The 48,587-nt window shown below is 35.6% G+C and carries 43 protein-coding genes (1 of these 43 only partly in view); 30 read left to right on the top strand and 13 right to left on the bottom strand.

The window, feature by feature from the left end:
* From ACIQZ6_RS01590 to ACIQZ6_RS01570, 5 genes are all read left to right on the top strand, one after another.
* On the top strand, positions 1-351 hold a 351-nt coding region (locus ACIQZ6_RS01590), incomplete at its 5' end, for a JAB domain-containing protein (protein WP_395807525.1).
* Positions 341-526 carry a JAB domain-containing protein gene (locus ACIQZ6_RS01585; protein ID WP_395807523.1) on the top strand — a complete coding sequence of 62 codons (186 nt, stop codon included), beginning with the start codon at positions 341-343 and terminating at the stop codon, positions 524-526. The genes ACIQZ6_RS01590 and ACIQZ6_RS01585, both read left to right, overlap by 11 nt.
* 367 nt (positions 527-893) lie before the next feature.
* On the top strand, positions 894-3,083 hold the full coding sequence (locus ACIQZ6_RS01580; RefSeq protein ID WP_395807521.1) for a penicillin acylase family protein: 2,190 nt from the start codon (positions 894-896) through the stop codon (positions 3,081-3,083).
* Between the two features lie 135 nt (positions 3,084-3,218).
* Entirely contained in the window at positions 3,219-4,136 is a 918-nt protein-coding gene (locus ACIQZ6_RS01575) for an alpha/beta hydrolase (RefSeq protein WP_395807520.1), read from the top strand.
* A gap of 209 nt (positions 4,137-4,345) precedes the next feature.
* On the top strand, positions 4,346-5,263 hold the full coding sequence (locus tag ACIQZ6_RS01570) for a hypothetical protein (RefSeq protein ID WP_395807518.1): 918 nt from the start codon (positions 4,346-4,348) through the stop codon (positions 5,261-5,263).
* Positions 5,264-5,403: 140 nt separating this feature from the next.
* Here ACIQZ6_RS01570 and holA read toward each other — a convergent pair whose 3' ends face one another.
* A complete protein-coding gene (gene holA / locus ACIQZ6_RS01565) occupies positions 5,404-6,435 on the bottom strand; it encodes a DNA polymerase III subunit delta (RefSeq protein WP_395807516.1) in 1,032 nt (343 codons plus the stop codon).
* A 112-nt stretch (positions 6,436-6,547) separates the two neighbouring features.
* Between holA and ACIQZ6_RS01560 the strand changes: the two genes are divergently transcribed.
* The 5 genes from ACIQZ6_RS01560 to ACIQZ6_RS01540 all read left to right on the top strand — a co-directional run bounded on the left by ACIQZ6_RS01560 (position 6,548) and on the right by ACIQZ6_RS01540 (position 11,758).
* Positions 6,548-7,000, top strand: a complete 453-nt coding sequence (locus ACIQZ6_RS01560) for a type I restriction enzyme HsdR N-terminal domain-containing protein (protein WP_395807514.1) — start codon at positions 6,548-6,550, stop codon at positions 6,998-7,000.
* Positions 7,001-7,178: 178 nt separating this feature from the next.
* The gene (locus ACIQZ6_RS01555) at positions 7,179-7,916 is read left to right on the top strand and encodes an acyl-CoA desaturase (protein WP_395807512.1); all 738 of its coding nucleotides are present in this window, start codon (positions 7,179-7,181) and stop codon (positions 7,914-7,916) included.
* Between the two features lie 147 nt (positions 7,917-8,063).
* Positions 8,064-10,439 (top strand): response regulator, encoded by a 2,376-nt coding sequence (locus ACIQZ6_RS01550; RefSeq protein WP_395807510.1) that lies wholly within the window; start codon positions 8,064-8,066, stop codon positions 10,437-10,439.
* Between the two features lie 89 nt (positions 10,440-10,528).
* Positions 10,529-10,858: an ArsR/SmtB family transcription factor gene (locus tag ACIQZ6_RS01545; RefSeq protein ID WP_395807508.1), complete on the top strand. Its 330-nt coding sequence runs from the start codon at positions 10,529-10,531 to the stop codon at positions 10,856-10,858.
* 51 nt (positions 10,859-10,909) lie between these two features.
* Positions 10,910-11,758 (top strand): arsenite methyltransferase, encoded by an 849-nt coding sequence (locus tag ACIQZ6_RS01540; protein WP_395807506.1) that lies wholly within the window; start codon positions 10,910-10,912, stop codon positions 11,756-11,758.
* Between the two features lie 62 nt (positions 11,759-11,820).
* Here ACIQZ6_RS01540 and ACIQZ6_RS01535 read toward each other — a convergent pair whose 3' ends face one another.
* A complete protein-coding gene (locus ACIQZ6_RS01535; protein ID WP_395807504.1) occupies positions 11,821-14,460 on the bottom strand; it encodes a valine--tRNA ligase in 2,640 nt (879 codons plus the stop codon).
* Positions 14,461-14,792: 332 nt separating this feature from the next.
* Here ACIQZ6_RS01535 and ACIQZ6_RS01530 point away from each other — a divergent pair, with 332 nt between their 5' ends.
* The 4 genes from ACIQZ6_RS01530 to mazG all read left to right on the top strand — a co-directional run bounded on the left by ACIQZ6_RS01530 (position 14,793) and on the right by mazG (position 19,038).
* Complete coding sequence (locus ACIQZ6_RS01530; protein WP_395807502.1) at positions 14,793-16,838, top strand: M13 family metallopeptidase; 2,046 nt, start codon at positions 14,793-14,795, stop codon at positions 16,836-16,838.
* Positions 16,839-16,999: 161 nt separating this feature from the next.
* Entirely contained in the window at positions 17,000-17,497 is a 498-nt protein-coding gene (locus ACIQZ6_RS01525; RefSeq protein WP_395807500.1) for a rhodanese-like domain-containing protein, read from the top strand.
* Positions 17,498-17,513: 16 nt separating this feature from the next.
* A complete protein-coding gene (mnmD, locus tag ACIQZ6_RS01520; RefSeq protein WP_395807498.1) occupies positions 17,514-18,188 on the top strand; it encodes a tRNA (5-methylaminomethyl-2-thiouridine)(34)-methyltransferase MnmD in 675 nt (224 codons plus the stop codon).
* A 40-nt stretch (positions 18,189-18,228) separates the two neighbouring features.
* Positions 18,229-19,038: a nucleoside triphosphate pyrophosphohydrolase gene (mazG, locus tag ACIQZ6_RS01515; protein ID WP_395807496.1), complete on the top strand. Its 810-nt coding sequence runs from the start codon at positions 18,229-18,231 to the stop codon at positions 19,036-19,038.
* 59 nt (positions 19,039-19,097) lie between these two features.
* On the opposite strand, the gene ACIQZ6_RS01510 is transcribed toward mazG, so the two are convergent.
* Entirely contained in the window at positions 19,098-20,318 is a 1,221-nt protein-coding gene (locus ACIQZ6_RS01510) for an ABC transporter permease (RefSeq protein WP_395807494.1), read from the bottom strand.
* A gap of 110 nt (positions 20,319-20,428) precedes the next feature.
* Between ACIQZ6_RS01510 and ACIQZ6_RS01505 the strand changes: the two genes are divergently transcribed.
* Both ACIQZ6_RS01505 and fmt read left to right on the top strand, forming a co-directional pair.
* A complete protein-coding gene (locus tag ACIQZ6_RS01505) occupies positions 20,429-21,691 on the top strand; it encodes an exo-beta-N-acetylmuramidase NamZ domain-containing protein (RefSeq protein WP_395807492.1) in 1,263 nt (420 codons plus the stop codon).
* 202 nt (positions 21,692-21,893) lie between these two features.
* Complete coding sequence (gene fmt, locus ACIQZ6_RS01500; protein ID WP_395807490.1) at positions 21,894-22,808, top strand: methionyl-tRNA formyltransferase; 915 nt, start codon at positions 21,894-21,896, stop codon at positions 22,806-22,808.
* 8 nt (positions 22,809-22,816) lie between these two features.
* Here fmt and ACIQZ6_RS01495 read toward each other — a convergent pair whose 3' ends face one another.
* Positions 22,817-23,656, bottom strand: a complete 840-nt coding sequence (locus ACIQZ6_RS01495; protein WP_395807488.1) for an aminotransferase class IV — start codon at positions 23,654-23,656, stop codon at positions 22,817-22,819.
* Between the two features lie 2 nt (positions 23,657-23,658).
* Positions 23,659-24,678 (bottom strand): RluA family pseudouridine synthase, encoded by a 1,020-nt coding sequence (locus ACIQZ6_RS01490; RefSeq protein WP_395807486.1) that lies wholly within the window; start codon positions 24,676-24,678, stop codon positions 23,659-23,661.
* A 219-nt stretch (positions 24,679-24,897) separates the two neighbouring features.
* On the opposite strand from ACIQZ6_RS01490, the gene ACIQZ6_RS01485 reads away from it, so the two are divergent.
* The 3 genes from ACIQZ6_RS01485 to lat all read left to right on the top strand — a co-directional run bounded on the left by ACIQZ6_RS01485 (position 24,898) and on the right by lat (position 28,433).
* Entirely contained in the window at positions 24,898-25,977 is a 1,080-nt protein-coding gene (locus ACIQZ6_RS01485) for a DUF6588 family protein (RefSeq protein WP_395807484.1), read from the top strand.
* 44 nt (positions 25,978-26,021) lie between these two features.
* Positions 26,022-26,909: a 1-aminocyclopropane-1-carboxylate deaminase/D-cysteine desulfhydrase gene (locus ACIQZ6_RS01480; protein ID WP_395807482.1), complete on the top strand. Its 888-nt coding sequence runs from the start codon at positions 26,022-26,024 to the stop codon at positions 26,907-26,909.
* 192 nt (positions 26,910-27,101) lie between these two features.
* The gene (lat, locus tag ACIQZ6_RS01475) at positions 27,102-28,433 is read left to right on the top strand and encodes an L-lysine 6-transaminase (RefSeq protein ID WP_395807480.1); all 1,332 of its coding nucleotides are present in this window, start codon (positions 27,102-27,104) and stop codon (positions 28,431-28,433) included.
* 50 nt (positions 28,434-28,483) lie between these two features.
* On the opposite strand, the gene bshB1 is transcribed toward lat, so the two are convergent.
* The 3 genes from bshB1 to ACIQZ6_RS01460 are packed head-to-tail and all read right to left on the bottom strand — an operon-like array spanning position 28,484 to position 30,320.
* Positions 28,484-29,200, bottom strand: coding sequence for a bacillithiol biosynthesis deacetylase BshB1 (gene bshB1 / locus ACIQZ6_RS01470; RefSeq protein ID WP_395807478.1), 717 nt, complete (start codon positions 29,198-29,200; stop codon positions 28,484-28,486).
* On the bottom strand, positions 29,197-29,703 hold the full coding sequence (locus ACIQZ6_RS01465) for a glutathione peroxidase (protein WP_395807476.1): 507 nt from the start codon (positions 29,701-29,703) through the stop codon (positions 29,197-29,199). Before ACIQZ6_RS01465 ends, bshB1 begins: the two co-directional genes overlap by 4 nt.
* The gene (locus ACIQZ6_RS01460; protein WP_395807474.1) at positions 29,700-30,320 is read right to left on the bottom strand and encodes a DUF4294 domain-containing protein; all 621 of its coding nucleotides are present in this window, start codon (positions 30,318-30,320) and stop codon (positions 29,700-29,702) included. The genes ACIQZ6_RS01465 and ACIQZ6_RS01460 overlap by 4 nt, the downstream gene beginning before the upstream one ends.
* 115 nt (positions 30,321-30,435) lie before the next feature.
* On the opposite strand from ACIQZ6_RS01460, the gene ACIQZ6_RS01455 reads away from it, so the two are divergent.
* Genes ACIQZ6_RS01455 through ACIQZ6_RS01440 form a run of 4 tightly spaced genes read left to right on the top strand, consistent with a single transcriptional unit; the run spans position 30,436 to position 35,836 of the window.
* Positions 30,436-32,667 (top strand): RelA/SpoT family protein, encoded by a 2,232-nt coding sequence (locus ACIQZ6_RS01455; RefSeq protein ID WP_395807472.1) that lies wholly within the window; start codon positions 30,436-30,438, stop codon positions 32,665-32,667.
* A gap of 55 nt (positions 32,668-32,722) precedes the next feature.
* A complete protein-coding gene (locus ACIQZ6_RS01450) occupies positions 32,723-33,199 on the top strand; it encodes a Fur family transcriptional regulator (RefSeq protein WP_395807470.1) in 477 nt (158 codons plus the stop codon).
* A gap of 31 nt (positions 33,200-33,230) precedes the next feature.
* Positions 33,231-34,505, top strand: coding sequence for an adenylosuccinate synthase (locus ACIQZ6_RS01445; protein ID WP_395807468.1), 1,275 nt, complete (start codon positions 33,231-33,233; stop codon positions 34,503-34,505).
* Between the two features lie 50 nt (positions 34,506-34,555).
* Positions 34,556-35,836: an anthranilate synthase component I family protein gene (locus ACIQZ6_RS01440; protein ID WP_395807466.1), complete on the top strand. Its 1,281-nt coding sequence runs from the start codon at positions 34,556-34,558 to the stop codon at positions 35,834-35,836.
* Between the two features lie 108 nt (positions 35,837-35,944).
* On the opposite strand, the gene plsY is transcribed toward ACIQZ6_RS01440, so the two are convergent.
* Both plsY and nadC read right to left on the bottom strand, forming a co-directional pair.
* Positions 35,945-36,589: a glycerol-3-phosphate 1-O-acyltransferase PlsY gene (gene plsY / locus ACIQZ6_RS01435; protein ID WP_395807464.1), complete on the bottom strand. Its 645-nt coding sequence runs from the start codon at positions 36,587-36,589 to the stop codon at positions 35,945-35,947.
* 54 nt (positions 36,590-36,643) lie between these two features.
* Positions 36,644-37,498 (bottom strand): carboxylating nicotinate-nucleotide diphosphorylase, encoded by an 855-nt coding sequence (gene nadC / locus ACIQZ6_RS01430; RefSeq protein ID WP_395807462.1) that lies wholly within the window; start codon positions 37,496-37,498, stop codon positions 36,644-36,646.
* Between the two features lie 177 nt (positions 37,499-37,675).
* Here nadC and gpmI point away from each other — a divergent pair, with 177 nt between their 5' ends.
* Together gpmI and ACIQZ6_RS01420 are read left to right on the top strand one after the other, a co-directional pair.
* The gene (gene gpmI / locus ACIQZ6_RS01425) at positions 37,676-39,199 is read left to right on the top strand and encodes a 2,3-bisphosphoglycerate-independent phosphoglycerate mutase (protein WP_395807460.1); all 1,524 of its coding nucleotides are present in this window, start codon (positions 37,676-37,678) and stop codon (positions 39,197-39,199) included.
* Complete coding sequence (locus tag ACIQZ6_RS01420) at positions 39,199-39,726, top strand: hypothetical protein (RefSeq protein ID WP_395807458.1); 528 nt, start codon at positions 39,199-39,201, stop codon at positions 39,724-39,726. Before gpmI ends, ACIQZ6_RS01420 begins: the two co-directional genes overlap by 1 nt.
* Positions 39,727-39,752: 26 nt before the next feature.
* Here ACIQZ6_RS01420 and ACIQZ6_RS01415 read toward each other — a convergent pair whose 3' ends face one another.
* Complete coding sequence (locus ACIQZ6_RS01415; RefSeq protein WP_395807456.1) at positions 39,753-40,103, bottom strand: hypothetical protein; 351 nt, start codon at positions 40,101-40,103, stop codon at positions 39,753-39,755.
* A gap of 88 nt (positions 40,104-40,191) precedes the next feature.
* Positions 40,192-40,806 (bottom strand): tetratricopeptide repeat protein, encoded by a 615-nt coding sequence (locus tag ACIQZ6_RS01410; RefSeq protein ID WP_395807454.1) that lies wholly within the window; start codon positions 40,804-40,806, stop codon positions 40,192-40,194.
* Between the two features lie 358 nt (positions 40,807-41,164).
* Here ACIQZ6_RS01410 and lon point away from each other — a divergent pair, with 358 nt between their 5' ends.
* Both lon and ACIQZ6_RS01400 read left to right on the top strand, forming a co-directional pair.
* A complete protein-coding gene (gene lon / locus ACIQZ6_RS01405) occupies positions 41,165-43,591 on the top strand; it encodes an endopeptidase La (RefSeq protein ID WP_395807452.1) in 2,427 nt (808 codons plus the stop codon).
* Positions 43,592-43,743: 152 nt separating this feature from the next.
* Entirely contained in the window at positions 43,744-44,709 is a 966-nt protein-coding gene (locus ACIQZ6_RS01400) for a lipid A deacylase LpxR family protein (RefSeq protein WP_395807450.1), read from the top strand.
* A 17-nt stretch (positions 44,710-44,726) separates the two neighbouring features.
* On the opposite strand, the gene arfB is transcribed toward ACIQZ6_RS01400, so the two are convergent.
* On the bottom strand, positions 44,727-45,137 hold the full coding sequence (arfB, locus tag ACIQZ6_RS01395) for an alternative ribosome rescue aminoacyl-tRNA hydrolase ArfB (protein ID WP_395807448.1): 411 nt from the start codon (positions 45,135-45,137) through the stop codon (positions 44,727-44,729).
* An 83-nt stretch (positions 45,138-45,220) separates the two neighbouring features.
* On the opposite strand from arfB, the gene cmk reads away from it, so the two are divergent.
* The 3 genes from cmk to pyrR form a co-directional block, all read left to right on the top strand.
* Positions 45,221-45,904: a (d)CMP kinase gene (gene cmk, locus ACIQZ6_RS01390; protein ID WP_395807446.1), complete on the top strand. Its 684-nt coding sequence runs from the start codon at positions 45,221-45,223 to the stop codon at positions 45,902-45,904.
* 315 nt (positions 45,905-46,219) lie between these two features.
* Positions 46,220-48,220: a 30S ribosomal protein S1 gene (gene rpsA, locus ACIQZ6_RS01385; RefSeq protein ID WP_395807444.1), complete on the top strand. Its 2,001-nt coding sequence runs from the start codon at positions 46,220-46,222 to the stop codon at positions 48,218-48,220.
* 181 nt (positions 48,221-48,401) lie between these two features.
* Positions 48,402-48,587, top strand: partial view of a bifunctional pyr operon transcriptional regulator/uracil phosphoribosyltransferase PyrR gene (gene pyrR, locus ACIQZ6_RS01380; RefSeq protein WP_395807443.1) — the 5' portion only. Its footprint extends 357 nt past the window's final position; only the first 186 of its 543 coding nucleotides appear in the window; it begins with the start codon at positions 48,402-48,404; its stop codon lies beyond the right edge, outside the window.

Genomic DNA, 48,587 nt, shown 5'->3' with positions numbered 1-48,587 from the left:
AAAAAAAAGATTACATCAAAGACAAAACTTACCAATCATCATAACGGTTCTGTAAAGATAGAGGGCGATTTTGAGATCGTAGACAGGAACGGAAACACATACGGACTACAGGTGAGCTACAAACCAGGTTTTAACAGCTCATCCACTACCATTAATAATTCTCAAAATGCATACAAAATATTCAAAAGTCTATTTCCAGTAGATACCATATCACTGCAGGAACAATTTGTAGTGCTTTATCTGAATAGAGCAAACAGAGTGTTAGGTTCTTATCAGCTTTCCAAAGGATGCAATACAGGAACTATTGCAGATGTTAGACTGAAAAGCTGTAGCCTTAAAAATGCTTGCTAAAGGACTGATATTAGCTCATAATCATCCCTCTGGAAGCCTAAAGCCATCAAAAGCTGATCAGCAGATTACAAGTAAAATCAGACAGGCTGCAAAAATCCTAGACATTGAACTATTGAATCACATCATCATCTCTAATGAAGGATATTACAGCTTTGCTGATGAAGCAGTGCTATAAATAAAATTATTAATTACGCTCTTTTATTCAAGTTTACAGCCATAAACGATCTTTAAAAACACATGAAAATTGGTGATAGAAAGAACAAAAACTATAGAAAAAGATGCAATTTTCTATAGTTTCATTTCTCACAGATTATTTGTTGTCTGATCATTAGGCACACCATCCTAGGAAGTACGTCCATCCTGATTGACGTTATCCCAACTGTATTTAAAAGGTTCTAACTTAACTAACTAATTGTTCATAAAAATTATGTTTAGTCAAAAAAAAAAAGAAATCCACGGGATTTATGTAATTAAAGTAAAGCTTCACATTCACCTTCCTCTCCTTATTCAAAAGCATTATATTTATAAACCAATATTAGCCTATGAACCGGATTGCCTTGCTCCTTATTTTTCTGATTTGTACTAGCTTCACGCTTTCAACAGATATCAAAACCCTCAGTGAAAATGAACGCTGGCAGCAGCATGTTTCCAATACTGAAATTATTCGAGATGAATATGGGGTTCCCCATATTTATGGCAAGACCGATGCAAACGCTGTTTTTGGCCTACTTTACGCGCAATGCGAAGATGATTTCAATCGGGTTGAACGGAATTATATCCTAGCCATAGGGCGACTTGCTGAAATTGAAGGCGAAAATGCCATTTATAGCGATCTCAGGGCTAAACTTTATATGACGCAAAAAGAGGCTGAAGCGAATTTTGAGAAAAGTCCCAGCTGGCTAAAAGAATTATGTGTCGCATTTGCTGATGGCATAAACTACTATCTGGCAAAGCATCCAGAAGTAAAACCCCGATTATTAACCCATTTTGAGCCTTGGATGCCTATGTTTTTTAGTGAAGGTTCAATTGGTGGTGATTTAGAAAAAGTATCACTCAAAAAACTTGCTGAATTTTATGATAAAACAAATGCGTCCATTCTTGGTGGAAACCTTAACGGATCAATCCTTTTAAAAGATACCGAACCAAGGGGCTCGAATGGCTTTGCGATATCAGGCAAATTAACCCAATCTGGCAAGGCCATGCTTTTAATTAACCCACATACCTCTTTCTTTTTCAGAGGAGAAGTTCATATGGTGAGCGAACAAGGATTGAATGCCTATGGAGCGGTTACCTGGGGACAGTTTTTTGTGTATCAGGGATTTAACGAAAAAACAGGCTGGATGCATACCACATCAGATGTGGATATAATCGACGAATTTGAAGAAATCATCTTTAAAAACAAAGAAGGAATTCGTTATAAATACGGGAATGAATCTCGGGTAATGGATTCCAATAAAGTCAGCATAAAATTTAAATTAGGCAATACAATCAAAGAAAAAAACTTTACTACCTACCGCACGCATCATGGGCCAATAACCTATGCAGCAAACAATAAATGGGTAGCCACAGCCATGATGTGGAATCCTGTAAAAGCCTTGGAGCAGTCTTTTTTACGGACAAAAAACTCAAACCATCGAGAGTTCAATAAAATGATGGATATACGTACTAACTCATCCAATAACACGGTTTATGCCGATGCTGACGGAAATATTGCTTATTACCATGGAAACTTTATTCCTAAAAGAGATATCCGTTTTGATTACAAAAAACCAGTAGATGGAAGCAATCCCGATACAGATTGGAAGGGCATGCATGAACTCAAAGACAATATATTTCTATTAAACCCAGATAATGGATGGATCCAAAACTGTAATTCAACACCTTTTACCAGTGCCGGAAAATACAGTCCGAAAAAAGAAAACTATCCGAACTATATGTCTTACTCACCTGAAAACTACCGAGGAATTCATGCCATTTCGTTATTAAGTAAAGCGAAAGATCTAACCCTAGACAAGCTGATTACATTAGCTTATGATCCATACCTACCCGGTGCCGAAGAGCTCATCAAAGGACTCCTGAAAGCATTTGATTCTGAGCAAAATGTCACGGCAGACTTGATTACTGCTTTTGAATTAGTGAGAAAATGGGACTTTAGAACTTCCAAAACATCTGCAGCAATGACAATCAGTCAATATTATCTGAATAGTTATACTAAATCAGGAAAGATACCCGGCGGGCTTAATTTTACAGAAAAAGTGAACTACATAAGTTCTACCTCGCCAATTAAAGAACGTTTAGAAATATTAAAAGCAAGTCTTGAGGCTCTAAAAAATGATTTCGGTTCGGTAAATACAGCTTGGGGAGAATTCAATCGTTACCAGCGCATTAATGGAGATATTAATCAGGAATTTAATGATGTAGCTCCGAGCATTCCTGTAGGGATGGCATCTGGAGAATGGGGTGCACTAGCCTCATTCGGGACTAGGTTTGGTAAAAATACAAAACGTCAATATGGAACATCTGGTAATAGTTTCGTTGCCGTTGTAGAATTCGGGGATAAGGTGAAAGCAAAATCAATGTTAGCAGGCGGACAAAGTGCAGATCCTCAATCGGCACATTTTGATGATCAAATGCAGCGCTATGCAGATCAAGAATTTAAAACTGTAGCTTTTTATCGTGAAGATGTTCTAAAAAGAGCCAAATCCAACTATCACCCAGGTGAAGAAAAATAAATGATTTTAATTTGTCAATAGCTACTGTTTTCTATATAAAAGATCTCAGGAATTTATAGTTTAGAATGATGGTTTTTAATACCTTGAACCTGTATAAATATCCAAAACGCATTTAACAGATTTTAATAAATCAATATGAGAGTTTTAACACTACTATTTTGTTCTATAAGCATGCTATATACCCATTCAATGAATGCACAAACGGTTTTACCATTGTATGAAGGAGAAATTCCCAATAGTAAACCATCAGCCAATAAAGAAAAATCAGCTACAGACGCGGCTGGAATATTTCGTATTAGCAAAGTATCTGTTCCTACACTTACGGTGTATACACCTGAAAAACAATCAGAAAAGCGCTCTGCCGTAATTATTTGCCCTGGAGGCGGATACGGCATATTGGCAGCTTCGCATGAGGGTACTGAGGTTGCAAAAGCATTTAACGAGATGGGTATTACTGCCTTTGTATTAAAATACCGTTTGCCTGACGATTCGATCATGGTAGATAAATCTATCGGACCCTTGCAGGATGCACAAAGAGCGATTCAACTGGTAAGAGAAAATGCGCAGCAATTTAATGTTGATGGAACAAAAATTGGAATCATGGGATTCTCTGCCGGCGGTCATTTGGCGGCAAGCGCTTCGACCCGATTCACTGAACAATTGATCCAAAATCCGAAGCAAACTTCTCTACGTCCAGATTTCTCTGTACTTATTTATCCGGTTATTAGTTTTATGGATGGCATCACACATAAAGGAAGCCGAATGAATTTACTGGGCAAAATTCAGCCACTTGAAACCTTGCAAAAATTTTCAAATGAACTGCTTGTAACTGAACAAACACCTCCTGCATTTTTAGTCCATGCTGGCGATGATTTAGCCGTACCCGTTGCAAATAGCATATCTTATTATGAGGCGCTATTAAAACAAAAGATCTATAGTAATATGATTATTTATCCACGTGGTGGTCATGGCTTTGGGATGAATAATAAAACCACTAAAGATAAGTATATGCTGAATCTGAAGAATTGGATGAATTCAATTAACTTATTATAAATTAATTATTTATATAAATTAATTTTTCAAAAATTACGATCAATATCCATAACTGAGATACTAAAAACGATAAAGTACAAGTGCTTACAATTAAAGTCGCTGGTTATTTTTAAAGAATTTCCTATTCAGCTAAGGATCATATCCTTAAATAAAAAAGAAATTAAAAGGATGCGCAGGCATCCCCCGTATTTTTCATAATTTCAGCCCCAATGAAATCTTTATCTCTGCTACTATTATTTTTCGCAGTTTCACTTTTTAGTTCCTGTTATTATTTAACCACTATTAACGAGGATCCAGTACCTACATTCACTGCAATTAAGGGAATAAAGTATACTGAGGTAAGACGTTCATTTCAAAACGGACTCTCATTCAATGAACAGGGTTTTCAGCTAGAACCAGAATGGAATATTTACTTTAATGCCGACGATTCGGTCAAAATCTTCAGCCCGGAGAAGAAACAATACATGACCTACCGTATCTTCCATAGCCATAAGGCCCTATTTCAGTTCGCCCGCGAATGGTTCAGAGTGAAACATGTCAGCAAAGACAGTATTCTTTTGCAGGTAATGGCCTTGGAATCAAGAGTGGTTAATGAAGATCAATCCACTATCTACATGAAGCTGTATTCAGATGAATACATTAAAAATGTAATTAAAAAAGATGCCGCCAAGTTAAAAGCTCCCAGTAGCGAAGACTCGCTTTTTATAAAATACCGGGCTATACAGGCTAATAGTAATCTAGATAGTGCATTTGCTGCAAGAAATCCGGTTGTGCTAAATAGCAAGAGCAGAATTACGAGGGTAGAAAAGATTAAACCCACTCTTGACCCCTATTTAGGGCATGTAAATCGATCAGAGGAATATCTATATCCTGAATACCGCATCAATATTGAGAAAGCTTATCAGAATTTTCAGTATTCATTTTCGGTAGTAGTTGATCATAATGGAAAAATGCATTTCAAAAATTTCCTTGTTGCCGTTGAACCTGAATTTCTAGAAACTAAAACAAAGGTGGCTAAAGGCATAATAGACATTTACCTCCGCAACACCCTAGCTATTCAACCTGGAAATACATTAGGCTTGCCACATTCCAGCCTTATTAATTTACATGTGATTGGGAAAAAATAAACATATCGGGAACCTAGCTTCGATGATTTAACTTCAATGCAACATCTCAAATTGCTCAAAAAACACCCCCGCCAAGGGTAATAAAAAGACAAAGAAAATCGGTATTGAGCTATTTAGGTTATATAAAATTTACTAGACCATTAGTGGATGATCTTAAACAAAAGCTCTTTCATCAGTTCACCTTGTTCTGTATTTGCGCTTGCATCTACACCCTTACTTTTCATATCACATTCTCGAAGATAGCTGATTATACGAAATACTTTTTCCTTGCTATGGCTCCTAGCAGCATTTTCAAAATCCTTTACAAAATAGGGTGAAACTCCCAGCTCTCGTGCAAGCCCCTGTGGTGATCGATCAGTAGCATAATGCACTTTGAGAATCTTACCAAAATAGGAATTAAGGTTTCCAAGCAATAAGAAAATAGGATTATTCTTTGGATTTTCAGCGAAATAATTAATGATCTGATTGGCTTTAAATGCATCTTTTCGGGCTATTGCGTTTTGAAGTTCAAATACATTATACTCCTTACTGATCCCAATATTGTTTTGTACATCATCTGTATTGATCTCTTGGCCGGCTTTTACGTTAAGCATCAGCTTTTCAAGCTCATTAGAAACTTTGGAGAGATCATTGCCTAAGTATTCTGCCATGAGTACCGAGGCCTGGGGTTGAATTTTATATCCCTTCTGATGAACAAAACTTTCAATCCATGCTGAAACCTTATTATCATTAAGAGTAGCTGATTCAAATACAATTCCTGTTTTCTCTATGGCTTTATACGTCTTTTTACGTTTATCAAACTTGCCATTTCTAAAACAAAATACCAGAATAGTACTTTGAAGAGGATTCTCAAAATAGCTTAATAAAGGATCCGCTAATTTTTTATCGTCATCGCCATCTTTTCCCCACTTCAATTCCTGAGCTTCCTTAACGAGTATAACCTGATATTCACTCATCATCGGATAACGCTTGGCAGCATTTAAAATGCTCATGATATCCGAGTCTTTACCATAAAAAATACTTTGATTGAAGCCTTTTTCAGCATCATTAAGTACATTTTCTTCAATAAAATTACTGACCTTATCTATATAATAAGACTCCTCGCCATGCAGCAGGTACACCGGTTTAAACTTCCGGTTTTTGAGATCTTTAATAAGGTCGTTGATATCCATTTTGGTCTTCAAAATTACAAAATATTGTAAATCTTTATAGGATAGAATGTAGGTATTAAAATATAATTAAGGGTATTATGCAAATTAGAATGATTTTGTGAAATTTACAGAAATGTTTGAACCCATACCTTTAAATCTACCGTCCTATCCTATCCGGATCAAAGAAGAAGGAGATACGACCTATATTTTTGATGAAATCAGGAAAAAATTCTTGGTACTAACCCCAGAAGAATGGGTCAGGCAGCATTTGGTACAATTTCTTGTTCAAGAAAAGAACTATCCGCGTTCACTCATAAAGCTAGAGGGAGGCTTAAAATTAAATAGTCTACAGAAACGGTCAGACATTCTGATTTATAATAACTCGGGCAATAAAATAGTACTGGTTGAATGCAAGGCACCCTCTGTAAAAATCAGTCAAGACACTTTTGATCAGATTGCAAGATATAATTTCATACACCGTGTGCAATGGCTCCTTGTAAGCAATGGCTTACAGCATTTTTGCTGTGAAATTGACTTCAAAAAAGAAAGTTATCGTTTTGTTGAAGAGTTACCCCAGTATGCCTGAAAATTTGAATTAAATTTCAGCTCTTGATCAAAAGGAATTCTTCAAATTCAATTGAATAAACTATATTTATGATAAAGTTTGCTTAAATTGATTTAAGCAGGATTATAACAAAATTTCACTCGTTCTAAATTCATTGTAAAAGATGGCCATTACTAGTGTTTAACCATTTGAAAATTATATGGCTATTTTAATCTTTTTTGTTGCCCATTGGTTCCTATCTCTGTTTTTTCAAACCTTTTTTCAGCACCGATATGCTTCCCACAGGATGTTTACCATGAGTAAAACATGGGAACGGATAATTTACCTAATGGCTTATATCTTTGAAGGCGCATCGTTCTTAAACCCGCGTGCGTATGCACTGATGCATCGTGAACACCATGCTTATAGTGACACCGAAAAAGACCCACATTCACCCCATTTCTTTACAGATATTTTTCAGTTAATGAAATCTACAATCTTGACTTTCAGAGACCATCTAAATCGCACAAAAGATCCGGAAGCTCGCTTTTTGGGCAATTATCCAGAATGGCCTTTGATTGACAGAATTGGATCATCTATAGTATCTAGACTGCTTTTTGGAGCGGCATATACTTGGTTTTATATTGCTTTTGTTCCTGCAGGCTCAGAATGGCTTTATCTTTTACTCCCAATTCATTATCTGATGGGGCCACTTCATGGTGCTATTGTAAATTGGTGTGGTCATAAATACGGCTATTCTAATTTTGACAATAATGATAAATCAAAAAACACAACTCCATTTGATTTACTAATGCTTGGAGAATTATTCCAAAACAACCACCATAAATATCCCAATAGTGCCAATTTTGGGAAAAAATGGTTTGAATTTGACCCAGTTTATCCTATAATGAAAACCATGCATTTAGTAGGAATTATAAAATTAAGAAAAGCAGGTTGATTAAAATCAACTTTATTTTGATTATTCCAATCTGAATTATCCCGTACATTTAAATTAGTTTTTTTGATATTATTTTGCGTCATTTTTTTTTAAAAATACGTAATCAACTATTAATTCTAATTTTTTGCCATGTAGAATACATAATCAATGAAATCAGTTAAATATCTTATTATTTTATTTCTGATTATCAATTTTGACAGTTTTGGATCTCAAAGCAAAAAAATCATTATTCCAAATGCTAAAAATGGAATTCTTGATCTACGTAATACTTCCTTAAATCAAAAAATCACACTAAATGGTGAATGGTTTTTTTATTGGAATCAACTATTAAGTCCCGGAAAAGAAAATTTAAAGAATCGAAGAATTGTTAATTTTCCAATGGTTTGGAATACTGAAAAGCAGGGTATTAAAAAACTTTCTGCTTTTGGATATGCTAGTTATAAACTTTCTGTTCTTCTTCCAAAAACTAAACAAGCTTTAAGTATTGCCATTCCATCTATGTTTTCTTCTTACCGACTCTTTATTAATGGAGAACAGGTTGCAGAAAATGGGAAAGTTAGTACCAGTAAAAAAGATTTTGTACCCTATTCGGAGTATAAAAACATTGATTTAAAAACAGGAGTTGATACCTTAAATATAGTTCTTCATATTTCTAATTACACGCATAGTAATGGTGGTATTAATAGGCCTCTATATATTGGCACTCATCATTCCATTATTCAATACAAAACAAATAAAATAGCTATTAATTTATTTGTAACAGGTTGTCTTTTCATGGGCGGTCTGTTTTTTCTTGGTATATATATTTTAGTGAAGAAAGAAATTGCAACGTTGCTTTTTTCCTTGTTTTGTTTTGTAGTTATCTACCGAATCATTGGTGTAGAAGATTACATACTTCACACCCTATTACCTGGAATAGATTGGCATCTTACCTTAAGATTAGAGTATTTAACATTATTCCTGTCAATTGGAATCTTTTCGCTGTATACCCGTTTTTTGTTCAAGGAAGACATTAATAAATTTCTTATTCTAACAATATCTTCACTATGCTTTGTATTAACTCCTATCGTTTTATTTCTTGATCCTTTTTACTTCACCCAATTACTTTATCCATTCGCTTTTGTTGTATTGGTTCTTACGCTCTATATCCCGGTAGTTTATTTTAAAGCATTTAAAAATAAAAGGGCTGGGTCCTTTTTTGCACTTCTTAGTTCAATTAGTGTAATTTCAATCTTTTTTATGTCACAGGTTTATCTTTGGTATCTAAAACTGCCTATCTCATCTACTTTCTACATTCTTATCATTTTATTTTTCTTTTTTCAATCACTAATTCTGTCAAATAAGATAGCATATGCTTTAAAAATAGCCAGACTTGAAGCAGAACAGGGTTTAAGAATAAAAAGCGAATTTCTAAATACAATAAGTCATGAAATCAGGACACCATTAAATTCTATCATTGGATTGAGTCATTTATTGCTAGAAGAAAATCCAAGGCAAGACCAAATAGAAGAACTCAATGTAATGCAATTATCAGCAAATAAATTATTGCATAAAGTCAATGATATATTAGAAAATAATATAATTGAAGCAGGACAATTTAATTTTGAGCATAGCGAAATTGACATTCAGTTGGAATCAGAAAAAATAATTAAAGAACTAAACAAGTTTGCAGTTGATAAAGGCATTGACCTAAAGCTAAATATCGATAAAACTATTAAAAACAAGGTTTTAGGCGATGTGACAAGAATTACACAGGTATTAAGTAACTTGATAAACAATGGTATTAAATTCACGAATCAAGGATCTGTAGCGCTTAGTTTAACTGTACTTGAACAGTCTGAAAAAACAATTACTATTGAATTCAGAATCAAGGATACTGGAATAGGAATATCAGAAGAAAAGCAAAAAATAATTTTTGAACTATTTACACAGGCAGATTCAAGCTCATCTAGAATCTTTGATGGTACAGGCTTAGGTCTTACCATCAGTAAAAAAATTCTAGAATTACAAAATATCTCCATTAAGTTAGAAAGTGTACTTGGCGAAGGTTCCGATTTTTATTTTATACAAACTTTTGAAAAGTGTTTACAGGATTCTAATTCAACGGTTTCTAATTCAACTAGCACTCTTGAAAACAATAGGCAGTTAGCTGGTCACAAAATCTTAGTTGTTGAAGATAATGCAATGAATATTTTAGTAGCAAAAAAAACGCTAGAAAATTTGGGAGCTATCGTAGATATTGCATGTAATGGCTTAGAAGCATTAGAAATGGTTGATCCACTACGTCATAGTGTTGTTCTTATGGATCTTAATATGCCAGTTATGGATGGTTATGAGTCAAGCAGAAAGATGAGAGAACTAAACATTACCATACCGATTATTGCAATTTCAGCTTGTATTCAAAATGAAGTAGAAGAAAATATTAAAAAAAATGGAATCAATGGAATTGTAGTAAAACCTTTCGTTCCCGATGAACTTTGTAAAACAATATTGAGTTATACCATTAATGCAAGTCAAATTTAATACGATAAAAAAAACATGGCTTAGACCGATAAATACTTAAAGTTATTAGTTGTTAATTTAAAGAATTAATCGTAATATTGCAATTAATTATGGGCCTAACTAAATCTGAAATATTCTCGACTGAGCAAAATCAATTGGCTCAATTACTAAAGGCCCTAGCTCATCCGGCACGTATTGCCATATTACAAGAATTAATGAAGAGTAACACCTGTATATGCGGCGATCTAGTTGATGAACTCGGCCTAGCTCAAGCAACCATATCACAGCATCTTAAAGAACTAAAAAATGCAGGTTTAATTCAGGGCACAATAGATGGAGTAAGTGTATGTTATTGCATTAACCCTACAACCTGGGAAATGCTCGAAAAAGAAACCAGCGGTTTCTTTTCATCATTCAAGCCGGCAATAAACTGTTGTTAAAATTTTTTGAATAGTAACATCGTAATATTACAATTAATAAACACATCACCTATGAAAACTGAAGCTGAAATCAAAGAACTGGTAAGACAAAAATATAGTGAAATTGCCTTACAGGATAAGCAAACCAATGAAAGCTCATGCTGTGGTTCTGGTGGATGCAGCACAGAGGTTTACAACATCATGACAGATAATTATAGCCATTTGGAAGGTTACAATGCAGATGCAGATCTTGGATTGGGTTGTGGTTTACCTACCCAGTTTGCGATGATTAAGAAAGGCGATGTAGTAATAGACCTTGGTTCAGGAGCTGGAAACGACTGCTTTGTAGCCCGCGCAGAAACAGGCGAAAGCGGAAAAGTGATTGGTATTGATTTTACTGAAGCAATGATTGCTAAGGCTAGAACAAATGCAGAGAACCTTGGATACAATAATGTAGAATTCCGTCATGGAGATATTGAACATATTCCTATTACTACTAATAGTGCTGACGTGGTGGTCAGTAATTGTGTATTAAACCTTGTACCAAACAAGAATAATGTATTCAAAGAAATTTTCAGGGTTTTAAAACCTGGTGGACACTTCAGTATTTCGGATGTGGTATTAACAGGAGACCTGCCACAAAAAATCAAAAATGCTGCTGAAATGTACGCAGGTTGCGTTTCTGGAGCTATTCAGAAAGACACCTATCTTGAATTGATCCAGATCAATGGCTTCAAAAATCTTCAGATTCAAAAAGAAAAAGCGATCATTATACCAGATGATATTCTGCTAAAATATTTGAATAAAGATGAAATTTTAACGTTTAAATCTAGCCAAACAGGCATTTTAAGCATCAGTGTTTTTGCTCAAAAGCCAGCTGATATTGCCTCAACATGTACGCCGGGCGGAGGGTGTTGCTAACTACAATTAATCGTATTTTTAGATAATCAAACGCAGATTTTAAAAACCTGTGTTTGATTAGATTAAAGATCAGAAAGTGACTTAAGTGCAGCCTCCAGGATTTTCAGTTTTGAAAGAGCATCTTCTTTTTTGCGTCGCTCATTTTCAACAACTTCTTCTTTAGCATTTTGAATAAATCGTTCATTCGATAATTTAGCCTCAACTGATCTAAGAAAGCCATTCTGATAATCAATTTCCTTTCCAAGCCGATCTCTTTCTGAATCTACATCAATGTTATTTTCTAGAGAAATAAAGAATTCATCTTTACCTGCCATGAAAGCACTTGCACCAGAAACGGGTTCCTTTACAAATTGAGAGGAACTGATATTGGCAAGTTTGAATATTATAGACAAATAATCATCATACTTAATAGAAGAATTAACTCTTATGCTTAATGGCAAGGCTTCTTTAGGAGATATTTGCTTTGCATTTCTAATATTTCTGATTTCAGAAACCACTAGTTTAACAAGATCTATGTCATTTAAAAGCGTGGTATTTACCTTTCCTGCAACAGGATAAGGAGCAACAATACAGCAATCTAGTTCTTGGCGTTCAACAAAAAGGTCATCATGCCACAATTCTTCTGTTAAAAAAGGCATAAAAGGATGAAGCAATTTCAATATCCGCTCAAAATATTCTATGGTAACATGATAGGTTTTTGAATCAATCGGCTGCTGATAAACTGGCTTGATCATTTCAAGGTACCAGGCACAGAAATCATCCCAAACCAATTTATAGATTCCCATTAATGAATCTGAAAGCCGGTATTGTCTGTAATTTTCTTCAATCTCAAGAATAGCCTGATTAAATGCAGAATCGAACCAGTTAATAGCCTGCTGATTCGTGTTTGGCAGGCTTTCATCTACTTCCCAGCCTTTCACAAGCCTAAAGGCATTCCATACCTTATTGGCAAAATTACGACCCTGTTCACAATAGCTTTCATCAAACATCAAGTCATTTCCTGCAGGAGAGCATAAAAGCATCCCCACCCGCACTCCATCAGCACCATATCTTTCAATCAGATCTATTGGATCAGGTGAATTACCCAGTGACTTTGACATTTTTCTACCTTGTTTATCGCGCACAATACCTGTGAGATAAACGTTTTTAAAAGGTGCCTTTCCTCTAAATTCATGGCCAGCCATGATCATTCTTGCCACCCAAAAGAAAAGTATTTCAGGAGCGGTAACTAGGTCATTGGTTGGATAATAATAATTGATATCTGCATTATCAGGGTCTTTAAAACCATCAAAAACAGAAATTGGCCAAAGCCAGGATGAAAACCAAGTATCAACAACATCATCGTCTTGCCTGATATCATGTGAATCAGATTCAGGAAACTGATTATTAAACTCTAAAACAGCTTCCTCTCTTGTTCTGGCTACAACCCACTCTCCTTTTAAATTGTACCAAGCCGGTATCCTTTGGCCCCACCATAACTGCCTACTAATACACCAATCTTTGACATTCTCCATCCAATGTTTATAGGTATTGATGAACTTTTCAGGGATCAGCTTTACCTCTCCATTCAATACATAATTCAAGGCTGGTTCAGACATTTCTGACATTTTACAAAACCACTGCATAGAAAGCTTTGGCTCAATGGCAGCATCTGTTCGCTCAGAAAAACCAATCTGTGATTTATAATCCTCCACTTTTTCCAAACTACCAGCCTCTTCAAGCATTTTACTGATCATCTTACGGGCAGTAAAACGATCCTCTCCTACCAAAATCTGAGCATTCTCATTTAAGGTACCATCATCATTTAAAATATCAATGACTTGTAGCTTATGTTTTACCCCAAGTTCATAATCATTCAAATCATGGGCTGGTGTAACTTTTAGACAACCAGTACCAAATTCCATATCTACATATTCATCCTCAATTACAGGTATTTCTCTGTTTATTAAAGGTATAAATACAGATTTCCCTTTCAGATGATTAAATCTGGTATCGTTAGGATTGATACAAATTGCTGTATCGGCCATGATCGTTTCAGGCCGGGTGGTTGCAATGGTCAAATATGATTTAGAATCTGTGGCCTGATGTTTTACTTCGTAGCGGATGTAGTATAATTTCTGATTAACTTCTTTACGGATAACCTCTTCATCAGAAACTGCAGTTTTACCTTTAGGATCCCAGTTCACCATCCGAATACCACGGTAAATCCATCCTTTTTTATATAAATGAATAAACGTATCGATAACAGCTTCTGATAAATCTTCCTCCATGGTGAAACGTGTTCTGTCCCAGTCACAAGAAGCACCAAGTTTCTCTAATTGCTTCAGAATAATGCCACCATATTTGTCTTTCCATTCATAGGCGAACTTCAAAAATTCTTCTCGGCTTACATCCTTTTTCTCAATTCCCTTTTCCTTCAGCATCGCTACTACTTTAGCCTCTGTAGCAATCGATGCATGGTCTGTACCCGGTATCCAACAGGCATTTTTTCCTTGCATACGCGCCCTGCGAATCAATACATCCTGAATAGTATTATTCAACATATGACCCATATGCAAGACTCCAGTAACATTCGGTGGAGGTATTACAATAGTATAAGGTTCACGCTCATCAGGAACCGAACGGAAGAACTTTTTATCCAACCAGTATGAATACCACTTATCCTCTGTTTCTCTCGGATTATATGTTTTAGGAATGCTCATTTGCCAAAAGGAAATTTATAAGTGTAAAAGTACATTTTTGAGAGGTATTTTTTGAATAGAGTCTATCTGTATTTTCACATTTTTGGTTTTATTGCATTTTTGCTTTCCATGATATTATATTTTTTGTCTAACGCTAATTTTACTATGGAACGATTCGTATTACTAGATCATAAAATTTGAATTAGAACCTCTCATTTTTCTAAATTTTTGCGTTTTTAAGATTAAGGTGCCTGATTTCATGGTTCAATAAGTAATTTGGCAAAATTCTATTCTTTTCTTTTCGTTATTAAGCCTTATTTTTATTTTTATTATTAACCAATAATTATTGAACCATGAATTCCATTAAACTATTTTTTTTAGCAGGACTATGCCTATTTAATATGCAGGCATATGCCCAGCATGACTCAAAACCTGTCAAAAAGCCTGTATTCATTGACAAATCGAGTATGGATCTTACTAAAAATCCAGGCGATGATTTTTATAATTTTGCAAGCGGCACTTGGATCAAGAATAATCCTGTTCCTCCAAAAGAAACTAGATGGGGCAGTTTTAATCTGCTGCGTGACTTTAATATTACTGCTGTAAAAACAATTCTGGCCGAATCGGCAGATAACAAAAAAGCAGTAGCCGGATCAGTTGAAAAACGAGTAGGCGATTTCTATATGGCTGGCATGGATAGTTTAACTATTGAAAAATTAGGTTATTCTCCTATCAAACCAGATCTTGAGAAACTCAATCAAATTTCTGATCTGAATGGGATAATTAATCATGCTGCAAGCATGCGTACCTATGGTGGCGGTTCTCCATTTTTCGGGTTTAGTGTCGGACAAGATAGAAAATACGTAAAAAATATTGTTCCTCAGTTAAGTCAGGGTGGTACAACTCTTCCAGACCGTGATTATTACCTAAAGAGTGACGCAAGGAGTCTGATCATTCAAAAATCTTATAAAAATTATATAGCCAGTTTGTTCAGCCTTTCAGGATCATCCCCTGCAGAAGCTGAAAAAGCAGCTGAAACAATTTTTAACCTAGAAAAGACACTTGCATCAGCACAAATGAGCAGGGTTGAAATGCGTGATCCTTATAAAACCTATAATAAGTTCTCAGTAACTGAATTCAGCAAAACCACTTCAAATTTGAACTGGCAAAGCTTAATGTCATTAATGAAAGTAAGTGGACAGGATACGGTTTTAGTAAACTCTCCTAAATTCTTCACTGCATTAAATGGATTACTTAGTACAACACCTGTAAACGATCTTAAAACTTATTTAAAATGGAATGTACTCAAAACTTCAGCACCTTATCTAAGTTCTGAGTTCGTGAATGCAAATTTTGCTTTTACTCAAATTCTTACCGGTCAAAAGATTCAAACACCGCGCTGGCAGCGTATGTCATCATTAACTGATGGCACTGTAGGAGATCTTCTTGGTCAGATCTATGTTAAAAAACATTTTAAACCTGAGGCAAAAGCAAGAATGCAAGAATTGGTGAGCAACCTGGTAAAAGCTTATGAAATACGGATCAAAAATCTGGATTGGATGACCGATGTAACCAAACAAAAAGCATTGGATAAATTATATGCATTTACTCCAAAAATTGCATACCCTGATAAATGGAAAGAATACGAAGGCCTTGAGATCAAAAGGGGATCATTCTTTCAAAATCTCAGAAATGCAAGTGAATGGGGATATACCGAAATGGTTAAGCAACTTGGAAAACCGGTAGATAAAAGCCGCTGGGGTATGACTCCTCCAACAGTAAATGCCTATTACAATCCCGTTAACAATGAAATTGTATTCCCAGCTGGAATTCTTCAATTCCCATTCTTTGACCCGAATGCCGACGATGCAGTGAACTACGGTGGAATTGGAGCTGTGATCGGCCATGAAATATCACATGGATTTGATGATTCTGGAAGTCAATACGATAAAGACGGTACATTACGTAACTGGTGGACTGATGAAGACCGTGCACGTTTTAAAGTAAAAGCTACAGCATTACAAGAACAATTTGATGCATATACAGTCTTGGATACTATTCATGTAAACGGAAAACTTACACTAGGTGAAAACATTGGCGATCTTGGCGGATTAAATGCCGCATATGAAGCCTTTAAAATGACTAAGCAAGGTCAAAGTACTGGAAAAATTGATGGATTTACTCCTGATCAGCGATTTTTCCTTTCATGGGCACAGGTTTGGAAAGGCAATATACTGAATGAATCTGCGGCACAGTTGATCGTAACTGACACCCATTCTCCAGGACCATATCGCACCATTGGTGCACCTGTTAATATGGATGCATGGTATAATGCCTTCGATATTAAACCAGGAAATAAACTCTATAAAAAACCTGAAGACCGAATCAGAATCTGGTAAAATCATTAAAATAGTTTATAAAAGCCCTTTGTTTAGGTTAAGCAAAGGGCTTTTTACATTAATTTGCACAAATAAGTTTTTATTATTTCAAAGAAACCGATGAAATTTAAGTTTAATTTGTAGTGTCTGATTAATCCATGAAATGATAATACAAAAAGAAAATGTATAAGTACTTCCTGATCATTTTATGCTTTTCGGTTTTCGAACTTCAAGCACAGATAAAAAACCAAGAATTTAAATTAATGCTGGATAGCTTGTATGAACACCGCGTTCCACTGATATCTGTAGAAGATCTGATTAAGTTAAACAAAAAAGAAGTTTACATTTTGGATACTCGTGAAGAAGAAGAATTCAATGTTAGCCACATAAAAAACGCACGCCATGTTGGATATTTCTGGTTTGATATGCGATCAGTATATGATATTCCAATGAGTGCCACAATTGCATTGTATTGCTCTGTTGGAATGAGGAGCGAAAAAATTGGTAAAAAACTATTAGAAGCCGGATATAAAAACGTGTATAATCTATACGGCAGCCTGTTTGAATGGGTAAACCAGGGTAAGCCTGTTTACAAAAAAAATGGCGTTCAAACCTCTGAAATCCATACCTATTCTGAATCCTGGAGCCGATGGCTAAGCCGAGGAACAAAAGTTAATTAACACTAGTACACTTTATATGGATCACTTAAGCTTTGTAATGACCTCAGACGGTTCAAAAACTATTTTCAATGAACAAGTAGGTGAGAATTATCATTCCCGACACGGAGCATTACAGGAAAGTGAACATGTGTTTTTAAATTCAGGGCTCAATTATTACCTGGAACGAAATGCAGAAAAAAAAGCATCCATCCTGGAAGTTGGTTTCGGAACGGGCTTAAATTTTTTAGTTACAGCCAATTATTGTATAAAAAACCAGATTCAATTAAATTATACCGGAATAGAAGCTTTTCCACTCAAGCAGAGTATGATCGCTAATACAGGATATAATGAATATATATCAGAAAAATTATGGGACTCATTCCTCATTAATTATTCAGCCGCACTGAATGGCATGACCCAAATAAACGATGCTTGTTTGCTCGAAATTGCCCCTGAAAAATTACTTAATTTCAAATCCCAACAACTATTTGATGTGATTTACTTCGATGCCTTTGCTGCAGTTCACCAACCAGAAATGTGGAATTCGGAATCGCTAAATCAAATAAGCAAATTTGTAAAACCGGGTGGAGTATTTGTAAGCTATGCAATCACAGGAGAACTAAAAAGAACCATGAAGAGCCTCGGTTTCTCAATTGAAAAAGCCCCAGGAGCTGCAGGAAAGCGGGAAATGCTTAGAGCCGTCAAATTGTAAAAAACAAAAACCCTATTTTTACCTGAAATATTTCCATATCATGCCAGCTCCAAATACTATTCCGCCTGTAGGAAGCAATCCTGCATCAGCATTCGAACGCCTTTTAACGATTATGAATACGCTTAGGGAGCAATGCCCATGGGATAAAAAGCAGACCATGGAAACGCTCAGGCATCTAACCATCGAAGAAACCTATGAACTTTCTGATTCAATTCTTGAAGGAAATAAAGACGAGATAAAAAAAGAACTAGGAGATATTATGCTCCATCTTGTTTTTTATAGCCGTATTGCATCAGAAACCGAAGATTTTAATATAGTGGATGTACTTAACGGGATTTGTGAAAAGCTCATTCATCGTCATCCGCATATATATAGTGATGTGATAGTAGAAAATGAGCTAGATGTAAAACGAAATTGGGAGCAGCTTAAATTAAAAGAGGGTAACCAATCCGTATTGGAAGGTGTTCCCCTTTCATTACCAGCGTTGATCAAGGCATCAAGAATTCAGGAAAAAGCCCGTGGAGTAGGTTTTGATTGGGAAGAAAAATCGCAAGTATGGGATAAAGTTGAGGAAGAATTAAGAGAATTCAGGGATGAGTTTAACACGGTTGAAAACACGGCAATTGACAAGGAGAAGGCCGAGGCTGAATTTGGAGATTTGCTCTTTTCTTTGATAAACTACGCCCGGTTCATTGATATAAATCCGGAAGATGCACTTGAAAAGACCAATAAAAAATTCATCAAACGGTTTCAATACCTTGAAAGTAAGGCTAAGGAGTTAGGTAAAAACCTAAAGGATATGACTTTAACAGAAATGGATATTTTCTGGAATGAGGCAAAAAACAATTAAAAATTTTCTATAAATAATTCAACAGTAAAATTTCTGTTTTCGATTAATAAGATCTAAAATTATTTAAATCGAATTGCCTTAAGTGGTAAAATTCTGGCAACCAGCAATGAAGGAATAAGAAGTACCATTAAACTAATAAGCAAGGTGCCTGCATTCAGTAAAAGAATGTCCTTAATTTCTAGTTGCACCGGAACAAAACTCATATAGTAAGAAGACTGATCCAAGGTGAAAAAGTGGGTATAATATTGGAAAAGACCTAATCCGACACCCAGTACATTTCCACTGAACAAGCCAATTCCGATCAGGTAGGTGGCGTTGTACAGAAATATTTTACGGATATTCCAATTAGAACTTCCTAATGCTTTTAATATACCAATCATATTGGTACGTTCTAGGATCATAATCAATAAAGCAGATATCATATTAATAACCGCTACTAGCATCATCAGGACCAGGATTACTTGAGTATTCACATCTAATAAAGACAACCACTCAAAAATTGTAGGATAATATTCCTTTACCGTATAGGATTTGAGCTCAAGCCCAAGGTCTTCATACACCTTATTCTCAACAATATCCAAATCTTTAAAATCCTTAACTCCTAACTCATAACCACCAACCTGTGAAGGTTGCCAATTGTTAAGACTTCTGATCAATTCCAGATCCCCAATCACAAAGATTTTATCAACCTCTTCAACGCCAAGTTCATAGATGCCTGCAATTTCAAATTTTCTTTTTTTCAGCGAATTTTCAATAAAATACATCAGGAAGTCATCCCCTACTTTCAAATTTAGCCTATCGGCAGTATATTTAGAGATCAATATCTGGGACCGTGATTTAACAGAATCTGAAAAATCAATCACATTGCCTGCAACAAGTATCTTTTTAAAATATTCCCAGTTATACGATTGATCAAGCCCTTTAAATACAACCCCTTCGGCTTCATCACCCGCATTGATAATGCCTGGCTTTGTAGCAAATGGCTGTATAAATGAAATCCCTGATATTGTTCTAATTTTTTTGAACTCAGAATCTGAAATACTAAATGGAGTGTTTTCGTAAGAGGTATTCAGGTCAAGTTTAGCAATCTGAATATCTCCAGAAAAACCCCTAACTTTTTCTCTAATTTCAGATTTAAAGCCTTTGACGATAGCTACGGCCAAAATCATTACGGCAAGGCCAAGCATAATTCCAAGAATTGCGATACGCACAATTAGCTTTGAAAAAGTACGTTTAGAGTTAAACGTAATGCGCTTTGCGATGAAAAAAGGTAAATTCAATCCTGAAATGGTTTTTTTTGTACCTTAGCAAAGATGCATTTTTTTTAATTTCGTTTCAGAAACAATTAGCCATAAAGGTTCATTTTTACTTGATTTAATCCAACACTATCATGTTCCGTTTTAGATATTTATTTATAGCCGTAGTTACATTAATTGCCTTCAAATTATCAGCACAGCAGATACAAACAGGCAGAAATCCGGTTCCTGATCCTAGAAATATTAAAATTGAAAGCATTGACAAAGTTCGTGGCAAACTACGTACCGGAGCAGAACAAACAGAACTTTATCTTCCTTATCTGAAAGGAAAACGGATAGGAATGGTTGTTAATCCAACTTCTGTTATTGGAAGTACTACAGTTGTAGATAGTTTATTAGCTCTAGGTGTTAAAATAGTTAAAATATTTGGCCCTGAACATGGTTTTCGCGGCGATGCAAGTGCAGGAATTCACGTTGATGATAGCTTTGATGCAAAAACAGGCATACCGGCAATATCATTATATGGCAAACATAATAAACCAACCAAAGAAGATCTTGCAGATATAGATCTGATGATTTATGACATCCAAGATGTTGGGGTTAGGTTTTATACCTATATAAACACACTTCAACATGTCATGGAAGCTTGTGCAGACAATAATAAAGAGTTACTTATCCTGGATCGTCCAAACCCTAATGGTTTTTATGTTGATGGACCCATCCTGGATCCGAAATTGAAGTCAGGGATTGGAATAAACCCTATTCCTATTACACATGGGCTTACAATTGCTGAATATGCTCAGATGTTAAATGGCGAAGAGTGGCTTGCAAATAAGGTAAAGTGCAAAATTAAGGTGATCAAGAATGCCAATTATAATCATACTATGCCTTATATATTACCGGTTAAGCCATCACCTAATTTGAATACTGCACAGTCTATTTTATTGTATCCATCCCTTTGTTTATTTGAAGGAACTATTATCAGCCAAGGCCGCGGTACCTATTTTCCATTCACAATTCTGGGAAATCCTGACCTAAAAGGGAAGTATAAATTTTCGTTTGTTCCTAAAGGTATTAAAGGCATGAGCGAAACTCCCTTACATATGAATAAAGAATGCTATGGAATAGATCTACGCCAATACAACATCAATAAGATCCGAAAAGAAGGTAAAATTAATTTGAGCTGGTTAATCGAATTGTATAATGCATACCCATATAAAGATAAATTCTTTGACTTTAAGCAGAGTAATCAAATGGGCAATTTCGACAAACTTGCAGGCACATATGACCTGAAACAGCAAATCATTGCCGGAAAATCAGAACAAGAGATCCGCCAAAGCTGGGAACCTGGCTTATCAAAATATAAGTTAATGAGGAAAAAGTATTTACTGTATTAATAGGAAAGGGAGTAAGAAGTATGAGGTAGGAGGCAGGAAGTAAGAGGTAGGAAGTAAGAGGTAGGAGGTCTGAGGTCGGAAGCCGGAAGTATGAGGCAGGGAATAATCATATCTCAAATCTCATATCTCAAATCTCACATCTCAAATCTCAAATCTCAAATCTCACATCTCACATCTCATATCTCATACCTCACATCTCAATATGAAAATAGTATTCATGGGTACCCCCGATTTTGCTGTAGCATCTCTGAATGCGCTATTGGACGCAGGCTTTGACCTAGTTGGAGTCATAACAGCTCCAGATAAACCAGCAGGCAGGGGTCAAAAGATTAATGAGTCTGCAGTAAAGCAATTTGCAGTTGAAAAGGGACTAAAAATACTCCAGCCTGTAAAATTAAAGGATCCTGAATTCATCCAAGAATTACGATCATTACATGCAGACCTTCAGGTAGTGGTTGCCTTCAGAATGTTACCAGAAATTGTATGGAATATGCCTGCAAAGGGCACTATAAATCTTCATGGATCTCTTCTCCCGCAATATAGAGGTGCTGCCCCCATAAACTGGGCTATCATCAATGGTGAAAAAGAAAGCGGCGTAAGTACATTTTTCCTGAAGCAAGAGATTGATACTGGCGATATTTTATTTTCGGAGAAGGTAAATATCGAGGAAAAGGATACAGCTGCTGATCTGCATGATAAATTAATGATTATTGGTGCAAAACTCCTTGTAAAAACAGTAAAAGCAATTGAATTAAGTGATTATAAAGAAATTCCACAGGATATTAAAATAGGAGAGTCTTTAAAATCAGCTCCTAAAATTTTCAGGGAAGATTGCCAGATCAACTGGAATCAACCGGCTATGACCATATATAACCATATTAGGGGGCTCAGCCCCTATCCTGCTGCCTTTTGTCTTTTCCAAGGAAAAACATTGAAGATCTTTCAAGCCGAGGTAAACTATTCAAACCATGCATTAGAACCGGGAAGTTTTCAAACCGATCATAAAGCAACTCTTCAATTTGCCTGTGCCGATGGCTTTATTTCTATTCAAGAACTGCAATTGGAAGGTAAAAAGAAAATGAAAACCGATGAATTTTTAAGAGGTATACGCTTATAGTAGAATATTTAAAGCAGATTCAATTTTTCACTCAGAAATTTTGACATTTCATTAAAATATCGTTTGCTATTATATCCCATCACCCACTGAATACCTTTTGCTGCATTGGTAATAAATACCTCATCCGCTTCATTTAAAATATCCGGATTTACTTGTGCTTCAATTAGCTCTATCCCATTTTCTATTGCTAAACGCATAACTACCTGTCTCATCACACCCCCTATACAACCTTCATTTAAAGATGGAGTATATAACTTTTTGTCATATACCACAAATACATTACTACTGATTGACTCACATAAGAATCCATGTTGATTTAAGATCATTACTTCATCCAATTTATACTGGTTTTTAAAAATACCAGCAAGAACATAGATCAGAGAATTACAAGTTTTAAGATTAGAAAGTATATTAACCGATTTCGTCAATTCATCATATACGTCTATAATAAGACCTTTATTGTTGAATGTATACTGACTTTCATCCATACTTTGGCACTCCAGTACGTAGGCCATTTTATTTGACTCCGGACTATATAAACCACCTGAATCACGAAATACAGTTAGTCTGAATCTTGCATCAGGTCCAATTTTATTTCTTCGGGCAAGCTCTTCAACTTTTTCTCGTAAAAACCATGAATCTAAATGAAAGCTATTCTCTAATTTAAGAATTTTCATTCCCTTTAGTACCCTGTCAATATGAAGATCTGGAAATTTCAATTGACCATTCATATACCTCATCGATTCAAAAAGCCCATCGCCATACCTAAAACCACGGTTACTGACAGTAAATATCTGATGATCAGATGAAATAATACTTCCATTAAAATTAATGAACTGCTTAACCATTCTTATTCTTTTATATAATTACGCCATTTCTCTATTACTGAAGATATATCTTCCGGAAGTTCCGTTTCAAAATGGATAAACTTTCGTGTTGTTGGGTGTATAAACCCTAAAGATTTAGCATGCAAGGCCTGCCTTGGCAAGATTTCAAAACAGTTCTCAACAAACTGCCGATACTTATTGAATACGGTACCCTTTAAAATCTTATCGCCACCATAAGTGCTATCATTGAATAATGGATGACCGATATGCTTCATATGTGCTCTGATCTGATGTGTACGGCCTGTTTCAAGCTGACATTCAATTAAGGTAACGTAATTGAATCGTTCCAAAACCTTATAATGAGTGACAGACCACTTACCTTTAGTTTCATCATCATAAACAGCCATAACCTTACGATCTTTAACACTCCTACCAATATAACCAGTAACAGTACCATCATCCGCAAGATCGCCCCAAACCAGCGCTATATACTTTCTTGTGATTGAATGATCAAAGAATTGCTTGGCTAGAAATGTAATCGCCCATTCATTCTTACTGACTAGTAATAATCCTGAGGTATCTTTATCAATTCGATGAACCAATCCTGGTCTACCATCATTTCCTGGCATTTGAGGCAATTGCTGCGAATGAAAAACTAATGCATTAACCAAGGTTCCTGTATAATTATTAAAACCGGGATGCACAACCATTCCAGGTGCCTTATTGACCATGATCACATCATCATCTTCATAGATAATATCAATGGCAATATCTTCTGGATACACTTCTGTATCACGCGGAGGATGAGGCAAAACCATTGAAATTATATCCAGAGGTTTAACTTTATAGCTAGCCTTTACCACCTTATCGTTAACTAAAACGTTACCGGCATCTATTGCATTCTGGATACGATTGCGCGAGGTATTCTCTGTTCGGATAATCAAAAATTTATCGAGCCTTAATAATGATTGGCCCTTATCCACTACAATACGCAGGTGTTCATAAAGATCCTGTTCCTCTAAATCCTGATTCTCATCTGTCATACTACAAAATTAAACCTTTGTAAGGATTAATAAGAATAAAGAATAATTGAACCATTGAGATTTACATGATCTACATAAATCATCTATTTATCATGGCGATTGATTAAAAGAATTTACCTTTATTGTTAATATTCAAGAGATATACTTTAAACCTGCAAGATCATTAAAAATAGTAGTAAAACCAGGTCTTACTGTAATTGACCTCTAACTAAAAATTGAATGAGAAAAAACCAGTTTTTTAAAATCTTTATTGCCATTCTGATTATTTTTATTTCAGATTCAGCATTTTCACAAAGTGATGTGTCAGGCTTAATAAAATCAGGTCCTGCAGATGCAGCAAAATTAGCTCAAGCTTATTTAAAACCTCTTTTTAAAGGATTTGGAGTAGGATTAAACTCCGGATGGAACAATTCTGCGCACTCCAAGAATTTAATGCGTTTTGATCTACGCATAGGATTAACTGGAGCGGTTGTTCCGCCAATGGATGAAACTTTTGATGTAACAAAGATTGGATTATCTAATAATGTAAGACCAACAAATTTAACTCAAACCCTTACTCCTACCTTTGCTGGGGGAAATACATTAAATACACAATTAACTGTATATGATGGGGCTAATCAACCCATTGAATCATTCACCATGCCTAAAGGAACTGGCCTAAATATGATACCAGCCCCGCAATTACAAGGTTCAATTGGGCTTTCCCAAGGTATAGAGCTTTCTGTAAGAGCCATGCCAAAAACAAACATCGGAAGTACTATTGGATCAATTGGAATGTATGGCGCCGGATTAAAGGTTGAATTACTGCCGCTTATATCCGGCATGGCCGACAAAATATTCCCGGTTGATATTGCTATAGCTGCCGGCTATACCCAATTCAACTTTGAAGTTCCATTGGATGTTCCTGTTCCATCTGGCTCCCTATCTGCAGCTCCTAGCCAGGTGCAAGATTTTTCAAACCAGCGTATTGAAGCAAAATTTTCAGGAATCAATACAGAGGCAATCATCTCAAAAAGATTTTTGGTGTTCACTCCATTCTTAAGTTTAGGTTACAATACCGCTAAAACAGATGTCGGAGTAAAGGGGAATTACCCCATCGTTACCGGTGTAACTCCACTAGGTCAAAAAATATATACAAACTATACCAATCCCGTAAATATCAATCAAACTGATATCAACGGATTAAGAACAACTATCGGCTTCCAGCTAAATCTTGCTTTCTTCAGAATATATGGATCTTATAGCATGGCTGAATACAATTCATTTAATGGTGGTATTGGATTTGGGTTGGGAAAATAACATTAAGGGTAAATATCTAATCAGCCAAAGATTCCAGAAGTACAATGATTGAACTTGAAATTCACAGTCCGGTTGAAGAAATCAGAAACCCTTTATTTTTCAAAAAAGGGATACAGGTTTTTGTAAAACGAGATGATATGATCCATCCCTTTATTTCTGGGAATAAATGGCGCAAGCTAAAGTATTTATTAAGGGATGCGCATGCACTAAACAAGAAACATCTGGTTACATTCGGTGGTGCTTATTCCAATCATTTACTAGCAACTGCTTGTGCAGGTGCAAAATTTGGGTTTCAAACTACTGGCTTTGTTCGAGGCGAAGAAGTTCAAAACGAAACACTAACCTTATGTCGGCTATTTGGAATGCAGCTTATTTTTATTGACAGAGAGAACTACAGACATAAAAAAAGCTTGTTTGATGAGCATATTCAAGATCACACCCAAGCTTATTTTATTGATGAAGGTGGTGCCGGAGCGCTTGCAATAAAAGGCTGTGCAGAATTAATAAATGAATTACCCGAAGTATATGATCATATATTTTGTGCTGCCGGAACAGGAACTACCGCATCTGGTATTATAAAAGGGATAGTTGAACGTTCTATTCCAGCACTAATTCACGTAGTTCCGGTATTGAAGGGTGCAGAATTTCTTAAAACTGAATTAGAAGAAAGTACAGGCAATAATTCATTTGAGTTTCATGCTGGATATCATTTTGGAGGGTATGCCAAAACTGATGAAGAGCTTTTGGCTTTTATCAAAAATTTCTGCAACACATACGGCATATTAATTGAACCAGTATATACCGGAAAAATGTTTTTTTCACTAGTTGATCTAATTTCAAAAGATCATTTTAAGCGGGGTAGTAAAATTCTTGCAATTCACACTGGTGGCCTATCCGGAATTTCTGGAATGATCAACAGATTTAATTTCTAAACAAGCAATTTCAGGCAAAAATTTACTAGTTTGTACATAAGCCAACCACTTTAAAAAATTACCAAGAATTATTAGTTAGTCAAAAAATAGCTTTAAACAGTTTAAAGCTATTTTTTACTGAAAAAGAGAGAGAAAGGCCTGAATTTGGCCATATTGGGACTTTTTTTTACTTTTGAGTCTATCCAATTGACCATGTATAAACTATCAGTACCACCAGAAAAGGTTCAGGAATCTCTCAGTAAACATATACTTGCTGATGGTTATGATTTAACTTTTGACATGGAAAAAAGCAATGGAGTTTATATCTATGATTCCAGATATAAACGTATGCTTTTAGATTTTTTTACCTGCTTTGCCTCTGTTCCTTTAGGCTACAATCATCCCAAAATGATTCATGACGAAGAGTTTAAAAAAAATCTAATGCTTGCTGCCCTAACTAACCCATCTAATTCAGATATATATACCACTCAGTACGCACAGTTTGTTGAAACTTTTTCGCGGGTTGGGATTCCAGAATACCTTCCACATGCCTTTTTCATTGCTGGAGGAGGTCTTGCAATTGAAAATGCATTAAAGGTTGCCATGGATTGGAAAGTCCAGAAAAATTTTGAAAAAGGATATGTACTAGAGCGGGGTTTAAAAGTTCTACATTTTGAAAAAGCTTTTCATGGTCGTACCGGTTACACCTTAAGTTTAACCAATACAGTGGCCGAAAAAACGAAATGGTTTGCCAAATTTGACTGGCCAAGGGTAAGTATACCTGCCATTAAATTTCCATTCACCGATAATGGATATGAAGACCTAAAAAAGAGAGAAGCGCATTCATTAGCGCAAATTCATCAGGCATTTCAAGACAATAAGGATGACATTTGTGCCATTATTATTGAACCGATACAATCAGAAGGTGGTGATAATCATGTGCGCCAAGAATTTCTTGAGCAATTACGATGTATAGCAGATGAAAATGATTGCTTTTTAATTTACGATGAAGTTCAAACTGGTGTTGGCCTATCAGGTAAATTTTGGGCTCATGAGCATTTTGGCGAGCTTGCACGGCCAGATATAATTGCTTTTGGAAAAAAAATGCAGGTATGTGGAATACTTGTGGGCCCTAAAGTAGATGAAATACAAAACAATGTTTTTAAAGTACCATCACGGATCAACTCCACTTGGGGAGGAAGCCTTGTGGATATGGTTCGATCTACTCGCATACTTGAAATTATTGAAGAAGATAATTTATTAGCCAATGCTGGCATTTGCGGAAACTATCTGCAGGAAAGATTAGTTGAACTATCCAAAAAGAATGAAAAGGTTAGAAATGTAAGGGGCCGAGGATTAATTACAGCCTTTGACTTTCCGAGTAAAGAAATGCGCGATCAATTTATTACTAAAGGAATGGAGGAAAATGTTATGTTCTTGGGTTGTGGTGAAAAGACTATTCGTTTTAGGCCTGCCTTGATCATTGAAAAAAAACATATTGATACTGGAATTGACGTTATTGAGAAGATTATTCAAAGCCTGTAAAAAAGAATTTACCCAGAGTCCTAGTTTAATCCGATCTGGTTTTACAAAACTTACTTCAAATCCATTAAATCATCAATGCCAAGTAATTTTCTACTGGTAAAACCCTCGGCATGAATAGCATTGATTGACTTTCCTAATTCACGAGAACGTGCCTCTATTGATTTCAAAAAGTGAGGCGTAGAAATATAGGTTTCCTGATCATCACTCGATGCATTAAAAAACTGGGTTTTAAATGCATGGATACATTCCATTTTTTTATCCCAAAAATCGCTTACATCTACTAGGATATCTGGTTCAATATATCTATCCTGAATGTACTGCAGCATTAACCGGGGTCTATAAGCCATTTGAGATTCCTGATGCAGCTCTGTCTTAATTTTAGGAAGTCCTGAAAGAAAAACTGCATCATTTACTAGATCACTTGCTCTGCGATGGTCAGGATGACGGTCATGCAAGGCATTACATAAAACAATTTCAGGAGTATATTTACGAATCATCTGAATAATCTGAAGTTGATGTTCCTCATCATTTCGAAAAAAGCCATCCCTCATTTCAAGATTATGGCGCACATGCAAACCTAATATCTTAGTTGACTCTGCTGTTTCCTGGTCACGTGTTTCGGCTGTCCCACGGGTACCTAATTCACCTCTAGTTAGATCGATTATACCAACCTTTCTACCTCCAGCAATATGCTTTAAAATTGTTCCAGAACATCCTAATTCTGCATCATCAGGATGCACCGCAAATACGAGTATATCTAACTTCATAATGAGGTTGAATTCAGTAATTTATTAATCTTCTTTTTAATTCTAGAAGAGCTGGGCTTAGTAAATGGGTAAAAGAAATCCACAATCTCGCCTTCCTTGTTGATTAAATATTTATGAAAATTCCATCTTGGACTAGCGCCTACACTTCCATTAAGTTTTTTATCAGATAGAAATTTATACAATGGATGCGCATATTCACCTCTGACACGTATCTTATCAAAAACAGGAAAACTTACTCCGTAATTAACCTCGCAAAACGTGCTGATTGCGGCTCCCTCTAATGGCTCCTGTCCACCAAAATCATTTGAAGGAAAAGCAAGGATCTCAAAATCATCACCTTCATGATCCTTGTAAAGTTTTTCCAAATCTTTTAGTTGAGGAGTAAACCCGCATTCTGAAGCAGTATTTACAATTAACAATACTTTACCCTTGTAATCCAGCAAATTCGTTTCTGTACCGTTCAATCTCTGAACAGTGAACTGGTAAACTGATTTTTTATTCATAAATAGCTGTAAGAGTAATAGCCGGCGGCCTGTATGATAGCTTCTATATCCCTATCTTCTTGAGGATCGTAGGTATTTTTGAGGTTGTTGCCAAAAAATCTAGCAATAGACTGGTAAAAGAACGCAGTTATTCCACCTTTCATATCTTTCAGTAAATCATAACTACTTGCTCCCGTCTCTCTATCAATCAATTTAATCAAAATGCCACCTTGTGTAATCGTTAGATTCTTAATCTCCTTATTAAACATATTTTTTATTTCACCTTCAAAAGACTTTATTAAAACTCTTTTATCTTTTCTGGTTTTGGCATAATTTAACTGTACTTGCAGTTCTAAATATTTTCTCCGAGCATACATCGCATATGGCAACACTTTTAGAACATTGTATCTTAAGCGATTGAATTTGACTTTTTCTTCAGGCGACTTAAATAAGCGGGTATCAGTGATCGTAATTTCAGGAATAACAACCCAGGGAATCAATTCATTATCTATGTTAGTGGTGGAAACCCGTATAGTATCAGCCATGCCTTTGACGGTTGGATCGTTTTTATACTGAGCCAATGCCATTTTTGACATCAAAACCATTAAAAGTATTATAGATAGCTTCAAAAATTTCATAAATTTATACACTACAAAAATACAGCTAATATTTATAATTATTAATACCCAGATTTATAAATTGTAATCTAGTAAAAATGTTAACGTTTTTTAGAAATAGCTATTGTGTTAAAGGATGAAAGAACTTGTGATTGATATTGAAGCTGAAAAGAAAGAGATACTCAAGAGATATCGTGCCTTATTAAGAGCTTGTAAGCCTACTATGCAAAAAGGCGACAAGCGAATGATTCGAATTGCATTCGATATGGCTTTAGAAAGCCATCAGAATATGCGCAGAAAATCTGGTGAGCCTTATATCTACCATCCAATTGCTGTAGCACAAATCGCTGCACAGGAAATTGGTTTGGGCACTACATCTATCGTTTGTGCGCTATTGCATGATGTTGTGGAAGATACAGATATTGCACTTGATGATATTGAGCGCGAGTTTGGAAAAAAAGTTGCAAAAATCATTGATGGATTAACCAAAATATCAGGGGTATTTGATTACAACAGCTCATTACAAGCCGAGAATTTTAGAAAAATGCTGCTCACTCTTGCTGATGATGTACGAGTGATTTTAATCAAATTGGCCGATCGTCTGCATAATATGCGTACGATGGACTTTATGCCCAGAGATAAGCAACTAAAAATTTCATCAGAAACCGTGTATCTCTATGCTCCCTTAGCACACCGTTTGGGGCTTTATACCTTAAAATCGGAACTTGAAGATCTTGCCATGAAATACATGGAACCGGTAACTTATAAGTTCATTGCTCAGCAGCTTAATGAGAAAAAAGCGGAGAGAGAAAATTTCATCAAAGATTTTATTACTCCAATCAATGAAATTTTAAATGAGCAGGGTCTTGATGCTGACCTCTACGGAAGACCCAAGTCCATACATTCTATCTGGACAAAGATGCGGAAGAAAAATATACCTTTCGATGAGGTTTATGACCTTTTTGCGATCCGAATCATCTTAAATAGCAAACCTGAAAGTGAGAAATCAGATTGCTGGAAAGCATACTCAATAGTTACAGATCTATACCATCCAAATCCGGATCGTCTTCGCGACTGGATATCTTCGCCAAGGGCCAACGGATATGAATCACTGCATACAACAGTAATGGGTCCAAGAGGACAGTGGGTAGAAGTTCAGATCCGCACCAACCGAATGAATGAAATTGCAGAGAAAGGATTTGCTGCTCATTGGAAGTATAAAGAAGAACCTAATACAGACAGTGGACTTGATCAATGGATTCAAAAAGTACGCGAGCTTTTAAGCAACCCAGAAGCAAACGCACTTGATTTTTTGGATGACTTTAAAATGAACTTGTTTTCGGATGAGATTTTTATTTTCACACCAAAGGGTGCATTGATACAGCTTCCTATTGAAGCTACTGCGCTCGATTTTGCATTCGAGATACATACTGATATTGGTGCAAGCTGTATTGGAGCCAAGGTTAATCATAAACTGGTACCCTTATCACATAAACTTCAAAATGGTGACCAGGTAGAGATCATTACTTCTGGGAAGCAAAGTCCAAAAGAAGACTGGCTAAGTTTTGTGGTTACGGCCAAGGCAAAGTCTAAGATCAAATCGTCATTAAAAGAGGAAAAAAGGAAGATTGCTGAGCAAGGAAAAGAAATTCTTGAACGCAAACTAAAATCATTAAAAGTAACTTACAATACCGATAATCTGTATAAACTTTCTTATTATTTCAAGCTTCCATCTACTCTTGATCTTTTTTACACTGTTGCACAAGGTAAAATCGATATTAAACACCTAAAAGAGTTTGTAGCTTCTGAAAAAATTATTGAAAATAAGCCAGAAAAGATTGAAAATAGATATAATGAACAGCTAATCAAGAAAGTTAAAGGAGACGATAATGACACCTTATTAATCGGCGAAGATCTTCAGAAACTAGATTATAATCTTTCAAGCTGCTGCAATCCAATTCCAGGCGATGACGTATTTGGATTTGTAACTGTTGGCGATGGCATTAAAATACACCGAACTAACTGTCCAAATGCTGCCAAGCTCATGTCAAATTATGGGTATAGAATTGTAAAAGCTAAATGGAATTCACAAAAAGAATTAGCATTTTTAACCGGATTGCACATTACAGGTTTCGATGATGTTGGATTGATCAATAAAATTACAACAGTAATATCTAGTGATTTTAAAGTTAATATGCGATCAATAACTGTTGATACTGATGATGGAATTTTTGAAGGTTCAATCATGGTTTATGTAAACAATACCCAGCATTTAGACAACCTCATTAACAAGCTAAAGGAAGTGGTCGGGGTTACTTCAGTAACTCGTTTCGATTCAAATCCTGACGATTTGGTAAAGGCTTCCTAATTAAATACTGAATATTCTTATTTTTTGGATAAATTTGAATTCACTAAAACATACTATGTCCGGAAAAGACACTATTGCATTGGTAATTAAAATTTTTGAGGCCTATCTTGAAAATAAAAGCTTGCGAAAAACTCCGGAACGCTACGCAATCCTGGAAGAAATTTATTCTCGAAGCGACCATTTTGATGTGGAATCATTGTATATCCACATGAAAAATAAGAAATATCGGGTAAGTCGTGCTACTGTTTACAATACGCTTGAACTTTTGGTTTCATGTGATTTGGTTACCAAGCATCAGTTTGGTAAAAACATGGCACAATTCGAAAAATCTTATGGCTACAAGCAACATGATCATATTATCTGTCTTGATTGCGGCAAAGTAGTAGAATTTTGTGACCCTAGAATTCAACAGATTCAAAGTATGATGGGTGATATTCTAAAATTTGATATTAAACATCATTCTCTGAATTTATATGGTAATTGTTCTCGACTTAAAGAAGGCCATTGCGATTCATTTCTAACTAAAAATTAATATTAATATACCCATACCCCGCATTAAAATCATGACTGTTGACGTATTGTTAGGCCTCCAATGGGGCGATGAAGGAAAAGGAAAAATTGTTGATGTATTAAGTCCGGAATACGACTTAATTGCCCGTTTTCAGGGTGGGCCCAATGCAGGTCATACATTGGAGTTCGATAATCAGAAATATGTTCTGAACACTATTCCTTCTGGAATATTCAACGATAAGGCTATGAACCTGATCGGAAATGGGGTGGTGATTGATCCAATCATCTTAAAAAGAGAACTTGACAATCTGAAAAAAAACGGGTTTGATCCGGTTGCCAGAAAAAAGATGGTAATTGCCCGAAAAGCACACCTTATTTTGCCTACTCACCAATTGCTAGATGCAGCATCTGAAAGTAATATGGGTGCGGCAAAGATTGGCTCAACCTTAAAAGGTATCGGTCCAACTTATATGGATAAGACAGGCAGAAATGGCTTACGCGTAGGTGATACCATGCTAAAAGATTTCCGTGAGCGATATGATAGACTGGTAAATAAACACCGATCCATTTTATCACATTATGGTGAAATACCTGACTATACTGAAAAGGAAACTGCATTTTTTGAGGCAGTAGAATTATTGAAATCAATTCCTCAGGTGGATAGCGAGCATTTTGTAAATCAATATTTAAGAGACGGGAAAAAAGTACTTGCCGAAGGAGCTCAAGGCACTATGCTTGATATTGATTTTGGATCATACCCTTTTGTAACCTCATCTAACACTACTACCGCAGGTGCTTGTACAGGCCTTGGCGTTGCACCAAAAAACATTGGAAGTGTAATTGGAATATTCAAAGCATACTGTACTAGAGTGGGCAGCGGTCCATTCCCAACTGAGCTTGAAAATGAAACAGGCGAAGAACTCAGAAGAATTGGCCATGAATTTGGAGCAACTACAGGCAGACCACGCCGATGTGGATGGATTGACCTTCCTGCCTTGAAATATGCGATTATGCTTAACGGAGTAACGGAAATGGTCATGACCAAAGCTGATGTACTAAGCGGATTTGAAACCATTTACGCCTGCACCCATTATAAATATGATGGTGAAGTAATTGACTACATGCCCTATGATATCAATGCTGTAAAAGCAGAACCTATATTTGAGGCTATACCAGGTTGGGCAGAAGATATCACAGGAATTCGTGAGATCGATGCCATTCCAGAAAAGCTAAAGAATTACATCGACTATCTTGAAAAACATCTGGGTGTCCCGGTAAAATATCTTTCTGTAGGTCCTGATCGCGTACAAACTCTGACACTCTGCTAATAAAGACTGTTCAAAATTTTATAGGGCGGCCATTCTGAATTAATGCATCTATGTTAAAGGTTTTTACTACTGATAATCTGGAAACCTTTAAACTAAAGGGCTTATATTGGGCAAATTCTTTTTCTACAGCATGTTATTTTGATTCCAATCAGTATACTGATCCTTATTCAGCATTTGATGTTTTTATAGCAGCGGGAGTAAAAAAAGAATTGAATACTTCAGAAAAAGGATCATTTGATCAATTAAAAGATTTTTTAACTGAAAACCATGACTTTATTCCGGGTTATTTTGCCTATGACCTTAAAAATCATGCAGAAGAATTATATTCCCATAATCCAGATCATCTGGGGTTTCAAGATATATTCTTTTTCCTACCTCAACATTCCATTCAAATAAAGGGAAATCAGGTTCAGATCATTACTGATTCACCTGATAACCTTTGGAAAATTTTGAATGAGTATGAGATACCAAAATCAGGAAATCTTAGTGTAAAGCCTAAAATTCAAAGCCGCTTTAGCAGGGATGAATATATTAGTACAGTTAAGGAAATTCAGAAACATATACAAAGGGGTGATATTTATGAGCTTAACTTTTGCCAGGAATTTTATGCTGAAAACTATTGTATTAATCCTCTTGAGGTATTCATTCAACTTAATACTATTTCTCCTACCCCATTTGCAAACTATTTCAAAATAAATAATCACTTCATTATTTCAGCAACTCCAGAACGATTTCTTAGTCGGAGAGGAAATAAACTGATTAGTCAGCCAATAAAAGGTACCTCTTCGCGAAAATCGGATGCAATTCAGGATGAAGAGCAAAAAAAAATGCTTCTGAAGAACGAAAAAGAAAGGTCTGAAAATGTAATGATTGTGGATTTGGTTCGAAACGATCTAACTAAAAGTGCAAAAGCTGGTAGTGTAAAAGTAGAAGAACTTTTTGGCTTATATAGCTTTAAACAAGTTCATCAAATGATATCCACAGTGGTTTGCCAAGTAAAAGAAGACCTTCCAAATACCACAATAATTTCGAACACTTTTCCAATGGGATCAATGACCGGTGCTCCCAAGATAAGTGCGATGCAGCTTGCAGAAAAATACGAACGCAGCAAACGCGGAGTATATTCTGGAGCTCTAGGGTATTTTGCTCCCAATGGCGATTTCGACTTCAATGTAGTTATCCGTACTATTCTTTACAATGCAGATTCAAACTACCTGTCTTTTCATGCCGGAAGTGCAATCACATTAGATTCAGAACCTGAAAAGGAATACGATGAATGTTTATTAAAAGGGATGGCTATCCTTGAAGTCTTATCCCTGAATACGCCTTAATCAAATCCTGCAAGTGATAAAAAGAACAGGAAAAAACACAATAAATCTAACAGCCGTGCTGATCTAAGATAATCTTAGTGGGGTTCTGTTAAAAAATACAAGAGGATGTTATTCCTTTCTTTTGAACAGATCTACTTTAGATTCTTTCCCTTTTAATAGCCGTTCAATATTTTTTTGATGGGTTACTAAGATTAATACACAGATACACATTCCATAGAGTACAACTGAACGTATAGGAGATTGAAATATGAAAATAATACTTAAAGGGAAAGAAAATCCTGAAAGGAGTGAACTCAATGAAACATATTTAGAAATCAATAAAACTACAACAAAGGTAAGAACACAAATCAAAGCGGCCCCCGTGTGTACTGCTAATATCATCCCAAATAAAGTTGCTATTCCTTTTCCACCTCGAAAACCTGCAAAAACAGGAAATAAATGGCCCATAACTGCGGTAACACCAAGTGCAAGCTGGTAATTAACAAACTGAACTGAATCTTGCGGGCCTGTTACCGATAGTCCAATTAAATATGCCAGATTGGTTGCTGTATAGCCCTTTAATATATCCAGAACCATTACTGCGATACCTGCCTTTTTTCCTAAAACCCTGAAGGTATTGGTAGCTCCAGCATTTCCGCTACCATATTCCCTGACATCAATCCCATAGAATGCCTGTCCTATCCACACCGCCGTAGGTATAGAGCCAAAGAGGTATGCTAAAATTAAAGCCGAAATAGAGTAAATTGAAATCATTCAGGTACAATATTACTAATTCAATCAGGTGTAATGATTAAATTTTTATTTTTTTTAGGGATTTACTGCCTTTAAACTCATGTCAAGACTTCTTACCGAATGTGTCAAAGCACCCATAGAAACATAATCAACACCGCAATGTGCATAATCTAGAACATTTTCTTCTGTTATTCCTCCCGATGCCTCGGTAATATAAACCCCATTGATCTGTTCAATAGCTTCTCTGAGTGTCACAAAATCAAAATTATCAAGTAATATTCTATCAACTCCTCCTATTTCAATCACCTGGCTTAACTCAAAAAGGCTTCTAACTTCTATTTCAACTGGAATAGTGATTTGATTATTTGTTAAGTAATTTTGCGCCGATCTGATGGCATTGGTAATTCCGCCGGCATAATCAACATGATTATCCTTAATCAGAATCATATCATACAAACCAAATCTGTGATTAACTCCTCCCCCAATCTTCACAGACATTTTTTCAAGATAACGTAATCCTGGAGTTGTTTTTCGAGTATCAAGAACTTGTGTACCTGTACCTTCTAAAATCTTTACAATCCGATTAGTTTTGCTAGCAATACCGCTCATTCTTTGCATCGTGTTTAATACGAGGCGTTCTGCTTTTAAGATAGAATGGACACTTCCCGAAACATAAAAGGCTATATCGCCATAATTTACGGTCTGTCCATCATTAATTAAAACGTCAATACTGAGTGTTGAATCAATCGTTTTGAAAATTTTTAAAGCAACCGCGACACCCGCTAGTATACCTGAATCTTTAATAAGTAATTTAGCTTTCCCTAACTGCTGCGCAGGAATAGTTGAAAGTGATGTGTGATCCCCATCACCAATATCCTCAGCAATTGCATTAAGAATAAATGGTTCTAATATTTCTTTATCTAAATTCATTTAAATCAGCTGACCCCAAAAATAGAAATACTTATTAATAAATCTATTCTTTGTTGTGTTCAATCCTGATCACTTTAAAAAAGAAAAGCGCTAATTTCTTTGAGATAGATCTAGAAACAATTACTCTATACTATAAAAAATGCATTGTATTTTAAACACTGAGTGTATATTTGTATTGTGGAAATTAAAAAAGCAATTCTTCTTATTCTCGATGGCTGGGGCTATGGGAAACATGATAAATCTGATGCAGTAAATACTGCAAACACTCCTTTTTTCGATCAACTAATCAAAAATTATCCAAATTCTAAACTCGAGGCCTCTGGCCAAGCAGTTGGCTTGCCAACTGGGCAAATGGGTAATTCTGAAGTTGGCCACATGAATTTGGGTGCAGGCAGAGTGGTTTATCAGGAATTGGGAAGAATCAATAAAGCTGTAAAAGATAATGAGCTTGAAAATCATCCAGATTTAAAATCAGCATTTGATTATGCGAAGCGCGAAAATAAAAATGTACACTTTATTGGGCTATTGTCAAATGGAGGCGTGCACTCTCATATCGATCATTTGAAAGGCTTATGTGATTCCGCCAAAGCTAATCAAGTTAAAAATATATTCATTCATGCCTTTATGGATGGTCGTGATACTGATCCGAATTCAGGTCTACGATTTGTTATGGAACTAGAAGACCATTTGCAAGGCTCATCAGGTACAATTGCATCTGCAATTGGTCGTTATTTTGCCATGGATCGAGATAATCGCTGGGAACGTGTTAAATTAGCTTACGACCTAATGGTTCATGGTTCGGGAAATCCAAGCAATGATATTTCTGATAGTATCCAGCGTTCATATGAGCAAGGCGTAAGCGATGAATTTATCCAACCCATTGTAAAAATTGATAATGATGGTTTACCTATTGGAAAAATTGAAGAAGGAGATGTTGTAATTTGTTTCAATTTTCGCACAGATAGAGGCAGAGAAATTACGACAGTTTTAACTCAGCAGGAATTTCCCGAGTTTGAAATGAAACCATTGAATCTGTACTATGTCACCATGACTAGTTATGATGAAACCTTTAAAAATGTTCATGTCATATTTACGAAAGATGATCTGGATGATACCTTAGGCGCTGTACTTGAAAAAAATAATAAAAATCAGATCCGCATTGCAGAGACTGAAAAGTACCCTCATGTTACATTTTTCTTTTCGGGAGGAAGAGAAAAAGAGTTTAACAATGAAAAAAGAATACTTATCCCTTCACCAAAAGTTGCCACTTATGACCTTCAACCTGAAATGAGTGCCAAACAAATCGCTGATGCAATTTGTATAGAACTAAACAATGGATGGCCTGATTTTGTTTGTTTGAACTTTGCAAATCCTGATATGGTTGGACATACAGGCGTTTTTAATGCAGTGGTCACAGCTATTGAAACGGTAGACCAATGTCTGCAGAAAGTGGTTGAATGCGGAATAAAAAATGGGTATTCATTGATCATTCTGGCTGATCATGGCAATGCAGATTACATGATTAATTCAGATGGCTCTCCAAATACCGCACATACCACAAACTTAGTTCCATGTATACTTATAGATAAGGATTACAAGCATATTCAAGACGGAAAGCTGGGCGATGTTGCCCCAACAATCCTTAAACTCATGAATATTTCATCTCCTGAAATCATGACAGGTGACATACTGGTATCTTAATGAGGAACCGTTTAATTTTCTTGCTTTTTTTTATTCTGGCCTCCTGTAAACCAGCAGAAGAAAAGTTATTTATAACTCCTTTTGTGGACATTAAAGGCTTTTTCGAGTCTGAAGTAATTCGGTTAAACAAGAATAAGTCTGTTACTGATAAAACCATCACACAAAATGGGCTTTCAGAAACAAAAAAAGGAATTCAAATTAACTGGAAAAATGAGCTCAGCCTTTTTACAGGTTCTGATATCAATAAAGCTGCATGGCAGGATAGTTATAGGATCATAAAAGATAACAGCTCAATTACATATCTTGCTATTGACACTAATTTACGCACCAGAGAGATTCAGATCAAAATGGATTCAAATACTAAACCTCAACATATTTTGATCAAAAATAGCAGTAAAAACTACCTGTATGAGTCAACTGAAACACTGATATATATTCCTGACTCTGCCTATAGCATTGAAAAATATCAAAAAGTAATACTTTTAGGTAAAAATAAGTACCTAATTAGAGCTTTAATCAAAAAATAAGGCAAAAAAAGGTTTCTTCAATCAGATTAGATTATTTCGGGATCGCTTTTTGGTTTTTTATTAACAAAAAGATAGAAATAAAGGATTAGAAAAATTCCGGTTAGAAAAAATACAATTGAATAAGGCCTAAACGCATCATCAAAATAAAATTCTCCGATCATCCAAACGGTATTGGCTATTATCCAAAAACATACCGCCAAATTATGGTACAATTCGGCCAATAGCTTTCTAAACTTATAGGTGATGTAAAAAGCCAAGAAAAGAGTAGGAAATATCATTATAATTCCCAAAACACGAATATCCATCACCCAGAAGGTATCTTTAATAAGCCAGCAGGCAATGTGCAGATTTTCAAATTTTCTAATTGGGCTGATCATTGATTTGTTTGTATAGTCTAATATCTTTAATTATTCTTAAAAAAGAAAACCCGGACAAAGCCGGGCTTCAAAAAGAATTTCAGCGTAATTATTTCAAATTTTGCATATACGATTTTGCATCTGCTAATTGGGTTATAATATCTCGTCGGTCAGGAGTAATTGACAATACTTTTTCAAAATCTGAAATACATGACCTGAATGAGCTAATGGCTTTATTTTTATCGTAAAAATTTGGAATTTTCTGGCCTTTTAATACCCCGTAATCTCTATAGGCAACTGCTCTATTTTGATAAAGTTTAACATCTTCAGCATTCAATTCAATAGCACGAGAAAAATCTTTTATAGATAAAAGAAGTAATTTTTCACGATCTGTATTTGAAATACCTTTTGTGTCATTTGCCATGATATTCCTAGCTTTACCTCTGTAATAAAAAGCACTATTCTCAGCAGGCTTAAGTAAAATAACTCTGTTGAATGCATTGACAGCTAATTTATAGCTGGCAGAATGATAATATGAATATCCAAGCATATAGAGCGTATTTACATCTGAAGAATCTGTAGCAAGTGCCTTTTCAAGATTTGAAACAGCTGCTTTGAAATTTCCGTCAATAAGGGCTTTTTGCCCCATCTTATGGTAGGATGTTTGAGCGAATGCAAGATCCGCAGTTAAAAGCATTAGAAATAAACCTAAGAATAATCTCATTGGAATTGGGGGAAAATTATTTTGATTTAAGAACAACATATCGCATATATTATTTTAAATGTACAAATTTATAAAACAGAAGAAAAAAGAAATTGTTATTTGAAACAAACTTCAAACTTAGCTTTTTCACTAGGATAACAGAATTCATCTTGTCATTAATTAACGACAAAAGGAAACCTTAAGTATTTACTATCAATTACACGAGTAAAATTATCGGTAGAATTGTCGGTAAAAATAATTGAAACTGACTATTTAAAGCAAGAAATAGAATTGGCACATACCTTGCACTTTTAATATTAAAGCTATTTAAAAGCCTTCAAAAAAAATCAACTGTCATTATGACGTTATAAAGATATAGATGAGTAACTACGACAACTTTGACTTTAACCGTACTTTGCCCTTAATTAATGAAGATACTGAGTTCTTTCCTCTGATGTCTCAAGAGGATGAGGAGGAAATGAACAATGAACAAACACCCGACATTTTGTCGATTCTGCCTTTAAGAAATACCGTTTTATTCCCTGGTGTTGTTATTCCAATAACAGTTGGACGAGATAAATCTATCAAATTAATAAAAGATGCCTATCGTGGCGACAGAATTATTGGGGTTGTTTCTCAGCGTGATGTGGGTATTGAAGATCCAACTTTTGAGCAATTGAATCAAATTGGAACCGTAGCGCTTATCATCAAGATGTTACAAATGCCTGATGGGAATACAACTGTAATCATTCAGGGTAAACAGCGTTTCAAACTCAATGAAGAAGTCCAAAGCGATCCATACATCAAGTCAAGCATACAGAAATTTGAAGAAATTCGCCCAAAAACTGACAAAGAGTTTAAAGCACTTATGGCTTCAATTAAGGAGATGGCCATGGAAATCATACAACTTTCTCCTAATATTCCGAGCGAGGCTGGCATAGCAATAAAAAACATTGAAAGTTCATCGTTCCTGATCAACTTTATCTCTTCCAACATGAATGCAGATGTGGCATCGAAACAGCAAATGCTGGAGGTTGTTAACCTGCATGAGCGTGCAAAAATGGTTTTAGGCCATTTAACACAAGAGCTTCAAATGCAGGAGCTTAAAAATCAGATTCAATCAAAAGTTAGAGTTGATTTAGATAAACAGCAAAGAGATTATTTTCTAAATCAACAATTAAAAACTATTCAAGAGGAGTTGGGTGGAAACTCTCCCGATCTGGAAATAGAGAATTTAAGATTAAGAGCTACCCGAAAAAAATGGAGTAAAGACGCAGCTACTCATTTTAACAAGGAAATTGAAAAATTATCTAGAATGAATCCTGCAGCAGCTGATTATTCTATTCAAATCAATTATCTGGAGTTACTTCTGGATCTGCCATGGAATGATTTCACTAAAGATAATTTTGATTTAAAAAGAGCTGAAAAAGTACTTGAAAAAGATCATTACGGACTAGAAAAAGTAAAACAGCGGATCATTGAATATTTGGCAGTTTTAAAACTAAAACACAACATGAAGGCCCCAATACTTTGCCTTGTTGGCCCTCCAGGAGTTGGAAAAACATCGTTGGGAAAATCTGTTGCCAAAGCATTGGGGCGAAAATATGTAAGAATGGCTTTAGGTGGGATACGTGATGAAGCAGAAATCAGGGGGCATCGCAAAACCTATATTGGCGCCATGCCCGGAAGGATTATCCAGTCAATAAAAAAGGCAGGCACCTCAAACCCAGTATTTGTTCTTGATGAAATAGATAAGGTTGGGAATGATTTTAGAGGAGATCCATCCTCTGCCCTGCTTGAAGTGCTTGACCCTGAACAAAACAATGCATTTTACGATCATTATGTGGAGGTAGATTATGATCTGTCGAGCGTAATGTTTATTGCTACAGCAAATTCATTGAGCTCTATTCAACCCGCATTGTTAGACCGAATGGAGATTATCGAAGTAAGTGGTTATACTATTGAAGAGAAAATTGAAATTGCGAAACGACATTTACTGCCAAAGCAGCGTGAGCAGCATGGAATTAAATCTAAAGACATCTCTTTAAAAACAAATGCTATTGAGAAAGTCATCGAAGATTATACCCGTGAATCAGGTGTTAGAGGGCTTGAGAAAAAAATCGGATCGCTGGTTCGTGGTATTGCAACTAAAATTGCAATGGATGTAGAATACAATCCTTCTATTAGCAAGACAGATGTAGAAACTATTCTTGGCCCGCCAATATATGATAAAGACTTGTATGAAGGGAATGAGGTTGCAGGGGTAGTTACCGGACTAGCTTGGACGCAGGTAGGAGGAGATATTCTGTTTATTGAAGCTAGTTTAAGCCCAGGAAAAGGGAAATTATCACTTACGGGTAACCTTGGAGAGGTAATGAAAGAGTCTGCAACAATAGCCATGGCCTATTTACGTGCCAATGCCTCCAAATTCAATATAGATTTCCGCTTGTTTGATCAATGGGATGTACATGTACACGTTCCGGCAGGTGCAACACCAAAAGACGGGCCTTCGGCAGGAATTACCATGTTAACAGCTTTAACATCTGCATTTACCCAACGTAAAGTTAAACCTCACCTGGCTATGACCGGAGAGATCACACTTCGTGGTAAGGTATTGCCTGTGGGGGGAATTAAGGAAAAAATTCTAGCCGCCAAAAGAGCAAATATTAAGGATATAATTCTATCAAAATCCAATAGGAAAGATATTGTAGAGATTAAAGAGGATTATATTAAAGACCTATCTTTCCACTATGTTAGCGAGATGAAAGAAGTTATTGAGATTGCGCTAAGTAAAAGATGCAATTGATATCATAGTAAGAACCCCATTAATTGCTGCAGTAGATTAAAATCAGTAGCTGCAATTTTGGTTGTATAGTTATATTGTTTCTATTAAACACTAAAAAATGCGAAGTTTGACGGATTCAATTTTCAAATAAACCTTCCAAAATTATAGAATAAATGAAACGAAAAATACTGTTGTTTACTCTTTTCATTTGTCTATCACATTTTTTTTCAGAGGCTCAAACTAACACGTACAAAAGTGAATTCGGATTCAGAAGTGAAAACGACTCCTACCTTGCAAGTGGAAAAGACCGGTATTATACCAATGGCTTATTACTAACCTTCAGAACTGCATTGGATCAAAGCACATTGAGAAACAAAAAACTCAATAAAATGATCTTCGAATTTGAAGCAGGTCAAAAAATATACAATCCTCAATCGGGAAGCATCCTAGATATTGTCTATGTTGACCGCCCCTTTGCTGGGTATTTATATGCCGGAGCCGCTCTTAACCTATTGTATAATTCGGAAAATAATCTAAAGCTAAGCCTGCAGTCTGGAACTATTGGGCCAGCCGCTCTAGCACAAGAAGCACAAGAATTAATGCACAATGGTTTTGGGTTTTACAAGATTAATGGATGGCAGTGGCAGGTTAAAAATGAACTAGCCATAAATGCAACTGCAGAATATAACTATTTAATCAATCGTTCAAACTCGGGCAAGCTTGATTTATCAGCTAACTCTTATATTAATATTGGAAACACTTTTTCAGGAGCCGGGCTTGGTATCATGTTCCGTACTGGAGCACTAAATCCATTGTATAATTCAGCAAGTATGCAAAGTAGGCTTTCAAATAATAATGCTCAACAGGATAAACAAACTAGAGAGTTCTTTATTTATGCAAAGCCCATGTTGAATTATGTTGCCTACGATGCCTCCATTCAGGGTGGCCTCTTCATAAAAGATAAAGGACCTGTGTTATTTAATATAAAGCCAGTTGTTTTTAGTCAGCAGGCAGGTGCAATTTATTCGCAAAACCGATTTACTGTCGATTTTTCAATAATATTAAAGACCAGAGAAGTGGAAAGTATAGCAAAGTCAGATCAATTTGGTTCCATTGCATTATTTTATAAATTTAATTAAATCTAAACAGTACTGATCTAATCATTAAAATTTCTACTTCGGCTCATTTTTTTCAAAGCTGTTAATTGCTTTGATTTTAAACGTTTTTCTATTGCTGATTTTTTGGGCTTACTTAGTTTTCTGGGCTTTGGCTTATATAATGCCTTATTTATTAGAATAATAAGCTTATCCAAACTCCGCTCTTTATTATGCAACTGACTTCTCTGCTCTTCTGTAACAATCTGAAGTATACCTTTTGAATTAATTCGGTTAGAAAGTTTTTGAACTAACAATTCCTTTTCTTCTATAGTAAAATGCGACGACAACTTAATATTTATATTAAGTTCAACCTTGCTTGATACTTTATTCACATTCTGCCCACCCTTGCCTCCGCTTCTCGAAGTCCGGAATGTTATTTCATTCAAAAGTTCCTGTTTAGAAAATGTCATGCACAAAAATAATCAATAGAAATTAACAGGAGCCGTGTAAAGTCTTTTATAAGATATCCAATGCAAATCCTATTTTTGTAGCAATGAGTAAAAATATTGTTGTAGCCATTGACGGATATTCTTCATGCGGAAAAAGCACCCTGGCTAAAGCCTTGGCTAAAAAATTGCACTTCATCTATATTGATAGCGGAGCCATGTATAGGGCTGTAACCCTATTTTTTCTTAGGCAAAACATTGATCTAAAAGATCAAGAATCGGTATTAGATGCATTAGGTAAAATCCAGATTGATTTTCTGACTGCAGATAATCAAACATTAATTACTCTAAATAGCGAAGATGTTTCAAAAGAAATACGTCAGATGCCTGTTGCTGATAAAGTAAGTACAGTTAGTGCTATTAAAGATGTTCGCATTGAAATGGTTAAACAACAGCAAAGAATGGGCAGGTCAGGCAATATTGTAATGGACGGGCGCGATATAGGGACGGTGGTCTTCCCGAATGCAGATCTAAAATTATTCATGACCGCTGACCCTCAGATCAGGGCAGAAAGAAGATATAATGAACTAATCAGTAAGGGTGAAAAGGTTAATATGGAAGATATCTTTGAAAATCTTGCCAAACGCGACTACCAAGACACCACCAGAGAGGAAAGTCCATTGATTCAGGCAGAAGACGCCGTGGTATTAGACAATAGCCATATTGATGAAACACAGCAACTGGAATTTGCTATGGGATATATCAAACCACTCTTAGCTAAAAAAATATAAAGCATTAAACACTTCTCACAAGTATAATCTTCATTTGCTTAGTAAGATAACCACTTCTATATTAAGCCAATGGAATGATTGATCAATTATTTTCATCTTCGAAGAATTCATACTAAAGCCTTCCAAAATGCATATTCACAGTATATAATGACAAAATATATTGGATGAATTTACTTTTTTTTAAATAAAGCGATTAGAATCAGCACGTTCTGTATGTAATTAATTGAAAATAAAGCATAAAATATTTTTTAATAAAAATGAATTTTCTACCTTTGCAGTCCGATTTAATATCGGAAAAAGGAGATAAATTAATTAATGGCTAAAAAACTAGAAGCTGAAAAGGAGTTAACTGCTAAACAAGCAGAACTTCAAGGCGAAGAGACCACTACGGTTAAACAAAAGGAAACCATTGAATCAGAAGCTGATTCTGTGTCGATCGAAGAGATCAAATCAAAAACATTAATCACCCCTACCGGCGATTTTGACTGGGATGCGGATGATAAAGGTTTCGGAAATTACAGTGCTGCAGACCGTGAAAAGTTTGAAGAAATGTATGCAGGAACTTTCAATTCGATTAACAAAGGCGAGATTATCTCGGGTATTGTTGTATCGATCAACAACAAAGATGTGGTATTAAACATTGGGTTTAAATCTGACGGTTTAGTATCATTATCAGAATTCCGTGATACACCTGACCTTAAGGTTGGTGATTCAGTTGACGTATTTGTAGAATCACAAGAAGATGCTAACGGGCAGTTAGTATTATCTCGTAAGCGTGCAAAAACTCAGCGTTCATGGGAAACGATCAATGAAGCTTTGGATCAAGACAAAATTATTACTGGTTTTGTTAAGAGCCGTACAAAAGGTGGATTAATTGTGGACATTATGGGTGTTGAAGCTTTCCTACCTGGATCGCAAATTGACATTAAGCCTATCCGTGATTATGACGTCTATGTAGGTAAAACAATGGAATTTAAGGTTGTTAAAATTAATCACGAATTCAAAAACGTTGTTGTATCACACAAAGTTCTTATTGAAGACGATTTAGAAAATCAAAAAACTGAGATCGTTGCGAAACTGGAAAAAGGACAAGTACTTGAGGGTACAGTTAAAAACATTACTGATTTTGGTGTGTTTATTGACCTTGGTGGCGTAGACGGTTTATTACACATAACTGATATTTCATGGGGCCGCATAGAGCATCCTCGTGAGGTGTTAAACCTTGATCAGAAGATCAATGTTGTTGTTTTAGATTTTGATGACGAGAAAAAACGTATCGCATTAGGATTAAAACAATTAACTTCTCATCCTTGGGAAGCGTTAGACACGACATTAGAAATCGGATCTAAAGTTAAAGGTAGAATTGTTACGGTTGCAGATTACGGAGCATTCCTAGAAATCACCCCAGGTGTTGAAGGTTTGATACACGTATCTGAAATGTCATGGTCTCAAAATCTTCGTAATCCTCAGGAATTCCTGAAAGTTGGCGATGAAGTTGAAGCTCAGGTATTGACATTAGATCGTAACGAGCGTAAAATGAGTCTAGGTATCAAACAACTTACACCAGATCCATGGAAAAACATCGTCGAGCGTTACCCTATCGGTAGCAAGCACAAAGCTGTTGTTAAGAACATGACTAACTTTGGCGTATTTGTTGAGATCGAAGAAGGCATTGACGGATTAATCCATATTTCTGACCTTTCATGGTCTAAGAAAGTAAATCATCCAAATGAATTCACTAAAGTAAGTGAAGAACTTGATGTGGTTGTCTTAGAACTTGACGAGGCTAACCGTAAACTGAGCTTAGGCCACAAACAGTTAGAAGAAAACCCTTGGGAAACTTTCGAAACTGTGTTCACAATTGACTCAATTCATGAAGGAACTGTCTTAAAAGTTACAGATAAAGGCGCTATCGTTGCATTGCCATATGGTGTTGAAGGATTTGCTCCAACAAAACACATGGTAAAAGAAGATGGATCTTCTGTAAAAAATGAAGAGACTGCTGAATTCAGAATCATTGAATTCAATAAAGATTCTAAGCGTATCGTAGTTTCTCATGCCCGTATTTGGGAAGAGGCAAAAGCCGAAGAACGCAAAGAAGAATTCAATGCTAAAAAGAAAGAAGCAAAAGCTACTACTACTGCCGTTAAAAAGGTAAAAGAGTCTGTTGAAAAATCTACTTTAGGTGATCTTGGTGTATTGGCACAATTGAAAGAAAAGATGGAAGGTGCAGAAAGCAAAGCCAAAAAAGCAAAGAAAACTGAAGATGACGCTTCAACAGCTAGTACTAATGCAGTTGAAAGCACAGAAGAATAAGCTTTAAAGTTTTTTTATATTATTAAAGCCCTGATTTACATCAGGGCTTTTTTTATTTATTTGAATATTGGCAATATATTTTAACTTCTAAATACAAATTATTTAATCTTTGCTATTAAATTAAAGAATTCAAGACAAGGGTATTATAATTTTTTATACTTTTGCTCAAATTATACCACTGATGCAAACATTAACTCTGCTAGACGGTCAAAGATTCCAGATCACCATTCAGCGCCTTTGCCATCAGTTAATAGAAAATCACGACAATTTTCATAATTCAGTAATTATAGGTATTCAGCCACGCGGAGTATTTCTCGCAAATCGAATCATCGAAGAGTTGAAAAAAACCTTGCCAAACGTTAAAATT

It is taken from the genome of Daejeonella sp. (assembly GCF_044348475.1).
Lineage (GTDB): Bacteria > Bacteroidota > Bacteroidia > Sphingobacteriales > Sphingobacteriaceae > Daejeonella.
The sequence above is the reverse complement of the archived record's forward strand: the minus strand, read 5'-3'. Positions and strand labels throughout refer to the sequence as shown.

Excerpts from the sequence above, each read along its gene's own strand:
- ACIQZ6_RS01585 (WP_395807523.1), top strand. The coding sequence starts at position 341 with ATGCTTGCTAAAGGACTGATATTAGCTCATAATCATCCCTCTGGAAGC.
- ACIQZ6_RS01580 (WP_395807521.1), top strand. The coding sequence starts at position 894 with ATGAACCGGATTGCCTTGCTCCTTATTTTTCTGATTTGTACTAGCTTC.
- ACIQZ6_RS01575 (WP_395807520.1), top strand. The coding sequence starts at position 3,219 with ATGAGAGTTTTAACACTACTATTTTGTTCTATAAGCATGCTATATACC.
- ACIQZ6_RS01570 (WP_395807518.1), top strand. The coding sequence starts at position 4,346 with ATGAAATCTTTATCTCTGCTACTATTATTTTTCGCAGTTTCACTTTTT.
- holA (WP_395807516.1), bottom strand. The coding sequence starts at position 6,435 with ATGGATATCAACGACCTTATTAAAGATCTCAAAAACCGGAAGTTTAAA.
- ACIQZ6_RS01560 (WP_395807514.1), top strand. The coding sequence starts at position 6,548 with ATGTTTGAACCCATACCTTTAAATCTACCGTCCTATCCTATCCGGATC.
- ACIQZ6_RS01555 (WP_395807512.1), top strand. The coding sequence starts at position 7,179 with ATGGCTATTTTAATCTTTTTTGTTGCCCATTGGTTCCTATCTCTGTTT.
- ACIQZ6_RS01550 (WP_395807510.1), top strand. The coding sequence starts at position 8,064 with ATGAAATCAGTTAAATATCTTATTATTTTATTTCTGATTATCAATTTT.
- ACIQZ6_RS01545 (WP_395807508.1), top strand. The coding sequence starts at position 10,529 with ATGGGCCTAACTAAATCTGAAATATTCTCGACTGAGCAAAATCAATTG.
- ACIQZ6_RS01540 (WP_395807506.1), top strand. The coding sequence starts at position 10,910 with ATGAAAACTGAAGCTGAAATCAAAGAACTGGTAAGACAAAAATATAGT.
- ACIQZ6_RS01535 (WP_395807504.1), bottom strand. The coding sequence starts at position 14,460 with ATGAGCATTCCTAAAACATATAATCCGAGAGAAACAGAGGATAAGTGG.
- ACIQZ6_RS01530 (WP_395807502.1), top strand. The coding sequence starts at position 14,793 with ATGAATTCCATTAAACTATTTTTTTTAGCAGGACTATGCCTATTTAAT.
- ACIQZ6_RS01525 (WP_395807500.1), top strand. The coding sequence starts at position 17,000 with ATGTATAAGTACTTCCTGATCATTTTATGCTTTTCGGTTTTCGAACTT.
- mnmD (WP_395807498.1), top strand. The coding sequence starts at position 17,514 with ATGGATCACTTAAGCTTTGTAATGACCTCAGACGGTTCAAAAACTATT.
- mazG (WP_395807496.1), top strand. The coding sequence starts at position 18,229 with ATGCCAGCTCCAAATACTATTCCGCCTGTAGGAAGCAATCCTGCATCA.
- ACIQZ6_RS01505 (WP_395807492.1), top strand. The coding sequence starts at position 20,429 with ATGTTCCGTTTTAGATATTTATTTATAGCCGTAGTTACATTAATTGCC.
- fmt (WP_395807490.1), top strand. The coding sequence starts at position 21,894 with ATGAAAATAGTATTCATGGGTACCCCCGATTTTGCTGTAGCATCTCTG.
- ACIQZ6_RS01495 (WP_395807488.1), bottom strand. The coding sequence starts at position 23,656 with ATGGTTAAGCAGTTCATTAATTTTAATGGAAGTATTATTTCATCTGAT.
- ACIQZ6_RS01490 (WP_395807486.1), bottom strand. The coding sequence starts at position 24,678 with ATGACAGATGAGAATCAGGATTTAGAGGAACAGGATCTTTATGAACAC.
- ACIQZ6_RS01485 (WP_395807484.1), top strand. The coding sequence starts at position 24,898 with ATGAGAAAAAACCAGTTTTTTAAAATCTTTATTGCCATTCTGATTATT.
- ACIQZ6_RS01480 (WP_395807482.1), top strand. The coding sequence starts at position 26,022 with ATGATTGAACTTGAAATTCACAGTCCGGTTGAAGAAATCAGAAACCCT.
- lat (WP_395807480.1), top strand. The coding sequence starts at position 27,102 with ATGTATAAACTATCAGTACCACCAGAAAAGGTTCAGGAATCTCTCAGT.
- bshB1 (WP_395807478.1), bottom strand. The coding sequence starts at position 29,200 with ATGAAGTTAGATATACTCGTATTTGCGGTGCATCCTGATGATGCAGAA.
- ACIQZ6_RS01465 (WP_395807476.1), bottom strand. The coding sequence starts at position 29,703 with ATGAATAAAAAATCAGTTTACCAGTTCACTGTTCAGAGATTGAACGGT.
- ACIQZ6_RS01460 (WP_395807474.1), bottom strand. The coding sequence starts at position 30,320 with ATGAAATTTTTGAAGCTATCTATAATACTTTTAATGGTTTTGATGTCA.
- ACIQZ6_RS01455 (WP_395807472.1), top strand. The coding sequence starts at position 30,436 with ATGAAAGAACTTGTGATTGATATTGAAGCTGAAAAGAAAGAGATACTC.
- ACIQZ6_RS01450 (WP_395807470.1), top strand. The coding sequence starts at position 32,723 with ATGTCCGGAAAAGACACTATTGCATTGGTAATTAAAATTTTTGAGGCC.
- ACIQZ6_RS01445 (WP_395807468.1), top strand. The coding sequence starts at position 33,231 with ATGACTGTTGACGTATTGTTAGGCCTCCAATGGGGCGATGAAGGAAAA.
- ACIQZ6_RS01440 (WP_395807466.1), top strand. The coding sequence starts at position 34,556 with ATGTTAAAGGTTTTTACTACTGATAATCTGGAAACCTTTAAACTAAAG.
- plsY (WP_395807464.1), bottom strand. The coding sequence starts at position 36,589 with ATGATTTCAATTTACTCTATTTCGGCTTTAATTTTAGCATACCTCTTT.
- nadC (WP_395807462.1), bottom strand. The coding sequence starts at position 37,498 with ATGAATTTAGATAAAGAAATATTAGAACCATTTATTCTTAATGCAATT.
- ACIQZ6_RS01420 (WP_395807458.1), top strand. The coding sequence starts at position 39,199 with ATGAGGAACCGTTTAATTTTCTTGCTTTTTTTTATTCTGGCCTCCTGT.
- ACIQZ6_RS01415 (WP_395807456.1), bottom strand. The coding sequence starts at position 40,103 with ATGATCAGCCCAATTAGAAAATTTGAAAATCTGCACATTGCCTGCTGG.
- ACIQZ6_RS01410 (WP_395807454.1), bottom strand. The coding sequence starts at position 40,806 with ATGAGATTATTCTTAGGTTTATTTCTAATGCTTTTAACTGCGGATCTT.
- lon (WP_395807452.1), top strand. The coding sequence starts at position 41,165 with ATGAGTAACTACGACAACTTTGACTTTAACCGTACTTTGCCCTTAATT.
- ACIQZ6_RS01400 (WP_395807450.1), top strand. The coding sequence starts at position 43,744 with ATGAAACGAAAAATACTGTTGTTTACTCTTTTCATTTGTCTATCACAT.
- arfB (WP_395807448.1), bottom strand. The coding sequence starts at position 45,137 with ATGACATTTTCTAAACAGGAACTTTTGAATGAAATAACATTCCGGACT.
- cmk (WP_395807446.1), top strand. The coding sequence starts at position 45,221 with ATGAGTAAAAATATTGTTGTAGCCATTGACGGATATTCTTCATGCGGA.
- rpsA (WP_395807444.1), top strand. The coding sequence starts at position 46,220 with ATGGCTAAAAAACTAGAAGCTGAAAAGGAGTTAACTGCTAAACAAGCA.